We start from the raw sequence: 55410 nt of genomic DNA, 5'->3' as shown, positions 1-55410 counted from the left end.
GAACGCGGCCGCCGCGGTGGCCAGCCGCACGTCGATGCCGCGGCTGCGCAGGTGCTGCTCGACCGGCACCGCCGTCTCGTGGTCGAGCGGCGGCAGGATCTGGTCGGCGAGCTCGACGACGTGCACCTGCGCGCCGCGGTGGTGCAGGTTCTCCGCGAGCTCCAGCCCGATGTACCCGGCACCCACCACGACGGCACGCAGCGGCGTCTTCCGGTCGGCCGCGTGGCGCGCGGCGGCCTCGTCGACGACCGCCTTGATCCGGTCCATGTCGCCGATGCGGCGCAGCACGTGCACGCGCGGGTCGTCGATGCCGGCCAGCGGCGGGCGCACCGGGTCGGCACCGGGGCACAGCGCCAGGGCGTCGTAGGGCTCGTCGTACTCCGCGCCGCCGTCGACCTCACGGACGCGGACGGTGCGCGCCTCGCGGTCGATCGCGAGGACCTCGTGCCCCGTGCGCACGTCGATGTCGAGCATCTCGCGCAGCGACTCCGGCGTCTGCAGCAGCAGCCGGGACCGGTCGGTGATCACCTCGCCGACGTGGTAGGGCAGCCCGCAGTTCGCGAACGAGACGTGATGCCCGCGCTCGAGGACGACGATCTCCGCGTCCTCGTCGAGGCGACGCGCCCGCGCTGCCACCGATGCGCCGGCGGCCACCCCGCCCACCACCACGATCTTCACGACGTTCTCCCTTGTTCGGTCCTTCACAATCTCGTCTTGACCCTAGGCTAGACACCCCGGGGGGTATGTGGGACCAAAGGGTCGGTCACCGGAGGCGGCGGTCGGCTGCCGGGGTGCGGACGTGGGCCGCTTAGGCTCGTCGGCACTGACGACCGGCCGGACGGAGCGCAGACATGAGGCACTGGTACATCCCGAGCCCGGTGCGTGGTGTGTGGCACCTGGGCCCGGTGCCGATCCGGGCCTACGCGCTGTGCATCCTCACCGGCATCGTCGTCGCGACCTGGCTGACGCGTCGGCGGTGGGCCGCGGAGGGCCGTGACCCCGACCAGGTGCTCGACCTGGTGTTCTGGGCGGTGCCCTTCGGCATCGTCGGGGGCAGGCTGTACCACCTGATCACCGACCCCGAGCTGTACTTCGTGCCGGGGCGTGACCCGATCCGGGCGCTGTACATCTGGGACGGCGGTCTGGGCATCTGGGGAGCCGTCGCCCTGGGGGCGGTGGGCGCGTGGATCGGCTGCCGCCGGCGGGGGATCCGGCTGGCCGACTTCGCCGACGCGGTCGCGCCCGGACTCGTGCTGGCGCAGGCGATCGGGCGGTGGGGCAACTACTTCAACCAGGAGCTGTTCGGTGGCCCGACGACGCTGCCCTGGGGATTGCTCATCGATCCGGCGCACCGGCCGGCCGACACCCCGACCGTCGCTGCGTACCAGCCGACGTTCCTGTACGAGTCCTTGTGGGACATCGGTGTCGCGGTGCTCCTGATCTGGGCGGGCCGCCGCTTCCAGCTGCGCAACGGGCGGTTGTTCGCGCTCTACGTGGCGGCCTACACGGTGGGGCGGGCCTGGGTCGAGGCGCTCCGTGTCGACCATGCGAACCACATCCTCGGGCTGCGCCTCAACGACTGGACGAGCCTCGTGGTGCTGCTCGGGGCGGTCGCCTTCCTGACGCTGCGCCGCCGACGGACGGCCGTGCCGGACGTCCCGAGCGGTGGTTCGCCCGTGCCGGTGGGGGGCATCCCCGAGGCATGAGGGAGGCCGGGCCGGATGTCCGGCCCGGCCCCTCCCGGACGGGCGAGCGCCGGTGTCCCGCCGCCCGCCGGTGCCGCTCAGCCGCCGAAGGCGGTCAGGTGGCGCTGGGTGGCCGTGCTGAGGTGGCTGTAGACCAGCTGCACGTCCGGCGCGGTCAGGCTCGCGGCCGCCGAGGTGAGCAGCTGCAGGTCGGCCTGCTCGACGGTGCGGGCGGCGGCGTAGGCCGCGTCGGTGCTCGCGGCGCCCTCCGCCAGCAGGCGGTCGTAGGTCGCCTGGATCGCCGGGTCGCGGAACGTCCCGGTGACGTGGTCCGCGCTCGGGTCGGTCAGGCCGTAGCGGTCGAGCAGCAGACGGATCTGCGTCAGGTGCTGGGTCTCGGCGTCGGCGATCCGCGCGAACACGGGGCTCGTGGCGTCGGCTGCGAACGCCGTGTAGAGGTCGTGCGCGAGCAGCTCCTCCTCGGCCATCCCGGCGAGGTCGGTCTGCTGCGACGCCGTGAGGGTGCCGGAGGGGGTGTCGGCCAGGCCGGTGCCGGTCCCGCCGCCGTAGCGGTGGCCCGAGACCGTGCCGGCGGCCGTACCGCTGCCGGCCCCCGCGCCGCGGGCCATCGCGTTGCCGGCGCCCGCGTGCGCGCCGCGGGCCGCGCCGGCGGCGATGCCCGTGCCGTCGCACACGCCCGTGCCGGGGCCGGCCTGGCGGGTCGCCGTGGGCGTGGGGTTGGGGCCGGGCGCGTCCGCACGGGCGGACGCCAGGGCGGGCGCCGCGACGAGCGCGGTGGCGAGCACGCCGCCGGCGGCGGCGATCGCGAATCGGGTTCTGGTACGCATGGTGTGCTCCCTGGTGGTCGGTGTCCTTGCTGGTACGACCCAGCGTCGGGCGACCGGGTGGAGCATCTCTGCCGTGCGTGTGGAGACGGGATGGAGTTCTGGGCGGCCGCGCCGCCAGCCGCCCTGCGGCGGCCGCGGAGCCGACATGATGGGGCCATGGCCACCGTGCTGGTCGTCGAGGACGAGTCGGACATCCGCGAGGTGCTGCGCCGCTACCTCGAGCGTGCGGGGCATGCGGTGCTCACCACGGGCAGCGGCGCCGAGGCGCTGCGGCTCGTCGCGACTGCGGACGTGGACCTCGTGGTGCTGGACCTGGGCCTGCCGGACGTCGAGGGCACGGACGTCCTCGGCGAGGTCCGTGCCGCCGGGCGCACCCCCGTCCTCGTGCTCACGGCACGCAGCTCGGTCGACGACCGCATCCGTGGCCTGCGGATGGGGGCCGACGACTACGTGACCAAGCCCTTCAGCCCGGCGGAGGTGGTGCTGCGGGTCGCCGCGATCCTGCAGCGGACGGGTGGCCCGGCGGCCACCACGGAGCAGGGAGTGCTCGTCGGCGGCCGGCTGTGGATCGACGAGGCCCGGCACGCGATGCGGTTCGACGGCCGCGAGCTCGACCTGACGCCCACCGAGTGGGGCATCCTCGCGGCGCTGTCGGGCGCGCCCGGGCGGGTGTTCTCGCGGTACGAGCTCGTGAACCGGGTCCGCGGCTACGAGTACGCGGGCTACGAGCGGACCATCGACTCCCACGTGAAGAACCTGCGGCACAAGCTCGGCCCGGACGGCGCCACGGTCGTCGAGACCGTCCTCGGCGTCGGCTATCGCTTCGGGCTGCGCACGGACGGGTCATGACGGCCGCCGCCGGCGCCCACGCGAGCCGGTCGCGCCAGGCCCACGAGGCGCCCCCGCCGCGCGTGCCGAGCCTCGCGAGCCACGCCGGCCTGGGCCCCGTCGGCCGGCGACTCATGCTGGCGTTCGTCCTGGTCACCGCCTTCTCGTTGGTCGTCGTCACGGCGGCGGCCGTGGTCGGCGTGGGCCGCGGCCTGACCGCGTCGCAGGACGAGACGCACCAGGCGGCCGCCGCCTCCTCGGCCACCGCGGCGGCCGCGGCCTACGCCGCCGCGGGCGGCTGGTCCGGTGCGGACCTGTCGCAGGCCTCCGCGGTCGCAGAGGCGGCCGGCGCGCGGCTGTTCGTCACGTCGGCCGGCGGGCAGGCGGTGGGTGCCGGCCACGGCGCCGGCACAGCCGGGGCCGGCCAGGGAGCGCAGGGCCAGGCCGGTCAGGGGATGGCGGGGCAGGGTGGCGCCGGCCCGGCCGGCGGGACAGGGGTGGTGAGCGCGCCCGTCACGGTCGCCGGTGAGCAGGTGGGCACGGTGCGGCTCGTCTTCCCGCCCGCGACGCTCACCCGGGCCCGCGACGTGGCGTGGACCTGGATCGGCATCGCCGCCGCGGCCGCGCTGCTGCTCGCGCTCGTCGCGGGCTGGGCGGTCACGCGGTGGGTCACCGGGCCCGTGCTGCGCACCACGCGGGCCGCGCGCGCGTTCGCCTCGGGCGACCGGTCAGCGCGGACCACCGCCACCGGGCCGGGTGAGCTGGCCGAGCTGGGCCACGCCGTCAACTCCATGGCCGACGCGGTGGTCCGCTCAGAGCGGGAGCAGCGCACCCTCACCGCGGACGTCGCCCACGAGCTGCGCACCCCGTTGGCGGCGCTGCAGGCCGGCCTGGAGGAGCTCCGTGACGGGCTCGTCGAGCCCGACCGGGCGCGGCTGGCCGCCCTGCACGACCAGGTGCTGCGGCTCGGACGCGTGGTCGGCGACCTGGCGGAGCTCTCCGCGGCCGAGGCGGAGACGGCCGCCCCGGCCGCCCGCCGCGCCGTGGTGGACCTGGTCGCGCTCGTGGCCGACGAGGTCGACGCCCGCACGCCGCAGCTGCGCGCCGCCGGCCTGGACGTGGACCTGCACCCGACGGGTCCCGTCGTCGTGCCGGCCGACGCCGACCGCCTGCACCAGGTGCTGGGCAACCTCCTGGCCAACGCGGCGCGGTACTGCCGCCCCGGCGACCGCGTCGACGTCCGGGTGGGCACCGACGGGGGCCGCGCCGTGCTCGAGGTCGAGGACACGGGGCCGGGGATCCCGCCGGACGAGCTGCCGCACGTGTTCGAGCGGCTGTGGCGGGGCCGCGGCGCCGCGCACGTCGCCGGGTCGGGCATCGGGCTGGCGGTGGCGCGGGAGATCGTCACCGCGCACGGCGGCACCATCGAGGTGGCGTCCGCCGGACGCGGCACGACGGTGACGGTTCGGCTCCCCGTCGCGGCCGGGCCGGCGGACCCGCGGCGGACTGCCGGTCAGGGCCGCAGGTAGGCCCAGCCCTCGAACTGTCGCGCGACGAGGTGCGCCACCCCCGAGGGCACGACGAACGCCCCCGGCGCCAGGCGGTCGTCGTCCACGCCGGCCGAGCGCATCGAGTTGCGGCACACCGCCAGCCGGATGCCGGCCGCCTGCGCCTCGGCGAGCGCCGCACCGGCCGGCGCGCCGGTCAGCGCCAGCGCCAGCCCGTCACCGTGCACCACCACCTCGACCGGCGTCCCCGGCTCCAGGACCGGCAGCAGGTTGAGCGCGTTGCGCAGCACGGCCCGATGCTTGTCCGGCGATCCCTCGCTCAGGTGCAGCACGACTCCCCTGGTCATCGCGTCCGTCCCTTCGCCGTGCTGGGCCGCGGGGCGGTCCGCGGCACGGGGACCGGCGGTCGGTCCCCCCGCCGCCATCCTCCCGCTCGGGTGCGGCACGGTTGCGCAATAAACCCCCGGGGGTATACTCGTCCCATGAGCACCCGTGAGATCACGCTCGACACCCTTCCCGCGGTCGTCGCGGAGAACGACATCGTCCTCCTCGACTTCTGGGCCGCGTGGTGCGGTCCCTGCCGCATGTTCGCCCCGGTCTTCGAGCGCGCCTCGCAGGCCCACCCCGACATCGTCTTCGGCAAGGTCGACACCGAGGCGCAGCAGCAGCTGGCCGGCGTGTTCGGCATCACCTCGATCCCCACCCTCGTGGCGTTCCGCGCCGGGATCGTCGTCTTCGCCCAGCCCGGCGCGCTGCCGGCCACGGCGCTCGACGAGCTCATCGCCGCCGTGCGCGGGCTCGACATGGACGAGGTGCGGGCTCAGCTGGCGGCGCAGGCCGAGGAGCAGGGCGCGGAGGCCGTCCGATGAGGATCGTCGTCGTCGGTGGCGTCGCGGGCGGCATGAGCGCCGCCGCGCGCGCCCGCAGGCTCGACGAGACGGCGGAGATCGTCGTGCTCGAGCGCGGCCCGTACGTCTCGTTCGCCAACTGCGGCCTGCCGTACTACGTGGGCGGCGAGATCACCGACCCCGGGGCGCTGCAGGTGCAGACGCCCGAGTCGCTGCGCGCCGCGCTGGCCCTGGACGTGCGCACCGGTCACGACGTCATCGGGGTGGACCCGGTGGCGCGGACCGTCACGGTGAGCACCGCGGACGGGGTCGACGAGCTCGGCTACGACGCGCTCGTGCTCTCGCCGGGCGCCAAGGCCGTCCGGCCCCCGATCCCCGGCCTGGACTCCCCGCGCGTCAGCACGCTCCGGACGGTCGACGAGGCGCTCATGATGCGCGCCCGCGTCACCGGGGGCGCCGGCCGGGCCGTCGTGCTCGGCGCCGGGTTCATCGGGGTCGAGGCGGCCGAGGCGCTCGCCAAGGCCGGCCTGACAGTGACCCTCGTCGAGCTCGCGCCGCACGTGCTGCCGCCGCTGGAGGAGGAGCTCGCGTTCTACGCGACGCACGCCCTGGCGCGCCTGGGCATCGACGTGCGCGCCGGCGTCGCCGCGACCGAGATCGAGCACGGGGCGGAGCGCGACGTCGTCGTGCTCGGCGACGGGAGCCGGCTCGAGGCCGACCTCGTGGTGCTCTCGGTCGGCGTGCGCCCCGACACCGAGGTGTTCGAGCGGGCCGGCGTCGCGTGCGAGCGCGGCGCGATCGTCGTCGACGAGCACGGCCGCACGTCGCAGCCCGGCATCTGGGCCGTGGGCGACGCGGTGGTCAGCGTCGACGCGGTGACGCACGTGCTCCGTCCCGTGCCGCTGGCCGGGCCGGCGAACCGTGCCGGCCGGTTCGTGGCCGACGACATCCTGCGGCCCGCCACGGCGCGGCCGATCCCGCCGACCACGGGCACCGCGATCGTGCGGGTGGGCGACCTCACGGCCGCCATGACCGGCGCGAACCGGGCCGCGCTCGACGCCGCCGGGATCGACTACCGCACGCTGCACCTGCACCCGGGCCAGCACGCGAGCTACTTCCCCGGCACCAGCACGCTGCACCTCGTGGTCCACATCGCGCCCGCCGACGGCCGCGTGCTCGGCGCGCAGGTGGTGGGGGAGGACGGTGCGGACAAGCGCATCGACGTCCTCTCGACCGCGATCCGCGCCGGCATGACCGTGGACGACCTGGTCGACCTCGACCTGGCGTACGCGCCGCCCTACGGCAGCGCCAAGGATCCGGTGACCATGACCGGCTTCGTCGGCCAGAACGTCGTCGACGGCACGCTGCGCCTGTGGTACCCGGACGACATCGAGCAGGTGGTGACCGAGGCGCTCGTGCTCGACGTGCGCACCGCCGGCGAGTTCGCCCGTGGTCACCTGAACGGCGCGCTCAACGTGCCGCACACCGAGCTGCGCGAGCGGATCGGCGAGGTCCGTGAGGCCGCCGCCGGCCGTCCCGTGCGCGTCATGTGCCACTCCGGGTGGCGCTCGTACCTCGCCCATCGGATCCTCGTCGCCCAGGGCTTCGACTCCGCGTCGCTGTCCGGCGGCATGGAGACGCTCGCGGCGGCGCTCCAGATGCGCGCCGCCGCCCCGCAGCCCGCGCGGGCCTGAACCCCGACCCCCAGCGACAGGAGACCGGTCATGAGCACTCCCGAGGCCGAGGCGCAGCGCCGCGTCGTCAACCGTCTGCGCCGAGCCAGCGGCCAGCTCAACGCCGTCATCGCCGCGGTCGAGGCCGGCGGCTCGTGCCGCGACGTCGTCACCCAGCTCGCCGCGGTGACCAGCGCCCTGCACAAGGCCGGGTTCGCCATCGTGTCGACCGCGATGAAGGACTGCCTCACCGACCCGCAGGCCGCCGCGACCGGCGACGACGGCCTGACCACGGAAGAGCTGGAGAAGCTCTTCCTCATGCTCGCCTGACCCGTCAACCCCTCGACCCTCGACCCCCAACCCCAGGAGAGATACCCATGTGCTACCCCGTGAAGTGCTCCGTGTGCGGCAAGACGACGTGGGCCGGCTGCGGCCAGCACGTCGACTCGGTCAAGGCCCGGGTGCCCGCGTCCCAGTGGTGCGCCGGCCACGAGAGCGAGCAGCCCACCGGCGGCTTCTTCTCCAAGCTCTTCGCCAAGTAGGGGCGCCACCAGGCGCAGGTCCCACGTCGCCTCCGCCGCCCGTCCAATCGGTGACCGAATGATCGGGTGGCGGAGGCGTCGGTCGTCCGGGGCGAGCGCCCCCGGCCGGCCGCGCGCCGCCCGGCGGCCATCGCCGCCGGTCAGGAGGCTGTGACGGGTCCCAGGACGTGGTCGAGGTAGGCGTTGGCGAACACGCCCCGCGGGTCGAGGGCGGCGCGGACGCGCCGCACGTCGGCCATCCGCGGGTAGAGCTCGGCGAGGCGCCCGGCACCCAGCGTGTGCAGCTTGCCCCAGTGCGGACGCCCGTCGACCTGCGCGACGATCCGCTCGACGGCGTCGAAGTACGCGTCGTACGGCATGCGCCAGTACTGGTGGACGGCCACGTAGGCGGTGTCGCGGCCGGTCGCGGTGGACAGCCACAGGTCGTCGGCCGCCGCGAACCGGACCTCGACGGGGAACGGCACCTGCGCGCCGTGGGCACGGGTCCACCGGTCGATCTCGTCGAGCACCCCACGCACCGCCGGGCGCGGGACCGCGTACTCCATCTCCCGGAACCGGACCCGACGCGGGGACACGAACACGTCGTGCGAACCCCCGGTGTAGGTGCGCGCGCCGAGCGCGTGGGCGCTGAGCGTGTTGAGGCCGCGCACGGTGCGCGGCGCCGCGGCCGCGACCTGGTTGACCACCCCGAACACGGCGTTGGACAGCAGCTCGTCGGCCACCCAGCCCCGCACCGGCGGCAGCGGGCGGTCGACGTCGTCGGGCACCCGGTTGTTGCGCTTGGTCAGGGCCCGCCGGGTGTGGCAGAACCAGTAGAACTCGAAGTGGTCGTTGCCGTCGACGAGTTCGTCGAGACCGTCCAGCACGTCGTCGAGCGGGAGCGGTTCCTCGCGCGCCTCGAGCCGTCACGCCGGCACGACCGCCAGCGTGACGGCCGCGAGCACGCCGACCGCACCGAGGCCCAGGCGCGCCGGCTCGAAGGCCTCGTCGTCGGGCGTGAGGTCGACGACGTCGCCGCCGGCGGTGACCAGGCGGACCCCGGCCACCTGCGCCGCCATGCCGCGCAGCCGCGCGCCCGTGCCGTGCGTCCCCGTGCTGATCGCGCCCGCCAGGGTCTGGTGGTCGATGTCGCCCATGTTCTCCAGCGCCAGCCCGCGCGCCGCGAGCTCGGCGCACAGTCGCCGCAGCCGGATCCCGGCGCCCACCGTGACGAGCGAGCGGCCGTCGGGCAGCGGCAGCACCCGTTCGACGCGCCGGACGGCGTCGAGGTCGAGCTGGACCCCGTCGGTGACCGCCGCGCCCGTGAAGGAGTGGCCGCTGCCGACGGCCCGCACGCGGAGGCCCTCGGCGGCCGCTCGGCGCACGGCGTCGGCGATGTCGCCCGCGTCGAGCGGGCGCTCGACGCGCCGCGGCGTGACGCGCTGGGTGCGGGCCCAGTTCTCCCAGGGTGCGGCCATCGTCGCAGCATCATCTGGTCATCTGTCCAGGTCAAGTGAGGGACGTGCTTGACTTGTGTCACGACGAGGTTTGTGATGACTGCACCGGCACGGTCGACGGGGCGCTCCGGGCTACTGAGGGGGACCATGAAGAGGCTGCCGATCGCCGAACGACGCGAGCAGCTCGTGGAGGCCGCCATCGCGGTGGCGAGCCGGGAGGGCATCGACGCGGCGACGGTCCGTGCGGTGGCCGCCGAGGCCGGGGTGTCGCTCGGGGTGGTCCACTACTGCTTCCAGGACAAGGACGAGCTCCTCTCGGCGATGGCGCACGAGATCACGCGGCAGAACCTCTCGCAGAGCCTGCTGGAGATGCCGGTCCACGGTGAGCCCGACGTGATCATCGAGCGGGCGCTCGACCTGCTGTGGGGCGGCATCAGCGCCACGCGCGGGTCCCAGCTGCTGAGCTACGAGCTCACGACGTACTCGATGCGCCACGTCGAGGTGCGCCAGGTCTCCGTCAACCAGTACCTCGTCAGCCACGAGGCCGCGAGCCAGTTCCTGGAGACCCTCGCCCGCTCGGCGAGCATCGCGTGGACGCTGCCCATCGAGACCATGGCGCGGCTCGTCGTCATGATGACGGACGGCGTGGTGCTCGCGTGGCTCGCCGACGGCGACGACGCCGCGGCGCGCGAGAACCTTCGCGTGTTCGCCGAGTTCCTCTCCGGGCACGCCCGCCCCGTCGGCGCCGACGGGGTGGCCCTGCCCACCCGGGCGCGCGACGCGTCGGCGTGAGCACCCCCGGCGTCGGCACCGGTCGGGCCGGCGCCGCCCGCCGCGCCCGAGGCGCCGCCGCGTCCGCGTTCGCCGCGCAGGGGCTGGCGTACGCCCTGGTCCTGACGAGCCTGCCGGCGTTCGAGAACCGCTACTCGGTCGGCACCGGCGAGATCACGGTCGTCATCCTGCTCGTGTGCGCGATGGCGGCCCTCGGCACCGTCGTGGCCGACCGCCTGGCGCGCGGCCGCGGCGGCTCGCGCGCGGCGCTGACCGCGGGACTGGCCGGGCTCGTCGTGGCGCTCGCGTGGGTCTCGTCGTCGCCGACCTTCGGCGTGGCCGTCGCGGGGTTCCTCGTGTACGGCCTGGGCCTGGGCCTGGTGGACGCGGGCGGGAACATGCAGGCCGTCGCCGTGCAGCAGGAGTACGGACGCTCGTTGCTCTCCTCCTTCCACGGGGCGTTCTCCGCGGCCGGCATCGTCGGGGCGCTGCTCGTCGCGGTGACCGGCGGCCACTGGAGCGAGCGTCCCGTCCTGTGGGTGCTCGTGCTCGGCGTGCCGGTGGCGGTGGCCGCGGGGGTGCTCGTCGTGCGCTGGGGCTGGCGCGGGCGGCCCGGCGAGACGACGCTCGAGACCCTGCCCGCGGGGCGCCGGGTGCCGTGGCGTCCGGTGCTGCTGCTCGGCGTGTGCGTGGTCGCCTACTACATCGCCGACTCGGCGGTCTCCTCGTGGAGCGCGCTCTTCCTCGACGAGCTGCGCGCGTCGGCCCACGTGCGGCCGCTCGGCTACGCCGCGTACCTCGGCGTGGCGCTCCTCGCACGCGTGCTCGGCGACCGCGCCGTGCAGCGGTGGGGTCGCACGGCGGTGGTCCGCACCACCGGGGTGCTGGGCGCCGCGGCGATGCTCGCGGTCGTCGCCGCGGGCGGCCCGTGGACGGCCGTGGCGGCCTTCGGCGTCACCGGCCTGCTCGCCGTGGTGCCGCCGCTGGCGTTCTCGGCGGCGGGCGACGTGGCGCCGGGCGCGGCCGACCTCGTCGTCGCCCGGCTCAACTACTTCAACTACGTCGGCGTGGTGCTCGGCGGCGTGCTCGTCGGCGCGGTCGGGACGGTCGCGACGCTGCGGGCCGGCTTCGTCGTCCCGGCCGTGCTCGTCCTGGCGGTGCCCCTGGTCGCGGGCGTGCTGCGCGTGCCGGGACCCGGGTCCGGCGGGCGGCAGCCCGTCGCGGCGGGCAGCCAGCGGGGCGAGCACGACGAGGCCGCGGCGTGAGCGCGCACGGCGGCGCGGCACCCGCCGGCCCGCCGGGCGGCGTCGGCGAGGCGCTCTCCGCCGCGACGGCCGGGCTCCCGGCGCCGCTCGTCGCGCTGGACCTCGACGCGTTCGAGGCGAACCTCGACGACCTCCTGCGCCGGGCCGCCGGCACGCCGCTGCGGGTGGCGAGCAAGTCGGTGCGCGTGCGCGCGGTGCTCGACCTCGTCCTCGCGCGCCCGGGCGTCGTCGGCGTCATGGCGTACTCGCCCTGGGAGGCGCTGTGGCTGGCCTCGGCGGGCGTCGCCGACGTCCTGGTCGGCTACCCGACCGCCGACGAGGCCGCCCTGGACGCGATCGCGGCCGACAAGGCCGCCGCGGCGGCGGTGACGCTCATGGTCGACGACGTGGCGCAGGCGGTGCGGGCATCGCGGGCGGCAGCCGCGCACGGGCGCACGCTGCGCGTCTGCCTGGACGTCGACGCCTCGCTGCGGCTGGCCCTCGGCCCGCTCGCGCTCCACCTCGGGGTGCGCCGCTCGCCGGTGCACACGCCGGCCGAGGTCGCCGCGCTCGCGGGGTCGGTGGCGCAGCTGCCGGGGCTGCACGTGCGGGGCCTCATGTTCTACGAGGCCCAGGTCGCGGGCCTGCCGGACTCCTCGGCGGCGGTGCGGGCGGTCAAGCGGCTCTCGCTGGCCGACCTCGACGTCCGCCGCCGCGCGGTGCGCGACGCGGTGCAACGGGAGGTCGGCCCGCTCGAGCTGGTCAACGGCGGCGGCACGGGCTCGGTGGACCGCACGGCGGCCGATCCCACGGTCACAGAGGTCACCGCCGGCTCCGGCCTGTACTGCCCCACCCTGTTCGACGGCTACCGCGCCTTCCGGTCCCGTCCCGCGGCCTTCGTCGGGCTCGACGTGGTGCGGCTGCCGGGGCCGGGGTACGCCACCGTGTTCGGCGGCGGGTACGTCGCTTCCGGGCCCGCCGCGCCCTCCCGGCTGCCGCGGCCGGCCTGGCCGGCCGGCCTGCGGCTGACCGGCCGCGAGGGCGCCGGCGAGGTGCAGACGCCGCTGCGCCTGGCGCCGGGGCGCGTGCTGGCCGTCGGCGACCGGGTGTGGTTCCGGCACGCGAAGGCCGGCGAGGTGATGGAGCGGTTCGCCGACGTGCACCTGGTGCGGCGCGGTCGGATCGAGCGGACGGTCCCGACCTACCGCGGCGAGGGCCGCTCGTTCGGCTGACCGCCCACCCACCCACCCGCTCACCCACCTGCCCACCCCCTTCTTCACTTTCCTGAACCGCCGGTCGTGAATCACAACCGAAAGCTCAGGAAAGTGAAGAGCGGGGTGGCGCGGGGTGGCGCGCGGGCTCGGCGTGGGCTCGGCACCCGCCGAGGTGCGGCGAGGCGCCCCGGTACCCTTGCGGGCGTGACCCTCCGGCTGTTCGACTCCGCCACCCGCACCGTGCGCGACCTCGTGCCGCTGGTGCCCGGCCAGGTCGGCATCTACCTGTGCGGCGCGACCGTGCAGGCCCCGCCGCATGTCGGCCACATCCGCTCGGCCGTCGCGTTCGACGTGCTGGTGCGCTGGCTGCGCCGCACGGGCCACCGCGTGACGCTCGTCCGCAACGTCACCGACATCGACGACAAGATCCTCGCCAAGGCGCAGCAGGCCGGGCAGCCGTGGTGGGCGTTCGCCCTGGCCAACGAGCGCGCGTTCACCGCCGCGTACGACGCGCTGGGCGTCCTGCCGCCGGACTACGAGCCGCGTGCCACCGGTCACGTGCCCGAGATGGTCGAGCTCATGCGCACGCTCGTCGACGCCGGGCACGCCTACCAGGCGGGCCCCGGGGACGTGTACTTCGACGTGCGGTCCTGGCCGCGCTACGGCGAGCTGACCAACCAGCGGCTCGACGACATGGTCGACGCGGCCGACGACGGCAACGGCAAGCACGACCCGCACGACTTCGCCCTCTGGAAGTCGCCGAAGCCGGGCGAGCCCTCCGACGCGGCGTGGGACACGCCCTTCGGGCGCGGCCGCCCGGGCTGGCACCTCGAGTGCTCCGCGATGAGCCGGCGCTACGTCGGCGACACCTTCGACATCCACGGCGGCGGCCTCGACCTGCGGTTCCCGCACCACGAGAACGAGCAGGCCCAGTCGCACGCCGCGGGCTACGGCTTCGCCCGGTACTGGCTGCACAACGGCTGGGTGACACAGGGCGGCACCAAGATGAGCAAGTCGCTGGGCAACAGCCTGCTCGTCAGCACGGTCCTCACCCAGGTGCCGGCCGCGGTGGTGCGCTACGCGCTGACGGCCGTGCAGTACCGGTCGATGCTCGAGTGGACCGACGACACGCTGCCGGAGGCCGGCGCCGCGTGGGAGCGGCTGTCCGGCTTCGTCGAGCGGGCCGCCGAGCGCGTGGGGCAGCCGGACGACGAGGCCGTGGCCGCCGCCGACCTCCCGGCGGACTTCGCCGCCGCGCTGGACGACGACCTCAACGTGCCCGCCGCGCTCGCGGTGGTCCACGAGGTGCTGCGGGCCGGCAACTCCGCGCTCGCGCGCGGGGACGAGGAGGCGACCGCGGCGGCGCTCGTCGCGCTGCGGGCCATGCTCGACGTGCTCGGGCTCGACCCGGCGTCGGTGCGCTGGCGCGTCCTCGGTGCCGACGACCGGGCGGCGCGGGCGCTCGGCGCGCTCGTCGACGCCGAGCTCGCGGCACGGGCGGCCGCCCGCGCCGCCAAGGACTTCGCGACGGCCGACGCCATCCGCGTCCGGCTCACGGCGGCGGGCATCGCCGTCGAGGACGGGCGCGACGGCGCACGGTGGTCGCTCGCTGGGGAGGCGTGATGGCAGGGAACTCGAAGCGCCGCGGCGCGGTGCGCAAGGCGCCGAAGCACACCGCGGGCAGCGGCGGCCGCGTCCGGCAGGGGCTCGAGGGCCGGGGCCCGACGCCGAAGGCCGAGGACCGCGAGTACCACGCGGCGCACAAGCGCAAGGCGGCGGCCGAGACGCGCGCCGCCACGTCACGGCCCGGCTCGTCCTCGGGGGCGGCACCCCGCCGTCCCGCACGCCGCTCGACCACCCACGAGATCGTCGCGGGCCGCAACTCGGTGCTGGAGGCGATGCGCGCCGGCGTGCCCGTGACCACCGTCTACGTCGCGGCGCGGATCGAGCATGACGACCGCACGCGCGAGATCCTCAAGCTGGCCGCGGACGCGCACCGGCCCCTGCTCGAGGTCGGGCGCCTCGAGCTCGACCGCATGACCGACGGCGCGGTGCACCAGGGCGTGGCGATCCAGGTGCCGCCCTACGCCTACGCCGAGCCCGACGACCTGCTCGACACCGCGGCCGCCGCCGGCCGGCCGGCGCTCGTCGTCGCGCTCGACGGCGTCACCGACCCGCGCAACCTCGGCGCGGTGCTGCGGTCCGCCGGGGCGTTCGGCGCGGACGGCGTGCTGGTGCCCGAGCGGCGGGCGGCCGGTGTCACGGCCTCGGCGTGGAAGGTCTCGGCCGGTGCCGCCGCGCGCGTGCCGGTGGCGCGGGCCACCAACCTCGCCCGGGCCCTGGCGGAGTACCGGAAGGCCGGCGTGTTCGTCGTCGGCCTCGACGGCCACGGGGACACGACCGTCGGTGAGCTGCCGTTCGCCGCGGACCCGCTCGTGCTCGTCGTCGGCTCGGAGGGCAAGGGCCTGTCCCGCCTGGTCCGCGAGCAGTGCGACGCGATCGCCGCGATCCCGATCGCCGGCGAGGTCGAGTCGCTCAACGCCGGTGTCGCCGCGGGCATCGCGCTGTACGAGGTGGCCCGCCGCCGGGCCGAGTAGCTCAGCCCTCGACCACCGGGATCACGCCGGTCTCGTCGCGCATGTCGCCGGGCAGGCCGCCGAGCACGGCCTGCTCGTCGGGCCGCAGCGGCAGGATCGTCTTGACGTACGACGTGACCACCTGGTCCATCGGCACGTCCCGGTGCTGCAGCTGGGACAGGAACCAGCGGTGGTCGAGGAGCTCGTGGTACACCTGCGCCGGCTCCAGCTTGGCGCGCAGCTCACGGGGCACGGCCCGCACGGCGGGCTCGAAGATCTCGGTGACCCAGTCGTGGGCGACGAAGGACTCGTCCTCACGCTGGCGGTCGGTCGCGGCGCGGTACTCGTCGAGGTCGTTGAGCAGCCGGCGGGCCTGGTTCTCCTGGACGTCGAGGCCCGTCAGGCGCATCAGCCGGCGGCTGTGGTGGCCGGCGTCGACGACCTTGGGCTGGATGCGGACGGTGGTGCCGCCGACGTCGGTGGTGATGTCCAGCTCGTCGACGTCGAAGCCGAGGTCGTTGAGCCGGTCGATGCGCGCCTGCACCCGCCACCGCTCGCCGAAGCCGAACGACTCCACCTCGGTCAGCGCGCGCCACAGCTCCGTGTACCGCGTGACGAGGGCGTCGCCGATCGCGACCGCGTCGGTCTCGTCCTCCAGGTACTCGCCGGCCTGCAGGTCCATGAGCTCGCCGATGATGTTGACCCGCGCGACCTCCAGGTCGTAGGAGCGCTGCCCGTCGGTGAGCGCCTCGTGCAGGTCGCCGGTCTCGGCGTCGACCAGGTAGGCGGCGAACGTCTCCGCGTCCCGGCGGAACAGGGTGTTCGACAGCGAGACGTCGCCCCAGTAGAACCCGGCGAGGTGCAGCCGGACCATGAGGACGGCGAGGGCGTCGATGAGCCTGGTGGCGGTGTCGGGTCGCAGCGCCTGGCTGAAGAGCACGCGGTACGGCAGGGCGAACTGCAGGTGCTCCGTGACGAGCGCGGGCTCCAGCGGCTCCCCGTCCGGGGTGTGACGGCCGGAGACGACGCCCAGCGGCACGACGCTCGGCACGTCCAGGCGGCGCAGCTGCCGCAGCAGCTCGTACTCGCGAAACGCGACGTACTCGCCGATCTCCTTGATCGCGACGACCCGGCCGGACATCCGGGCGAACCGGACCGTGTGGCGAGAGATGCCGCGGGGGAGCGCGGCGATGGTCTCGGCCGGCCAGTCCTCGAGCGCGACGTCCCACGGGAGGTCGAGGAGGGCGGGGTCGGGCGACGCCGCGGTGATCTGCAGGGAGGCGGAGCTCACGTCGCCATTGTCCCCGACGGACGACGAAGGGGCGGGACCCGCAGGCCCCGCCCCTTCGTGCCGATCGTGGTGATCAGGCGCCGGTGGTGATGCGCTCGCCGCTGCCCGCGTGGAACAGGTGCAGCAGGTGCGGGCGCACGCGCACGTTGATCTGCGAGCCCTTGGCCGGCACGTCGCGCGGGTCGATGCGGACGGTGACCTCGGAGTCGGCGGCGGTGGAGTGGACCACCGCGGCCGAGCCGAAGGCGTCGGTCAGCGAGCCGTAGACGAACGCGTCGGAGCCGAGCTCCTCGACGATGTTGACGTACACCGGGATCGAGTCCGGCGTGCCGTTGGGCACGACGTCCAGGTCCTCGGGACGGAACCCGACGGTGATGTTGCCCTTGTCGTCGTCGGTCAGGGTGCCGATCGCGTCGCGCGGCAGCGTGATGCGCGAGTTGCCGACCGAGGCCGCGCCGTCGAGCACCGGGAAGGTGCCGATGTTCATGGCGGGGGAGCCGATGAAGCCGGCGACGAAGACGTTGGCCGGGACGTCGTACATCTCGCGCGGGGTGCCGACCTGCTGCAGCAGGCCGTCCTTGAGCACCGCGATCCGGTCGCCCATGGTGAGGGCCTCGATCTGGTCGTGCGTGACGTAGACCGTCGTGACGCCGAGGCGGCGCTGCAGCGAGGCGATCTGCGTACGCGTCTGCACGCGCAGCTTGGCGTCGAGGTTCGACAGCGGCTCGTCCATGAGGAACACCTGCGGCTGGCGGACGATGGCGCGGCCCATGGCGACGCGCTGACGCTGGCCACCGGAGAGGGCCTTCGGCTTGCGGTCGAGGTACTGGGAGAGGTCGAGGATCTTGGCGGCCTCCTCGACGCGCTGGCGGATCTCGGCCTTGGGGGTGCCGGCGATCTTCAGCGCGAAGCCCATGTTGTCCGCGACGGTCATGTGCGGGTACAGGGCGTAGTTCTGGAAGACCATCGCGATGTCGCGGTCCTTGGGCTGGACGTCCGTGACGTCGCGGTCCCCGATGAGGACGCGGCCGGAGTTGACGTCCTCCAGGCCGGCGAGCATGCGCAGCGAGGTGGACTTGCCGCAGCCCGACGGGCCGACGAGGACGAGGAACTCGCCGTCCTCGATGTGCAGGTCGAGGCCGTCCACCGCGGGACGCTCGGTGCCCGGGTAGATCCGGGTCGCGTGGTCGAAAGTGACCGTGGCCATCGTGTACTCCCCTTCACCGGCAGGTACGTGCCGGACGATCCGTTGTGAAGGCCGAACCCGCTCCCGGCCGGGAGCGAGCAGGTGTCGACGCCGACACTGTCGACGACGACGCACCGGGGCCCGAAGGCTCCGGCGCAGTCATCTTGCCACACCCGGGCGGAACGGCTCTCCCCCCTGGGTCACGATCAGGACGTCGGCGTCGGGGTCGGCGAGCCCGTGGGCCCCGTGCTCGGGACGGCGCTGGCCGTGTCGCTCGGCGTCGGCGTGGGCGTGCTGCCGGACGCGGCGCTCGCGGCCTGGGAGGCCTCCTGGTAGGCCTGCAGGAAGAGCGTGGTGAACGCCGCCGAGTCGTCGACCTTGCCGGTGTACTGGTGACCGCCGACGACGACGAGCGGCGCCGTCCCCAGCGGCTTCACGCCGTCGAACGGCACGGCCGTGGTGGCCCGCGCGGTGGCCTGGGTCACCCAGCGCTCGTAGTGGTGGCTGCGGATGCACTTGTCGGTGCCCTTGGCGGTGACGCCGGCCTTCTGGACGAGCGCGACCAGCTGGTCGTCGGTCAGACCGGCGCTGCCGAAGGTCGCCTGGGCCGCGAACAGCGCGTCGTTGACGGCCAGCGCCTGGTCGGGGGCGCCGTTGGCGACGCACGCGAAGGCGTTCGCGGCCCGTAGCGCGTAGTCGTAGCCGGCGTCCTGGAGGTTCGGGGTCGGGGTGGGCGTGGGGGTCGCGGACGGCGACGGGCTGGTGGACGGGGAGGGGGTCGCGCTCGGCGTGGGCGTCGCCGACGGGGTGGCGCTGGCCGAGGGCGACGGCGTCACCGGCGTCGGCGTGAACGACTCGCGCGCGCTCGGCACGGCGACGGGGTGGATCTCGAGCGTCAGCGCTCCCTGCGACGCCGTCACCATCTGCGAGATCGACGCGCCGTCGGTCGCCCAGAACGCGGCGGACGCCGGGTCGGAGTAGTCGACGTAGGCGACGACCTGCGTCACGCCGGACGACTTCAGGTCCGCGGACGGCGTCGGCGTGCCGTTGTCGGGCAGCGGGGCGGAGGGCGACGCGGTGACGTTCAGGCCGTCGGTGCTGGAGACCAGCAGCCCGTCGGAGGCCATGTTGGCCGGCCCGCGCCGGTTCGCCGCGACGACGGCGCGCACGGCGAGGCCGATACCGGCCAGGACGGCGAGCACCGCCACGACGGCGATCCCACGCAGCGTGATGCTGCGCACCCTGGCTCGCCGGGCGCGGCGGACACGCTCGATCCGGGCGAGCTCCCGGTCCTCGATACGACGCGCCTTCGCGCCGACCTTCTGCTTCCGGGACCGCTGGTAGCTCACCGGACCTCACTTCCTCGTGCCGCGTGCGTGGCGCACTGCTCTCCCGGCGGGAGGGTAGACCACACCGTGGCAGCGTGACCTGACCTTGGGGTGGACGGATCCTGTGAGCGGGCCGAGAGCCTCAGCTCATCGGGTCCATCGACAGCGCGGTGGCGATGGACAGCGCCTCGGGCACGGCGTCCAGGTGGGCGCGCGCGACGTCGAAGGGGTCGAAGCCCGCAGCGGCGACGCCTGCGGTGTCGCTCTCCTCGTGCGCCAGCACGGCGGCGAGCACCCGCCCGAGCGGGCCGCGGTGCTGCTCGAGCGCGCGGGCCAGCTCGGGGGACACGCCCGACGTGGCGAGCAGCGAGCCGATGTCGATGCGCTGCTGGCTGGCGACCGCCGACAGGAGTCCCACCGTGTACCCGGCGTCCTGCCGGGCGAGGGTCTGGCACGTCAGCGCCCGGGTCAGCACCGACCACAGCTGGCCGACCGCGGCCGGGCGGGCGTCGATCAGCGAGGCCATCGCCAGGGCGGCCATGCGCTGCGGGCCGAGCAGGATGACCGCGTGCCGCAGGGAGTCGACGGTGTGGTGCAGCGCGAAGGCGCTGGAGTTGACGACGTGCAGCACCCGGATCGACAGCTCCGGGTCGGCCGCGACCATCCGGGCGACCGCCTCGAGGTCGATCTCCGGCTCGGAGAGCAGGCGGATCACCTCGAGGCACTGCACCTCGCCGGCCTTGGCGCTGCGCAGCGGTCCGTCCGCCTCCCGCTGCAGCAGGGGACCCTGCACGAGGTCGGCGCCTGCGGCGAACGCCCGCCGGCGCGCGGCGGGGGTGGTGACGGACTCGACGATGACCGTGCCACCGAGCCCGTGCACGTGCAGCACGGCCTCGCGCAGCCGGCCCTCGGGGATCCGCGCGTCGACCTTGACCGCCCAGGCGGCCCGGACCAGGGCGTCCTGCTCGGGCGCCCCCACGTAGTCGCCGACGACGACCTGGGCGCCCCGCGCGCGCAGGGCGGCGACCCGGGCGCTGGCGTCGGGGTGGCGTGCCAGCGCGCCGGACAGCTCGAGCCACAGCCCGTTCGGGCTCGGCGGCGTCGGGGTCGCCCCCGACACGAGCCCGCCCGTGGCCCGTAGCATGACCGGCACGTCGCCGCCGAGCAGGGCGAGGTCGAGCGCGTGGTACTCCGCCTCGGTCGTCGGCTCGACGTCCTCCTCGGCGCACCAGCGGCCGTCGTTCGCCGCCATCGCGGCGCGCAACGACCACGCCCGCACCGTCTGGTCCGCCGCGACCACCGCCTGGCGGAAGATCGCGACGTGCGGGTTGCGGGCGCGGACGGGCTCCGAGAGGACGGTGCCGCCCGCCGCGGTTTCGGGCATGGGCATGCCCGCCCCATCGGCCGCCGGGCGGGCGACCTGAGGGGTCAGCCCAGGGGGGCGCGCAGCGGAAGGTCCTCGTCGAGCACCGTCTGCAGGCCCCGGGCGGTGCCGGGGCCGACGACGATCGGCGCGAGCAGGTCGGCCGTCGGCACGGGCCGGTCGTCGGTCCCCGGGTGCACCACGGCGAGCAGGAGGGGGTCGGGCTCGGCGCCGCACACGGCCTCAAGGGCCGTGCCGGGGATCGTCGGCGCGTAGTCGGGGAAGACGAGGCCGGGGCTGACGACGAACAGCCGCACGCCGTCCTCGCCGCGCAGGGCGAAGAGGAACCCGATGTCGTCGAGCGCGTCGAGCGTGTACTCGGTGCCGGGCAGCCCCGGCAGCGGCTCGACCATGTGCAGCCGGCTCGGCACGGACCGCGGCCCGGCCGGCGTGGCGACCGCGACGCTCGTCGGCCCGCTCACCGGAGGAAGTCCAGGAGCGAGGGCTGCAGCACGCGCGCCCCGGCGGACAGGGCGCCCTGGTAGGTGACCTGCTGCATCTGCAGGTCCATGACGACCGCGGCCATGTCGATGTCCTCGACGCCGGAGAGCTGGCCCTTGATGGTGAGCTGCTGCGAGGAGACGTCGGACATGGTGTTCTCGAGCACCTTCTGGCGACTGCCGTTCGACGATGCCGCGGTGAGCATGTTCTGCATCACGGAGTCCATGTCGGCCAGGGTGCCGGTGACGTCCGTGCCGCTGCGCAGCCCCGCCGAGACCTTGTCGAGCAGCGCGAACACCGTGGACTGCGTGCCGCTGGACGGGTCGGTCCAGCCGAACGCCTGCGACCCGTCGGTGTCGACGCGCACGGTGGTCGAGGGGCCGACCCTGCGCTCGACCGTCGCCGTCGCCGAGCCCGTCCACGTGTAGACGGGAGTGGCGCCCGACGTGTCGACGCTGAAGGCGCCGGACGCGTCGGACGTCCCGGCGAACACGTTGCGGCCCTGGTAGCGCGAGTTGGCCTGCGCGAGGAGGCCCGACCTGAGGCCGTCGATGCTGTCGGCCAGCGCGTTCAGCGAGGACTGGCCGAGCCCCGCGTCGCCGCTCTGCACGACGAGGTCGCGCGCGTTGCGGACGTAGCCGAGGGCGGTCGTCAGCGCCGTGTCGACGGTCGTCAGCCAGGAGTCGCCGTCCTGCCCGTTGCGCTGGTACTGCGCCAGCTGGCTCGTCGTCGCGCGCAGGCTGAGGGCCTGGCCCGTCCCGGACGGGTCGTCGGAGGGCACCTGGATCTTCTTGCCGCTGGACATCTCGCCCTGCAGCCTGGACACCGCGGACAGGTTCGTCTGCAGGTTGCGCAGCGTCGAGCGCTGGATCGTCTCGTGGGTCACGCGCTGGATCACCGTCGTCACCTCCCGACGAGGCCGGTCTTGTTGATGAGGGTGTCGAGCATGTCGTCGAGGGTGGTGAGGACCCGCGCCGCGGCCTGGTAGGCGCGCTGCGTCGCGATCATGCCGACCGTCTCCTCGTCGGTGTCGACGCTGGCGTTGGCGAGCTGGTCCTGCTCCGCCGACGCCCGCGCGGACTCGGCGACCGAGCTGCGCGAGGTCGCCGCGGCGCTGCGGTTGCCGATCTCCACGACCGCCTTGCCCCACAGCGCGTCGGCACCGGACGTCGAGGTGCCGAGGGCGGCGATCTGCTGGCCGACCGAGGCGTCGTACGCGCCGCCGCCGGGGGCCGCGACGGCGACCTGGTCGGCCGTGCTCAGCGCCACCGAGATCCGGAGCGCGGCCGGGCCCTTGGCCGGGCCGCCGGGGAAGGTGGGGTCGGAGGGGTCGAGCGGGCTGAAGAAGGCGCCGCCCGCGGTGCCGGTGGTCGTCACGGCGCCCGCGTGCAGGGTGTTGACGTCGGTCGCCAGCCGCGTGGCCACCTCGTCGAGCCGCTTGGCCGCCTCGGTGAGGACGCCGCCGGTGCCGGAGTCGTCCGCCGCCGGTGGCGCCAGCACGGTCAGCTGGCCGGCGACGGTGCCGCCGGTGGGGACGACGCGCTTGCCGGGCGTGTCCGCCCACGTCAGGTGGACGTCCTGCGGCGTGATCGGCGTGCCGTCGGTCGCGTACCCCGTCGCCTGGCTGAAGTCCTGCGCGCCGGCCAGGGCCAGGGCGTGGGACGAGCCGCCGAAGACGAGCGCGTCGCCGCCCACGTAGACGTCGACCTGGCCGTCCTGGCGCGTCTGCACGGTGGCTCCGACCAGCCCGGCGAGCTGGGTCAGCGCCTGGTCGCGCTGGTCGGACAGCTCGTTGGCGTTGCCGCCGTTGTTCGTGATGTCGAGGATCCGCTTGTTGAGGTCCGCGACGTTCGTGGCCAGCGTGTTCGTCTGCGTGACGAGGCTCGCCGTCGTCGTGCGCGTGTCGGCCCACTGGGTCGCGATGTTCTGGTACTGCGTGTGGAGCGTCTCCGTCAGCTGACGGGCGTCGTCGAGCAGCACCGACCGCGCGGAGATCGTGTCCGCGGCGTTGGACACGTCGTGCCAGCCGTTCCAGAACGTCTGCAGCTGCGCCGACAGGCCGCTCGCGCCGGGCTCGCCGAGCCTCGACTCCAGCGTCGAGTAGGCGCTGGACAGGGTGGCCAGGGCGGCGGCGCCGGAGGTCTGCGAGCGGAGCTTGGTGTCGAGGAACGGGTCCGCGGACCGGGAGATCCCGGTGACCTGCACACCGGTGCCGACCCCGTTGTTCGTGGCGAACATCGACGCGGACTGCGTGCCCGCCACGGCCCCGAGGTCGGCGCGCTGGCGCGTGTAGCCCGCGGTGTTGGCGTTGGCCACGTTCTGCCCCGCCACGTCCAGCGCGGTGCGCTGCGCGATGAGCGAGGAGAGGGCGGTACTGATGCCGGAGAAGGTGCTGCCCATGGCTGCCCGCTCAGATCGACCGGTCGAGCAGCTGGGCGCCGAGGCTCTCGGTGCGGCGCTGGCCGGTCTCGTCGTAGGTGCGGACGCTGTGCTCGAGCGAGGCGAGCGTCTCCTGGGTGGCGCGGTGCGACAGCGCCAGCAGCTCGCGGTTGTCGTCGGCCATCCGGCCGATCTCGGAGGTCAGCGAGGCGAAGGCGTCCCGGTGCGTGCGCAGCAGCTCGTCCCAGGGCGCGGGTGCGGCGGCGGCCAGCTCGGCGAGCGAGGCGCCGCCGTCCAGCCCCAGGGTCGCGGCGACGGCCTCCGCCTCGACCGCCCGGGCGATCTCCGCCGAGCGGATCTCGTCGAGCACCGACTCGACCTCCCGCGTGGCCTGCGCGAGCCAGCGGCTCCGGCCGGAGGTGAGCACGAGCTGCTCCTCCTCGAGCTTGAACAGCAGCAGCTCGAGGAGCCGGCGTTCGTGCCAGAGCGCCTCGGAGAGACTGTTCAGGGTCATGGACGGGTTCCTCTCGGGGCCCCGGGTGGCGGCCTGCCACGCTACGGCCTGGATGATCGTCTCCCCTATCGGACGCGCGAGCCCGGACTTGACCCGTGCGAGCGGTTTTCGCCAGCCGTCACCTGGTTGCGTCACCCGGACGTGTGCCGCCCAGGGGGTTCAGACAGGCCGTCCAGGATGTGATCTTGGTCACAGCCGGCGCGGCGAGATGTCGGAAGCGTCCCCGCAGTGGGTGATTCGCCCGGCACGGTTGCTGGCCGTCCGTCCGGTTCGCCGGATCGGTCTGTTCCCCAAGGTGAAAGCGCTTTCATCTCAAGCCGGAGACGCGGGCCGACGACGGAGCCCCCATGAGTTCCGCACAGGTCGCAGAGGAGCAGCTGATCCGCGACCACCTTCCTCTCGTCGGGTACCACGTCAGCGAGGTGCTCCACCGCGTCCCGCCCTCGGTCACCCGCGACGAGCTGGTGTCCGCCGGCAGCCTGGCGCTCGTCCTCGCCGCCCGGTCCTACGACGCGCAGTCCGGTGTCCCCTTCGCGCGCTACGCCGCGCTGCGGATCAAGGGCGCCCTCCTCGACGAGCTGCGCTCGATCGACTGGGCGTCCCGCGGGGCACGACGGCGTGCCCGCGAGTACGCCTCCGCGAGCGACCAGCTGCGCGCGTCCCTCGGGCGCCAGCCTGAGCGCGAGGAGATCGCGGCCGCCATGGGGACGGACACCGCCGGCGTGGAGGAGGCGCGGCTCGACGCCGAGCGCCGGGTGCTGCGGCTCGACGCGCCGGGCTCCGTGCTGGCCGACGTCCTGCCCGACCCGAGCGCCAGCCCCGAGGAGCTGGCGCTCGGCAGCGAGCGCGTGCACTGGCTGCGCGCCGCCGTCGGGACGTTGCCGGACCGGCTGCGCGTCGTGGTCGTCGGGCTGTACCTGCAGGACCGCACGATCGCGGACCTGGCGGCCGAGCTCGGGGTGACGGAGTCCCGGATCAGCCAGCTGCGCACCGAGGCGCTCGGGCTGCTGCGGGACGGCATGAACGCCTCGCTCGACCCCGACCTGGTGCCCGCGGCGCAGCGTCCCCAGGGCGTGGCCGAGCGGCGGCGCCGGGCGTACTTCGCGGCCGTGGCGGCCCGTGCGGCCATGCCGGCGGCGAGCACCGCGCCGGTGGTCGACGTTCCGCAGCAGCGTGGGCGCGAGGCGGCGGCGGACCAGCTGCGCCGCCCCCGAGCCACCGCCTGAAATCCGTCGAGGAGAACTCCTCAGACGCCGCCTCGCCCGGGCGATGTGCAAGGCGTGCCCACGGATGGGCCGCATGACCCGCATCAAGGAGGAAGATCACGATGGGTCTCACCGTCAACACCAACCTCGCGGCGCTGAACGCGTACCGCAACCTCTCCACCACGCAGAGCTCGCTGTCCAGCTCGCTCGAGAAGCTGTCCTCGGGCTACCGCATCAACCGCGCCGCTGACGACGCCGCCGGCCTGGCGATCTCCCAGGGCCTGCAGTCGCAGATCGGTGGCCTGACGCAGGCCGCCCGCAACGCGCAGGACGGCATCAACGTCGTGCAGACCGCCGAGGGCGCCATGACCGAGGTCCACTCGATCCTCCAGCGCCTCAACGACCTGGCCGTCCAGGCCGCGAACGACTCGAACGACACGAACGCCCGCGCCGACATCCAGACCGAGGCGGACGGCCTGACGTCGGAGCTCACCCGCATCTCGTCGGCCACGAAGTTCAACGGCAAGGTCCTGCTCGACGGCAGCGCCGGCACCATGAACTTCCAGGTGGGCGCGGACTCCAGCGCCAGCAGCACCATCTCGGTCGACCTGTCGGGCGCCGACGTCTCCGCCTCCGGCCTGGCCGTCAACGCGCTCAAGTTCGACAGCAACACCGACGCCCAGACGTCGCTGACCTCGATCCAGACCGCGATCCAGACGGTCTCGACGGCCCGCGCGAACCTCGGCGCCTCGCAGAACCGCCTGCAGCACACGATCAACAGCGTCAACGTCACGGTCGAGAACCTGACCGCCTCGAAGAGCCAGATCCAGGACACCGACATGGCGTCCGAGATGGTCAACTTCACGCGCAACCAGATCCTCAGCCAGGCCGGCACCGCGATGCTGGCGCAGGCCAACTCCATGCCGCAGAGCATCCTCAAGCTGCTCGGCTGAGCCCGACCCCGGCCGCGGCGACGCCGCGGCCGTCACCCCCGGGCGACACCCCACATCGAGCCCTGGGCATGGCACCGGCGGCGCGCCGTCCCGCGCGCCGCCGGTGCCGCAGTCTCACCCGGCAGCCGCCGGGACGCGTGACCTCGAAGGAGCGAGATGGCAGGGACGTCGAGCGTCAGCGGCCTCGTCAGCGGCCTGGACACGGCGAGCATCATCAGCCAGCTCATGCAGATCGAGGCGCAGCCGCAGCAGGCGCTCAAGACGAAGCAGACGGTCACCCAGAGCCTCGTCACGGCCCTGCAGTCGCTCAACACGAAGGTCGCCTCGCTCGGGAGCGCCGCCACGCGGGCGGCCACGGCCTCGAGCTGGCAGGCGCTCGCCGCATCGTCCTCGGACTCCTCCGTCACCGCCACGGCGACGGGCACGGGGCAGCCGACGGCCCTGACGTTCCGGGTCGACCAGACGGCCCAGAACCAGACCTCCCTCCTCTCGGCCGCCGCCGCGGGCGGCCTGCTGTCCGGCCAGGCCGGGACGCTGACGTTCGTCGGCGCGGGCGGCTCGGTGGTGCCCGTCTCCGTCGCCGCCGGCGCCACGCCGCAACAGGTCGCGGACGCGATCAACGGGGCGTCCGCCGGCGTCTCCGCCGTCGCCATCCAGGTGAGCGGCGGCTACCAGCTCCAGCTCTCCTCGGGCACCAGCGGCGCGGCCGGCGCCTTCCAGGTGTACTCGGGCACCGTCACCAAGGCCGCCGACGGCACGCTCGACACCAGCGCCGCCACGGCGCTGTCGCTGACGACCGTGCGTGCCGCGCAGGACGCGCAGGTCACGCTGTGGCCCGGCGTCATGGGACCCGACGGCCAGCCCATGACCATGACGTCCTCGACGAACACGTTCACGGGCGCGGTGGCCGGCCTGAGCTTCACCGTGAGCCAGCCGACGACGTCCGACGTCACGGTGTCCACGGCGCGCGACGACACCGCGCTGACGAAGCTCGGCTCCGACCTCGTCGGCCAGCTCAACCTGGTGCTCGGCGAGATCACGAGCCAGACCAAGTCCACGTCGACCACGAACGCGGACGGGTCGACGAGCTTGTCGCCGGGGGTGCTGGGCGCCGAGAGCGACGTGATGTTCCTGCAGAACGCCGTCTCGACGGCCGGCTCGGGGGCGGTGACGTACAACGGCGGGCTCGTCTCGCCGTCGAGCGTGGGCATCGTCGTCAACAGCGACGGGACGTTCACGTTCGACCAGAACGCGTTCGCCGCGTCGCTCGCGGCCGACCCCGCGAAGACGCAGGCGGTCGTCACGGCGGTGGCGCAGCGCGTGCAGTCCGTCGCGACCGCGTACTCCGACCCGATCGACGGCCTGCTCACCTCGAACATCACGCAGCAGCAGAGCACCGTGCAGCAGCTCGGCGACCAGATCTCCGAGTGGGATGTGCGCCTCGCGCTGCGCCAGCAGTCCCTGGAGCAGCAGTACTCCGCCATGGAGACGGCGCTGTCGACGCTGCAGTCCCAGTCCTCCTACCTCAGCTCGGTGCTGGGCTCGCTCTCGACGCCCAGCACGTCGAGCTCGTCGAAGTCCTCCTGACGGAAGGCCCCCCGTGGACGACGCGCGTTCCCGCTACCTCGCCGATGCGATCGCGACGGCGAGCCCGGCCCGGCTCCTCACCATGCTGTACGACCGCCTGATCCTCGACCTGTCACGCGCCGAGCGCGAGCTCCTGGACGGCGACCGCGGCGCGGCGGCCCCGTTCGTGGGCCACGCGCAGGAGATCGTCGGCGAGCTGATCGGGATGCTCGACGTGAGCGCGTGGGACGGCGCCGAGGCCCTGCTGTCCGTCTACGGGTTCGTCCTGCGCGAGCTGTTCGCGGCGGGCGCCAGCGGCGACGTGACGCGCGTCGCCTCGTGCCGCGCCCTGCTCGAGCCGCTGTGCCTGGCCTGGCACGAGGCGGCCGACGAGACCGGGCGGGCCGCGATCCCGACGCCGCGCGAGCCGGCGGAGCCGGTCGGCAGCGGCCTGCTCGGCGTGGCCTGAGGCGGCGACCGTCATGGGTGCCGCCGACTGGGACACGGCGTGGAGCCGCGCGCTCGACGAGATGGAGATCGCGGTCCGGGAGGCCGAGGGCCTGCTCGCGGACGCCCACCGCCCGGCGCCGGTGCCGTGGTCGCCCCCCGTCGGCCTGGGCCCGCTGCCGGCGTCGCTCGAGGAGCGCGCCCGCGCGATCCTGGAACGACAGCTGACGGTGGCCCAGGCGCTGTCGACGGCGATGGTGCGCGGGCGGCGCCACCTGCGCGCGCTCGCGAACCTGACGCCCGCCCCGGTGCACCCGCCCGTCTACGTCGACGTCAACGGCTGACGCGGCTCTCCCGCAGGGGGTTCTGTCGGGGCTGTCCGGGTTCGCCTGCTCCCATCGGGTGACGAAGGCTGAGAGGCGCCGACAACCGCTCAGGAAGCCCGGGCACCGTCCGATGGGCGGGCCGAGCAGGGATCGCTCGCCCCGCGGCCACGGATCGGCCGACTGCTGTCGATGTCGGTAGGAGCGTGCCCCTTGGGCGTCTTCGACTCCGTGTCCATGGTGGCGCTCAGCAGCGCCCTGGACGGCCTCGCGGAACGTCAGCGCGTGATCGCGAACAACGTGGCCAACCTCCAGACCCCCGGCTACCACGCGCAGCGCGTCCAGTTCGAGGACGCCCTGACGCAGGCGGTCGCCCACGGCAGCGGGTCGGCCACCGCGACCGTGTCGCGGTCGCTGGAACCCACGCGTGCCGACGGCAACAACGTCAACCTCGACACCGAGACGCTGTCCAACGTCGACACGAACCTGCGCTACCAGCTGGCGACGCAGGCGGTCTCGGCCCAGCTCTCCGGCATCCGCGCGGCGATGAGGACCGTCTGATGACCACCTTCGGAGCGCTCGGCATCGCGGGCAGCGGGCTGACGGTCGACCGGAAGTGGCTCGACGCGGTCAGCGACAACCTGGCGAACATCAGCACGGCGCGGCCGACGTCGCAGGCCGCCTTCGAGGCGCGCTACGTCGTGGCGAGCGAGATGCCGGGCGGCGGCGTGCAGGTGGCCGGCGCGGTGACGTCCGGCAACGCCGCGGGCCGCGTCGTCTACGAGCCCGGCAACCCCCTGGCCGACGCGCAGGGCAACGTGCGCTACCCCGACATCGACATGTCCAGCCAGATGGTCCAGCTGATCATGGCGCAGCGCGGGTACCAGGCGAACGCCGCCGTCGTCGACCGGGCGAAGGACGCCTACGAGGCGGCCCTCAAGATCGGGCAGAACCTGTGAGCATCGCCGCCGTCGCCGGCGTCACCGGCACCGTCCCCGCCCTGCCGTCCCTGCCGACGCAGGCCACCGCGCCCTCGTCGGGCAGCGGCTTCGCCAACGTCCTGTCCGGGGTCGACCAGCTGCAGCAGATGCAGTCGACCGCGGACGGCCTCGCCGTCCAGGCCGTCACCGGGCAGCTCGACGACGTCCACACCTACACCATCGCCGCGGCGCAGGCGTCGCTGGCGATCGAGCTGACCGCCGCCGTCCGCAACCAGGCCGTCAGCGCGTTCGACGAGATCATGAGGATGCAGGCCTGATGCCCCCCCAGGTGCGTACCGCGCTCGACCGCCTCACCGCCGCGGTCCGCCAGTTCTCCCTCGTCCAGCGGTCCTTCCTCGTCGTCGCCGTGGCCGCGGTCGTCGTCGGCGCCGTCGCGCTCGCGGGCTGGCTCGGCCGGCCGACGATGAGCCCGCTGTTCTCCGGCCTCGCGGGCGCCGACGCCAGCGCGATCGTCGACCAGCTGACGAAGGACGGCGTCACCTACCAGCTCGCCGACGGCGGCGGGACGATCCTCGTGCCGCAGGCGAACCTCTACTCCGAGCGCATCGCCATGGCGGCGGCCGGCCTGCCGGCGAATAGCGGCGGCGCCGGGTACTCGCTGCTGGACAAGCTGCCGGTGACGGCCTCGGACTTCCAGCAGCAGACCGCCTACCAGCGCGCCACCGAGGGGGAGCTCGGCAAGACCGTCGAGTCGATCGACGGCGTCGAGGCCGCCACGGTCAAGCTGGCGCTCCCGCAGGACAGCGTCTTCGTCAGCCAGCAGGCCGACCCGACGGCGTCGGTGTTCGTCCGCACGCGGCCGGGCGTGACGCTGACCACCGACCAGGTGCAGGCGATCGTCCACCTGGTCTCCGCCGGGATCCCGAAGATGAAGACGACGGACGTCGCGGTCGTCGACGCCTCCGGGCAGGTGCTGTCGGCCGTCGGCACCGGCACCGCCGGCGGGGCACTCGCCTCGCAGCAGGCCACCGACTACGAGTCGAAGGTCCGGCAGGCCGTGCAGAACCTGCTCGACCCGCTCGTCGGCCCCGGCAAGTCCGCGGTGACGGTGACCGCCCAGCTCAACCAGGACTCGAGCCAGACGACGACGGAGAAGTACTCGGCCCCGACGCCGAGCACGCCGCCGCTCGCCTCGTCCACGAAGTCCGAGCAGTACACGGGCAGCGGCTCCTCGGCGACGGGGGTGCTCGGGCCGGACAACATCGCCGTGCCGAACGGGGGCTCCGGGAACGGCGCCTACAGCTCGACCAGCGCGGACGTGACGAACTCGATCGACAAGCAGACCCAGGTGGTCACGTCGGGCCCGGGCGGCCTCACGCGGCAGTCCGTCTCGGTGGCGGTCGACGCGACCGCGGCGAAGAACCTCGACATGACGGCGCTGACGTCCGCGATCTCCGCGGCCGCCGGCATCGACGCCACCCGCGGCGACACGCTCTCGGTGCAGCGGATGGCGTTCGACACCGCGCGCCAGGACCAGGCGCAGCAGGCGCTGGCCGACGCGGACGCGCAGCGCAAGACGGCCGACCGGAACGCCCTGCTCATGAAGGCCGGGATCGGCGGCGCCGCCCTGCTGCTGGTCATCGTCCTGCTCGTCCTCGGCGGCCGCCGGTCGCGCCGGGTCCGCCGCGAGGCGCTGGACCTCGGCGAGCTCGGCGCTCGTGCCGAGGAGCGGCCGCTGCTCGAGGGTCTCGACGGCCTGCCCGGCCTGCCGGCCGCACCCGGGCCCCAGCCCGAGGACAACCCGCTGCTCGCGCGGCGCCGGGAGATCGAGGCGATGGCCGACGAGCAGCCCACCGAGATCGCCGAGCTGCTCCGGCTCTGGATGTCCGCGCCGAGCGGGGGCAGCCGGCGATGAGCAACGCGGTCCTCACCGGAGCGCAGAAGGCCGCCCTGCTCCTGCTCCAGCTGGGGCGGGACCGGGCCGCGCGCGTGCTCCAGCGGCTCGACGAGTACGAGATCGAGGAGCTCACGGCCGAGATCGTGCGGCTCGAGCACGTCGACCAGGCGCTGGCCGACGAGGTGGTCGACGAGTTCTGGTCCGCGCACACGCTGGGCGTGGGCATCGGCGGCGGCTCGGCGCTCGCCGAGAAGCTGCTCGTCGCCTCGCTCGGCGAGGAGCGGGCGGCCGAGATGATGGGCCGGCTCGAGGCCGTCCTCGCGGGCCAGCCCTTCGACTTCCTGCAGCAGGTGGACGCCCGCCAGATCGTCTCCCTGCTCTCCGGCGAGCACCCGCAGACCGTGGCGCTCGTCCTGGCCCACCTCCGCCCCGAGCACGCCTCGATGGTGCTGGCGGGCCTGCCCCCGGAGGACCAGGCGGCGATCGCGCACCGCATCGCCCTCATGGAACGCGCCTCGCCGGACCTGGTCCAGGTGGTGGCCGAGAGCCTGCAGCGCAAGGCGTCCGCCGTGCTCGCACCGCGCGAGCTGGCCAACGTGGGCGGGGTGCAGCCCCTGGTCGAGATCATCAACCGGGCGGACCCGGCGACCGAGAAGGCCATCCTCGAGGGCCTCGCCGAGCGCGACGAGGAGCTCGCCGAGGAGATCCGCAGCCGGATGTTCGTGTTCGCCGACGTCGTGCTGCTCGAGGACCGGGCGATGCAGCTGGTGCTGCGGCAGGTGGAGACCTCGGTGCTCGCGCTGGCGCTCAAGGGGTCGTCCGACGCCGTCCGCGACGTCGTCATGCGCAACGTCTCCGAACGGGCGCGGGAGAACCTGACCGAGGAGATCGACCTGCTCGGTCCGGTGCGGCTGTCGCAGGTCGAGGACGCCCGCGCGTCGATCGTCCAGGTGATCCGCCGGCTCGAGGAGTCCGGCCAGATCACCATCCGCCGCGACGGCGAGGACGAGTACGTTGCGTGAGGCCGACATCGCCCCGGCGCAGTTCCCCCCGCTGCTGACGGCGGCGGGGGCCATGCGCGCCGACGTGCTGCCGATCGGCTCCGACCCGGAGTCGGCGCGGGCGGCCGGCTTCGCCGCCGGCTTCGCGGCGGGTGCCCGAGCGGCGGCGCGCGCCGCCGAGACGGCCCGGCGCCGGGCTGCGCACGAGCGGGAGCAGGCGGCCCGCCTCGCCGGCGAGCAGCTCGAGGCGGCGCTCGCCGTGCTCGGCGCCGCGGCGCGTGCGGCGCAGGCGCGGGACGTCCCGCTGCTGGCCGAGGCCGAGGCGGCGCTCCACGGTGCCGCGATCTCCCTGGCGGCAACGGTGCTCGGGGTGGAGCTGGCGGACGAGGCGACCGCGTCGGCCGCGGCGCTGGCCCGCGTGCGCGCCGCCGGGCAGATGGCCGACGAGGTCACCGTGCGCCTCAACCCGCGGGACCTCGCGCTGCTGGCCGACCTCGGCGCGGTGCCGGCCGGCGTGGCGCTCGTCGCCGACCCGTCGCTGGGCCGCGGCGAGGCGCTCGCGACGCACGACGAGGGCTGGCTCGACGGCCGGATCGACGAGGCGCTGCGCCGCGCGCGCGCCGCGCTGGACGGCGCCTCGTGACCACCACGCTTGAGGCCGGGCACGGCGCCGCGGCGTGGGACGCGGTGCTGGCCGCCGCACGCCCGCAGCGCGTCGGAACGGTGCGGTCGGCCGTCGGCCTGTCGGTCGAGGTGGCTGGGCTCGACCTGCCGATCGGCGCCGTGGTGGAGATCGGCGACGGCGTGCGGGGCGAGGTCGTCGCCACGTCGGCCGGCGCCGCGCGCTGCATGCCGCTGGGCCCCGCCGAGGGCCTGCGCGCCGGGATGCCGGTGCGCCCGGTCGGAGATGCGCTGCGGGTGCCGGTCGGTCCGGGCCTGCTGGGACGGGTGCTCGACGGCCTCGGACGACCCATCGACGGCAAGGGCCCGGTGCGCGCGCAGGCCTGGGTCGAGGTCGAGAACCGCGCCCCCCATCCCCTCGAGCGGGCGCGCGTCGACACGCCGCTCGACCTCGGGGTGCGGGCGCTGGACACGCTCGTCACGGTCGGCCGGGGCCAGCGGCTGGGGCTGTTCGCTGGGTCGGGCGTCGGCAAGTCGTCGCTGCTGTCGATGATCGCGCGGGGCACGCAGGCGGAGGTCTCCGTCATCGCGCTGGTCGGCGAGCGTGGCCGGGAGGTGCGCGAGTTCCTCGAGGACGACCTCGGGCCGGAGGGCCTCGCGCGCTCCGTGATCGTCGTCGCCACGTCGGACGCCCCGCCGCTGGTGCGGCTGCGGTCGGCCTTCGTCGCCACCCGCATCGCCGAGCACCTCCGGGACGAGGGCCGCCACGCGGTGCTGATGATGGACTCCCTCACCCGCGTCGCGATGGCGCAGCGCGAGGTGGGGCTCTCGGTGGGCGAGCCGCCGGCGACCCGCGGCTACCCGCCGAGCACGTTCGCCCTGCTCGCGCGGCTGCTCGAGCGCGCCGGCACCGGGCCCACCGGCTCCGTGACGGGGCTGTACACGGTCCTGGTCGACGGGGACGACCACAACGAGCCGATCGCCGACGCGGCGCGCTCGATCCTCGACGGCCACGTGGTGCTGCAGCGGCGGCTCGCGGTGGCGGGCCACTTCCCGTCCGTCGACGTGCTCGGGTCGATCAGCCGGGTGGCGGGGCGTGTCGTCACGCGGGAGCAGGCGGCCTGCGCGCAGCGGCTGCGATCGGTCCTGGCGGCGCGCGCGGAGGTGGCGGACCTCGTCGACGTCGGCGCGTACGTCGCCGGCTCGAACCCGCTCGTGGACACGGCGCTCGCGCACGCGGGCGCGATCGAGGCCTTCCTGCGCCAGGGGATGGACGAGCAGGCGCCGGCCGACGAGTCGTGGACCCGGCTCGCCGAGCTGGTGCGGACCCTCGACGAGGGGGTCCCGCGATGAACGTGTTCGGGCTCGGCGGCCTGCTGCGGCTGCGCGCGCTGCGGGAGGACGAGGCGGCCGTCGCGCTCGGTGCCGCCGAGCGCGACGTGGCCAGGGCCAGGGACAGGGCGCGGACGACCGCCGAGCGCCTGGCGGGCTCGACGCTGCCCGGGTCGGCCGACGGTGCGACCTTCCTCGCCGCCGCGGCGAGCAGGTTGAGCCTGTCGTCGCTGCTCGTCGAGGACACCGACCGCCTGCGGGAGGCCCGTGGCGTGGCGGCCGAGCGGCGCGAGCACTGGTCCCACGCGCGGCAGGACGAGCGGGCCGTCGAGCTGCTCGAGGAGCACCACGAGGAACGGGTGCGCGTCGAGGAGCTGCGGGCCGAGCAGGTGGTGCTCGACGAGGTCGCCGGGCGCCGGCGCGAGGAGGAGCGATGAGCGCGACGAGCCGGGAGGCGACGCGATGAGCGCGGTGACCGCGGTGCTGACGGCGCCGGCCTCGGCGCAGCCTCGACCGGAGGCGGCGACGGGTACCGGCGACGCCTTCGACCAGGCGTTCCGGCGGCAGCTGGACCGGGCCGTGCTGCCCGACGAGGCGGCGCGGACCGGCGCGGGGCAGCGGGCCGACGACCGGTCGGCGCAGGCCGACCGGGCGGACCGTGCCGCCCGCGCCGACGACGCGCGCCAGGACCGGACGGGGCGTGCCGCGGGCGCCGACCGCACCGCGCAGGACCGCAGCGACCGGGCCCGTGCCGACCGCCTGGACCGGGACCGCGCCGCGCACGCCGACCGGGCGGACCGCCGGCAGGCGGCCCGGGCCGCGCGTGCCGACGAGCCCGGCACGGACCGTGCGGCGGCGGCGCGACGGGACGACTCCGGTGCAGGTTCGACCCGCTCGGCCGAGCGCGGCGACGCCACGGCGACGAGCGCCGCAGCGAACGGCGCGACGAACGGCGTGCCGAACGGCGTGCCGAACGGCGTGGCGGGCCCCGGCACGCCCGGCGAGGCGGCCGCGCAGGTCGCGGGCGACGCGGCGCGGGCGGCGCTCGCGCTCGGTGCGGCGGGGACGTCGACACCGGCCGCCGGCGCGGTGACGGCGGTCGGCGCGAGCAACCCCGGCGCCACCGCGGTCGCCGGGTCCGGCTCGGCCCTCGAGCCGACCGCCACCGGCGTGCCGACCGTCGACCCCCGGGCCGGCGTCACGGCCGGCACCGAGCACGCCGGCGGGGCGGGCGGTGCCCTGGCGCCGGCGGTCCAGCACGCGGGTGTCAGCACGGGCGCGCCCGGGCCGGCCGCGGCCGGCTCCCAGGGCGGCCTCGCCGGTGCTGCGGCCGTTGCGGGCCCGGTGACCGGCGCACGCGCCGCCGCCGACGCCACCGCCCAGCCTTCGTCGTCGGGCCCCGCTGCCGTCGGTGCTGGCGCGAGCGGCGGGTCCACCCCGGCCACCGGCCGGACCCCGGCCGCGGAGGGCGGCACGCCCGCCGGGCCGGCCCCGGTCGCCGGCGCGGCGACGGCCGTCCCCGGGTTCGTCGTGCCGACCGACCGTGCCGGCGCGCCGGCCCCGGCGAGCGCTCCGACCGGCCCGGGCGCCCCCGCGCCGTCCGTGCCGATCGCCGACCAGCTCGGCGCGCGCCTGCGCTCGCTCACCGGCCTCGCGGCGGGCCGACACGTGCTCTCCGTCCCGCTCGACCCCGAGCACCTGGGACCCGTGCGGGTGGTCGCGCACATCACGGCGGACGCCGTCCGGGTCGACCTGGTCGGCGCGAGCGACGCGTCCCGCGACGCCCTGCGCGGCGCGCTCGGCGACCTGCGCCGCGACCTGGCGGACGCCGGCCTCAACGTCCAGGTGGGGCTGGGCGGCTCGGGTGCCGGCCAGGACGGCCCGCAGCAGGGGTCGGGCTCGCCCGCGGGTGACGGCGGCGCGCGGTCGTCGTCGGCCCTGCCCGGCACACCGGACCGACCGACCGCCCGCCCGGCGACCGGACCCACCCCCGACCGGCCGGCGCGCCGGTCCGGCCTCGACGTGATCGCCTGAAGGAGGCGCGCATGAGCACGGACATGTCCATCCCCGTCTCGTACCTGACGTCGGACCGCACCGCGGCCACGTCGGGCACGGCCGCCGCGCTGGGTGCCCCGACCGACAAGACCCAGCTCGACAACCAGGGCTTCCTCAAGCTGCTCATCGCGCAGCTCGACAACCAGGACCCGTCGAGCCCCACGGACTCGACGACGATCCTCACGCAGACGACGCAGCTCGCCCAGATGCAGAGCCTCGAGGAGCAGATCACCACCGCGCGCGAGTCGTTCGCGCTGCAGATGCGCGAGACGGCCGCCACCTTCGTCGGACGCCAGGTCACCTGGGCGGACGCCGACGGCAAGACCCAGTCCGGCGTCGTCGCCTCCGTCGACTACTCCGGCAGCGTCCCGCTGCTCAAGGTCGGCACCACCGACGTGGCGCTCGACGCCGTCCAGACCCTCGCCCCGGCCGACTGACCCCCCACCCCAGGAAGGGAAACCCCCATGCTCCGCTCGCTCTTCTCCGGCATCAGCGGCCTGCGCAGCCACCAGACGATGCTCGACGTCACCGGCAACAACATCGCGAACGTCAACACCACCGGCTTCAAGTCGTCGCAGATCCAGTTCCAGGACACCCTCAGCCAGGTCCTCAGCAACGCGGGCGGCGCCCAGAACGGCCAGGGCGGCACGAACCCCGCGCAGGTCGGCCTGGGCGTGCGCGTCGCCGGCATCACGACGAACTTCACGCAGGGCGCCAGCCAGCTGACCGGCCGCAGCACCGACATGATGATCCAGGGCGACGGCTTCTTCGCGGTGCGCAAGGGCGCGGAGACGTACTACACGCGCGACGGCTCCTTCGACTTCGACGCCACCGGGCAGATGGTGCTCCCGGGCGACGGGGCCCTGGTCCAGGGCTGGGCCGCCGTGAACGGCGTCATCGACACCACGGCGCCGCTCACCGACCTCAAGGTCCCCGCGGGCACGCTGATGGCCGCGCAGGCCACCGGGACGGCCACGTTCCAGGGGAACCTGGACTCCGGCGCCGCGCCGGGCACGGCGATCACGCGCTCGCTCACCGTCTACAACGCGACCGGCGAGGCGAGCACGCTCAACCTGACGTTCACCAAGGGCGCCGCCACCGGCGACCCCTGGACGCTGGCCGGCTCGCTGGTCGCGGCCGACGGCACGACGACGGCCACCGTCACCTACAACCCGGCGCCGGCGGCGCCGGCGGTCGCGGGCGAGGTCGACTTCGACCCGGCGACCGGCGCGCTGACCTCGCCCGGCACCCTCACGGTCGGCGGCATCGCGGTGGACCTGTCGACGCTGACCGGCTTCTCGGGCGTGGACACCGTCAAGGGCCTGACGCAGGACGGCCACGCGGCGGGCACGCTGCAGTCGTTCCAGCTCGGCCAGGACGGCACCATCACCGGCGCGTTCAGCAACGGCCTCAAGCAGGTGATCGGGCGCCTCGCGATGGCCAACTTCACCAACCCGGCCGGGTTGGAGAAGGCCGGCGGCTCCCTGTTCACCACCACCGTCAACTCCGGCACCATCCAGCTCGGCACCCCCGGCAGCGGCGGGCGCGGCACGCTCGCGGGCGGCTCGCTCGAGATGAGCAACGTCGACCTGTCGAGCGAGTTCACCAACCTCATCGTCGCCCAGCGCGGCTTCCAGGCGAACGCGCGCGTCATCACGACGTCCGACCAGGTGCTCCAGGAGCTGGTCGACCTCAAGCGGTGAGCATCGACGCGATCTCCTCCATCGGCCTGCGCATCGCGCAGATCCAGTCGCTGGTGGCCGACCCGGCCGCGGCCACGTCGTCCTCGTCGGCCACGTCCTCCTCCTCGTCGCCCGCGGCGTCCGCCTCGGGAGCCGGCTTCGCGGCCGCGCTCGCCCAAGCGCTCGCCGCGGGCGCGGGCGGCACGACGAGCACCGACGCGACGTCGTCGCTCCTCGGCGGCCTGGGCAGCCTGGGCCTGTCGGGCTCGTCGGGCACCGGGCTGGCGGACCTGTCCGCGCTGGGCCTGTCCGGCTCGGGCGGCTCGGTCACGGGCGGCACCGCCGCCCTCCTGGCCGCGCTCGGCCTGTCGGGCTCGTCGGGCGCCGCGTCGGCGACCGTGGGGGCCGCCGGCACGGCGAGCGCCGGGCTGCTCAACGCCGCGGGCGTCCCGGCGACGCTGGCCGCCTACGGCAACGGGCACATCCCGGCCGCGGCGCTCGCCCCGGTCGGCACCACCGGGTCCCGGATGTGGCAGCCGGCCGCCCAGGCCCTGACGGACCTCATCGCCGCGGCCAAGGCCGACGGTGTGACGGTCGGCGTCACCGAGGGCTACCGGCCGTACGACGAGCAGGTCGCGCTCGCCAAGAGCAAGGGCCTGTACTCGCAGGGCGGCCTGGCCGCCGAGCCCGGCACGAGCGAGCACGGCTGGGGCATGGCCGCCGACCTCAGGCTCGACCCGACCGCGCAGGCCTGGATGACGGCGAACGCGCGCCGGTTCGGGTTCGTCGCCGACGTGCCCCGGGAGTCGTGGCACTGGGCATACCGCCCGTCCGGCGCGTAGCGGGCGGCGCGAACCCCTCAGCGCCGGGCCGTACCGGCCGATCAGAGGAGTCGAAGGGCTCACGGATGGGCCCCGGGCGGCACCGCCGCCCAACCGCACGGACCAGGGATGGTGCCGCCGTGATCGTCGTGTCGCGCCTCAACGGGGGGATGTTCGGGGTCAACCCCGACCTGATCCAGCGTGTCGAGAGTGCCCCCGACACGATCCTCACCCTCATCGACGGCACCAAGCTCATCGTCGCGGAGTCGATGGACGAGGTGATCGCCCGGGTCAACGAGCACCGGGCGCGCATCCTGGCCCGCTCGCGCGACCTGCAGACCATGTCGGCCGACGCGGTGCACGCCATCCCGGGCCTCGACCCGGTCGAGGGCGACGACGACCCGGACCCCGAGGACCCCCCGACCGCCGCCAGCGGCCAGCTGAGGAGGGTCCGCTGATGGACTTCGCGGGACCCATCGGCCTGGTGGTCGCGTTCGTCGTCATCTTCGTCGTCATGATCATCGAGGGGACCTCGCCGACGGCGGTGTTCCTGCCCGGCCCGCTGCTGCTGGTGTGGGTGACCACGCTGGCGGTCGGCCTCGCCGGCCACACGCTCAAGGACGCCAAGGGCGCCTTCGCGGCGGTGCCGCGCGCGCTGCGCGGCCGGCTGCCCCAGCCCGACGTCGTCATCGACACCCTCGTCAAGCTGGCGGACAAGGCGCGCCGCGAGGGCCTGCTCGCCCTCGAGGACGCCACCCGCAGCATCGAGGACCCGTTCCTGCGCAACGGGCTGCAGTCGGCGATCGACGGCACCGACCCTGAGGACCTCCGCGAGATCCTCGAGGACCGGATCGGCTCCAAGCGCACGCAGGACAGGGTCGCGGCGAAGTACTTCGCGGACATGGGCGGCTACGCCCCGACGGTCGGCATCATCGGCACCGTCATCTCGCTGGTGCACGTCCTGGAGAACCTCAGCGAGCCGGCGGCGCTCGGCGAGAACATCGCGGCGGCGTTCGTCGCGACCCTGTGGGGCCTGCTCTCGGCGAACGTCGTCTGGCTCCCGTTGGCCACCCGGATCCGGCGGCTGTCCGACCTCGAGTGCGCCCAGATGGAGCTGGCGCTCGAGGGCCTGCTGGCGGTCCAGGCCGGGGCCAACCCGCGGCTGGTCGGCGAGCGGCTGCGCAGCCTGCTGCCGGCCGACGACGCCCGCGACGGAAAGCGCGACGCGAAGAAGGCGGCCGCCTGATGGCCGCGCGACGCCGGCGCAAGCACGTGGAGGAGGAGGAGCACGGCAACCACGAGCGCTGGATGGTCAGCTACTCCGACATGCTCACCGTGATGATGGGGCTGTTCATCGTGCTGTACGCGATGGGCCAGGTCGACATGCAGAAGTTCCAGGCGCTGCGCGCCTCGCTGGCGGCCAGCTTCGGCCACCAGGCGGTCCTCACCGGCTCCGACGGCGTGCTCACCTCGAGCCAGAACGTCGCGCAGGACGAGAAGCAGACGACCACCCCGTCCCAGGCGTTCGACCCGGTCACGGCGAACGTCGGGCTGGGGGTCGCCGCAGGCACGCAGCCGTCGGTCGACGCGGGGGTGCTGTCGGCGGCACGCCAGGAGGCCACGCGGCTCGAGGGTGTGCAGCAGCAGATCCAGCAGCAGCTGGACGCCGCCGGGCTCGGCTCGGCCGTCCAGATGCGGATCACCGACCGCGGGCTGGTCATCGGGCTGGTGGCCGACGACGTCTTCTTCGCCCCCGCCTCCGCGCAGCTGACCGCGACGGCGCTGCGGGTGCTCGACGCCATCGCGCCGGCGATCACCGCCCTGCCCGACGAGATCTCCGTCGAGGGTCACGCCAACGTGCTGCCGGTCAGCGGGCGCTACCCGACGAACTGGGAGCTGTCCGCCGACCGCGCCACGCAGGTGCTCCGCCACTTCGTCGAGACGAACGGGCTGCCGGCGAACCGGGTCGACGCAGTCGGCTTCGGCGATGCGCGGCCGGTGGCCGACGCGACGGGCGACCAGGCGCTGACCATGAACCGGCGGGTCGACGTCGTCGTCCTCTCGGCGGCCTCGGACCAGGTCCGCGCGCTGGTGCCGGGCATCGTCGGCACGGACCAGGGCAAGTGAGGAGGGGGGAGCCATGGTCGAGCAACGGGTGATCGGGCAGAAGATCGGGGCGCGTCCGGCCGCGGCGGCGCCCGCCGCCGAGCGGAGCACCGAGGCGCCACCGGCGGGCGAGAAGCCGGGCAAGAAGCCGCGGCGCAGGCTCGTCCTGATCGTCGCCGTGCTGGCCGTCCTGGTCGCCGCCGGCGCGGGCTGGTACTTCCTGCTCGGCCCGGGCCACGCCGGCGCCGCGGCCGCGCCGGAACCGAAGCCGACGCCCACGCCCGTCGCGGGGCAGGTGGTGGCCGTCGACGCCGTCAGCGTCAACCTCGCCGGAGGGCACTACCTGCGGCTCGGGCTGGCGATCCAGCTGAGCGATGCCGTGAAGACGTCGCCGAACACCTCGCGGGCGCTCGACCTGGCGATCGCCCTGTACAGCGGCAGGTCCGTCGACGAGGTCTCCGCGCCGGCGACGCGGGACCAGCTCAAGTCGCAGCTGCTGCAGCAGCTCCAGCAGGCCTACGGCCCGGAGGTGATGGACGTCTACCTGACCGACTACGTGACGCAGTAGCACACTGCACCCCTTGATTTCGCTCAGGACCGGGCGCGGCCCGCCGATGGGTCGCGCGTGACCGTCCAGAGCGCGCCTGCCGTCGCACCCTCGTCCTGGCGGCGGCGCGCGTCGGAACCCGAGCTCTACGACTTCCGGCGACCCCTGACGCTCGCGCGCGACCACGCGCGCCAGCTCGAGATCGTCAGCCAGCGCTTCGCGCGGATGTGGGGCACCCAGCTGGCGGCCCGGCTGCGCGCCACGTGCTCGGTGACCTTCGACGCGCTCGCCCTCATGACCTACGAGGACTACATCGCCTCGCTGCCCCAGCCGACCGGCATCGTGCTGTGCCACATGGAGCGGCAGACCGCCCTGGTGCAGATGCCGGTCGCCACCATGCTCGTCTGGGTCGACTACCTGTTCGGCGGCACCGGCCTCGGCGACGACCGCGAGGGCCGCGAGCTGACCGAGATCGAGTTCACGGTCGTCAAGGACCTGCTGCAGATCGCGCTCGACGACCTGCACTACGCCTTCCACCCGCTGCTGCCCGCGACCCTCGCGGTCAAGTCGGTGCAGTACAGTCCGCAGTTCGTCCAGGCGGCGGGTGCCGGCGACGGCGTCGTCGTCGCGACCTTCTCGCTGCACGCCGGCGAGCGCACGGACACCGCGACGCTCATGCTCCCGGCGGAGACGCTGCTGCAGTCGCTGCGCGACCAGTCGGGCGCCGCGCAGCTCGGCACCCAGGAGCGGATGGCGCTGGCCGCCGCCCGCCGCGAGCTCGAGGCGGCCGTCGCCGAGGTGCCGCTCGACGTCACCGTGCGGTTCGCGCCGATGACCGTGCGGCCCCGCCAGGTGGTCCAGCTGGCCGTCGGCGACGTGCTGCCGCTGGCGCACCCCACGTCGCAGCCCGTCGACGTCGTCGTCGACGGTGTCCCGCTCGCGCACGCCTCCGCGGCCACCCACGGCTCGCGTCTCGTGTGCCAGGTCGTCGCCGTCGAGGAGGCCCAGTCATGACCCGCTCCGCCCTGTCACTCACCGTGGATGCGCAGGCGCTCGCGGAGGTGGTCGCGGCCCACCTGCCCGCCGCGGCGCCGCTGACCGCCGTGCCGGCTGCGGCCGACGAGCGGCCCGCGCCCGAGGCGCTCGCGGTCGTCGCCACCTGCGCCGGCAGCCCGGGAGCGACGTTCGTGCTGGTCGCGGAGACCGTCGTGGCCGACCTCACCGCGGCCGGGGTGGCCGCCGGGACACCGGTGGCGGTGGCCGACGCGCTGCGGCCCGCCCTCGAGGCGGCCGCCGACGGGCTCGGCACGCTCGACGCCGTGCGGACCGAGTCGGCCGGCACCGCGCTGCAGGGCGACACCACCGTGTACGCGTTGCAGGCCGACGGCGAGACGCTCGCCTGGTTCGGCGTCCGCGTCACCCAGACCCACGTGCCGGCCCAGGCCGGCGGCCGGGTGCCGACGCAGCGGACGAACATGCGCGTGCTCTACGACGTCGAGATGACCCTCACGGTCGAGCTCGGGCGCACCCGCCTGCCGCTGCGCGACGTGCTGGACCTGGCGCCCGGCGCCGTGCTCGAGCTGGACCGCGCGGCGAGCTCGCCCGCCGACATCCTCGTCAACGGCCGGCTCATCGCCCGGGGCGAGGTCGTCGTGGTCGACGAGGACTACGGCGTGCGGATCACGCAGATCGTCTCCGGCCAGGAGGGCGAGGCCTGATGGACGGTGTCGTCGTCGTGCTGCGGGTGCTCGTCTCGCTCGCGGTCGTCGTCGCGCTCGTCTGGTACCTCGCCCGCCGCCTCGGTCGCGGCCACGCCGACGCCTCGCGCGAGGCCGAGGTGCGCGTGCTCGACCGGCACTCGCTGTCCAAGCACGCCGGCGTCGCGGTGGTCGCCGCCGGCGACCGCCGGCTGCTGGTGGGCTTCGCCGACGCCGGCGTCCAGCTCATCACCGAGCTGCGGCCGGTCCCCACGCTGCCGCAGCCGATGTCGGCCACCCCGCCGGCGCCCCCCGCGCACACGGGCGCCCCCACCCGGCCGGCCCCTCGGCCGGCCCCCCGGCCGGAGGCGGGCCTCGAGGTCCCTGCCGGGCTGCCCCTCAACCGCCGCCCCGGCCTCCTCGCCGGCTCCGTGCTGTCCCCGCAGACCTGGCACGCCACCGTCCGCGCCTGGCAGGACCGGACGGTCCGGAGGTGAGCGTGCGGTGAGCACCGCCTCGACCACCACGGGGCGGCGGGTCCGCCTCGGCCTGCTGGCCCTCGCGCTGACGGGCGCCTGGCTCGTGCTCGGCGCGGGCAGCGCCGGCGCGTCGGTGCCGCCGTCCGCCGCCGCCGTCGTCGCCGCGGGCACGACGAGCGTCGCGACCGGCTCCGGCACGACGAGCGTCGCCACCGGCTCCGGCACGACGAGCGTCGCCACCGGCGCCGGGACGACGGGGGCGCGGTCCGCGGCCGTGACCGCCCCCACCTCGCCGGCGACCCCGACGCCGCCGGCCACCCCGGCGCCCGGCGACGTCACCGTGAGCATCAACGGCGTCAACGGCACGCCGAGCTCGTCGATCGTCGTGCTGCTGGCCGTCACCCTGCTCTCGGTGGCCCCGGCCGTGCTCATCATGACGACGAGCTTCACGAAGATCTTCGTCGTCCTGTCCCTCACCCGGAACGCCCTCGGCCTGCAGTCCGTGCCGCCGAACCAGGTGCTCGCGGGCCTGGCGCTGTTCCTGTCCCTGTTCGTCATGGCGCCCGTGCTCACGGACGTCAAGAACGACGCGGTGCAGCCCTACCTCGACGGGCACGTGACGTTCAGCCAGGCGGTGGACGCCGGCAAGGCGCCCCTCGAGAGCTTCATGCTCAAGCACACGCGCGAGCAGGACATCGCCCTCATCACGCGCGCCGGCGACAAGGCGAACCCCGCCACCCCGGCCGACACCCCGTTCGTCACGCTGGTGCCGGCGTTCGTGCTGAGCGAGCTGCGCTCGGCGTTCGTCATGGGGTTCGTCATCTTCGTGCCGTTCCTCGTCGTCGACATCGTCGTCTCGTCGAGCCTCATGGCGATGGGCATGATGATGCTGCCGCCCGTCATGGTGTCCCTGCCGTTCAAGATCCTGCTGTTCGTCCTGGTGGACGGCTGGGGCCTGGTCATCACGTCGCTCATCGGCTCGTACACCGGGGCCGGCTGATGGACACCAACGCCGTCCTCGACGTCGCGGTCCAGGCGTTGCTCGTCGCCGCCAAGCTCGCCGCGCCCGTGCTCGTCACCGCGCTGGTCGTCGGCTTCGTCGTCTCCCTGGTCCAGTCGGTGACGCAGATCCAGGAGGTGACGCTGAGCTTCGTGCCCAAGGCGATCGCCGCCGCCATCGCGCTCGTCGTGTGCGGGCACTGGATGATCAGCGTGCTCGTCTCCTTCACCACGGACCTGTACGCGCGGATCCCCGCGCTCGTCGGGGGCTGACCGTGGGCCCGATCTCGGTGACGCTGCCGCTCGGCGCGGTGGCGACGACGATGCTCGCCGGCGTCCGCATCGCGGCCTTCCTCCTCCTCGCGCCGCCCTTCTCGCACAAGGCGGTGCCGGGCCAGGTCAAGGCGCTGCTGGCGGTGGGCCTGGCGCTGGCGGTCCAGCCGCGGCTGGGCGCGGCCGCGCCCACCGGCACCGCTGCGTTCGTCCTGGACCTGGTGCTGCAGGCCGTCGTCGGCGCGGCCCTGGGGTTCCTCGTCGCGCTCGTTTTCGCGGCCGTGGAGTCGGCCGGCGGGCTGGTCGACCTCTTCGGCGGGTTCCAGATGGCCACCGCGTTCGACCCGCTCTCGCTGACCAACGGCGCGACGTTCTCCCGCCTCTACCAGTGGCTCGCGCTGGCGCTGCTCGTGGTGTCCGGCGGCCACCAGGTGGTGCTGGCGGGCCTGGTCCGCTCGTTCGACGTGCTCCCGCTCGGCACGGCGCCGGACGCGGCGGCCCTCGCGCACACGGCGACCCAGGGCCTGACGGGCATGGTTGTCGCCGCGTTGCAGATCGCCGGCCCGCTGCTCGTCGTGCTCTTCCTCGCCGACGTGGGCCTCGGCCTGCTCACCCGGGTGGCCCCCGCGCTCAACGCGTTCGCGATGGGCTTCCCGCTCAAGGTGCTGCTCACCATCTCCCTCGGCGGGATGGCCGTCCTCACGCTGCCCGGCGTCGTCTCCGGCCTGGTGCGCGACGCGACGCACGCGATGCAGGCGGTGATGCCGTGAGCGACGCCCAGGAGCGGAGCTTCAAGGCGTCCGACCGCCACCTCAAGGAGGTGCGCCGGCAGGGGCGCCTCGGACGGTCGCAGGACCTGCAGGCCTGGGTGGGGCTCGGCGCCGCCGCCCTCATGCTGCCGGTCGTCGCGGCGCGCGCCCGGGAGACCGCTGGCGCCTCCCTCACCGGGCTCGCGGGCGTCGCCCGGGAGCCCGACCCCGCCGCCGCGGTCCGCGTCCTGTTCGACGCCCTGCAGGGCGTGCTGTCCGCGATGCTGCCGATGTTCGCCGTCACGGTCGTGGCGGTCGTCGCCGTCGCGGTGGCCCAGGGCGGGGTCCACCTGCGCTCGTTCAAGCCGCAGCCGCAGCAGTTCAGCCCGCTCACGGGCATCCGGCGGCTGGTCGGGGCGCAGGCCTGGTGGCAGGCGGCGAAGGTGCTGCTGAAGTCCGCGGCGGTGGGCCTGGTGATGTACGCCACCGTGCAGGCGCTGGCGCCGACCCTCATGGCCTCGGGCCGGCTGCCGCTGTCCGGCGTGCTGTCCGCGGCGGCCGGGGGCACGACGAGCCTGCTCCGCTCGGGGATCGTCGCGGGCGTGCTGCTCGCCCTGGTCGACCTCGCCGTGGTGCTGCGGCGCAACCGCAAGCAGACGCGCATGACGCTGCGCGAGGTCAAGGACGAGCACAAGCGATCCGAGGGCGACCCGCACGTCAAGGCCGCGATCCGCGGCCGCCAGCAGCAGCTCTCCCGCAACCGGATGATGGCGGCGGTCGCCGAGGCCGACGTGGTGCTCGTCAACCCGACGCACGTCGCGGTGGCGCTGCGCTACGAGCCGGGCCGGGGCGCGCCGCGCGTCGTGGCGAAGGGCTCCGGCGAGCTGGCGGCCCGCATCCGCGCGCGCGCGTCGGAGCACCACGTGCCGCTGGTGGAGGACGTCCCGCTCGCCCGCGCGCTGCACGCGGCGTGCGAGGTGGGCAGCGAGATCCCCGAGTACCTCTTCACCGCCGTGGCGCGCGTGCTCGCGTTCGTCATGGCGCTGCGTCGCCGGGGCGCCGCCGCCGGCCAGCACCGCGTCCCCGGCGGCTCGACGCTGCCGGTGGGCGACACCACCGACCACCGCGCGGCCGGCCGGGCGTCCGCCCGAGCCGCCGCCCGCGCCCGCCGCCCGGTCCGCACCACGGCCGCAGAGGAGACCCCGTGAGGAACAAGGACATCTCCGCGATGGCGGTGCCGGTCGGCGTCGTCGGCATCGTCCTGCTGCTCGTCGTGCCGCTGCCCGCGGCCCTGCTCGACCTGCTCATCGCGGTGAACATCACGGCGTCGCTCGTCATCCTGCTGACCAGCATGTACGTGCGCCGGCCGCTGGACTTCTCGGTGTTCCCCTCGCTCATCCTCGTCTTCACGCTGTTCCGGCTCGGGCTCAACGTCGCCTCGACCCGGCTGGTGCTGCGGGACGGCTTCGCGGGGCACGTCATCGACGCCTTCGGCCACTTCGTCGTCGGCGGCTCGCTCGTCATCGGCCTGGTGATCTTCCTCATCCTCGTGGTGATCCAGTTCGTGGTCATCACCAACGGCGCCGGCCGCGTCGCCGAGGTGGGCGCCCGGTTCACGCTCGACGCGATGCCCGGCAAGCAGATGGCGATCGACGCCGACCTCAACTCCGGCCTCATCGACGAGGACACGGCGCGCCGCCGGCGCCAGGACGTCGCGGCGGAGGCCGACTTCTACGGCGCGATGGACGGCGGCTCGAAGTTCGTCAAGGGCGACGCCATCGCCGGCATCATCATCACCGTCATCAACCTGGCCGGTGGCTTCATCATCGGCATGGTCCAGATGAAGATGACGGCGGGGGAGTCGCTGCAGCGCTTCAGCCTCCTGTCGGTCGGTGACGGGCTCGTCACCCAGATCCCGGCCCTGCTGCTGTCGGTGTCGACGGGCATCGTCGTCACCCGCGCCAGCGCCGAGGGCGACATGGGCAGCTCCGCGGCGCGCCAGCTGACGCAGTCGGTGACCGCGCTGCGGATCGCCGGGTGCGGCGTCATCGGCCTGGCCCTGCTGCCCGGCATGCCGAAGCTGCCGTTCATCCTGGTCGGCGCGGTGCTGCTGCTGATCGCGCAGCGGGTGGCCGCCCGGCACAAGGTCGAGGAGGCGCAGGCGCGCACGACGGCGACGGCCGCACCCGAGCCGGCGCCGGACACCCCGGACCAGCTGATCGAGCAGATGCGTGTCCCGACGCTGGAGATCCTCCTCGCGCCGGACCTCGTGGACCTCGTCGGCACCGGGCCGGAGGAGGACCTGCTGGGCCGCGTGCGCTCGCTGCGGCGCAAGACCGCGATGGAGCTCGGGATCGTCGTGCCGCCGGTGCGGACGCGGGACTCGGTCGACCTGCCGCGGGCGACGTACGTGGTGCGGATCGCCGGCGTCGAGGTCGGCCGCGGCCAGGCGCCGCGCGGGCAGGTGCTCGCGCTCGGCGACGACCTGTCCGGCCTCCCGGGCACGCCCGTCACCGAGCCGGTGTTCGGGCTGCCGGGCCGGTGGGTGCCCGCCGAGCTGCGGCACGCCGCCGAGATGGCCGGTGCCACGGTGGTCGACCGCGTCTCCGTCGTCGTGACGCACCTCGGCGAGCTCGTCGCGCAGCACGCCGGCCGGCTCCTCGGCCGCGAGGACGTGCGGGTGCTGACGGAGTCGGTCAAGCGGGCCAACCCGTCGGTGGTCGAGGAGCTGGTGCCGTCGCTGCTGTCGCTCGGCGAGGTGCAGCGCGTGCTGCAGGGGCTGCTCGCAGAGGGCGTGGCGATCCGCGACCTGTCGCGGATCTACGAGGCGCTGTCGCTGCGCGCCCGCGTGTCCACCGACGCCGAGGGCCTGGTCGAGTCCGCGCGCGCGGCGCTGGGGCCGGCGCTGCTCGCCCCGCACGTGCAGGACGGCCAGGTGCGCGTGCTGACGCTCGACCCGATGCTCGAGCAGCAGGCGGCCGAGTCGCTGCGGTCCCGGGAGCACGGCACGCACTTGGCCCTCGACCCGACGGCCGTCGACCGGCTGCTGGGGGACCTGCGCGAGGGCGTCACGCGCGCCGAGCAGGACGGCCACACGGTGGTGCTGGTGTGCGCCCCGGCCATCCGGCCGGCCCTGCGCCGGCTCGTCGCGCTCGGCCTGCCGAGGCTGCCGGTGCTCTCGTACACCGAGATCGCGGATGCGGGTGTCACGGTCGTGACGACGGGGGTGATCGGCGGTGCCCGAGCTGTTGCTGCTCGAGGGTGAGGACCTGCCCGAGCTCATGGCGCGCGTGCGCGAGGAGCTCGGGCCGCGCGCGACGATCGTCCGTGCCGAGCGGGTGCGCCACGGCGGTGTGGCCGGGTTCTTCTCGCGCGAGCGCTACGAGCTGACCGTCGAGGTGCCCGACCGCCCCCGGCGGCCGTCGTCGCCGTCCTCGCCCGCGGTGCCGGCCGGGCCGGACAGCCTGGAGGCGCTGCTCGACGCGGCCGACCGTGCCGAGGCCGGGGTCGTCGTGACGCCGTCGGCGCCGCAGGTGTCGACCGCCGGGGCACGGTTCGCGGCGGTGCTCGACGGGGTCCGCGCGCTGGCGGGCGACGAGGTCCCCCGGCCGGACGACTGGCCCGAGCCGCCGGCCGCCGACCCCGCGCCGGCCGGGCCGGCGCCGATCACCGCCACCCGCGTGGTGGCCGCGCTGCCCGTCCCCGGGGGCGTCTCCTGGGGACGGTCGGTCGTCGCCCTGGTCGCCGCCGGCGTGCCGTCCGAGCTGCTCGAGGGCGCCGACGGCGTCTCCGAGGTGCTCCGGCGGATCCCCGAGCCGCCGCCGGCACCCCGTGGGCCGGGGCAGGTGCTCGTCGTCGTCGGGCCGTCCGAGGCGACGGCCGCCGTCGCGGCGCTGCTGCGGCTGCGGTGGGACCTGCCCGACGAGGCCGTGGTGGCGACCGGCACCGAGGGGCTGACCTCGACCGCGGGTGTCGTCCGGTGGCGGGTGCGCACGGGTCAGGCGCAGCACCCGTGGGTGCTGCTCGTCGGCGTGGCCGACGACGACACCGGCCGCCGCCAGGCCGCCGGCCTCGTCGCCGCGGCGCAGGCGGACGGCGTGTGGGCCGTCGTCGACGCCCGCACCAAGGCCGCGGACACGGCGCGGTGGCTCGAGGAGGTGGGCACCGCCCGGCGCCCGGACGCCCTGGCGGTCACCGGGCTGCTCGAGACGAGCGACCCGGGCACGGTGCTGGGCCTCGGCGTCCCGGTGGCGTGGGCCGACGGCATCCCCGCGTCGCGGGCCCTGTGGGCGTCGGTGCTCGGCCAGAGCGTGGACGCCGCCCTCACCGACCGTCGCTGACGCGCGGCGGCCGCGGCGCCGGAGCCCGTGGGCGTTGTACTGTCCGGACCATGCTCGTGCTCAGTCGTCGCGTCGGGGAGCAGCTGGTCATCGCCGGCGACATCGTGCTCACCGTCATCGAGGTGCGCGGCGACGGCGTGCGGCTGGGCATCGACGCCCCCCGCTCGGTCCGGATCCATCGCGCGGAGGTCCTCGACGCCGTGCGGTCGGAGAACGCCGCGGCCGCGGCCGCCGACGAGGGAGTGGCGACCGCGCTGCGCGGCCTGCTCGCGCCACCGGCCCCGGACGACGAGCCGGCCGCGGGCTAGCGGGCCACCCGATCGAGTTCTCAGGGAGCAGCGGGCCCGGCCGATAGGCCCGGCGAGGAGCCACGAGGTGTGGCCGCGCCGGGAGGGCCCGCATGGAGGACGTCGACGACATCGTCCGCGAGTTCCTCGTCGAGAGTGACGAGAACCTCGACCAGCTCGACCGCGACCTCGTCGCGCTCGAGGGCGCGCCGGGCGACCGCGGGCTGCTGAGCAGCGTGTTCCGCACGATCCACACGATCAAGGGCACGAGCGGCTTCCTCGCGTTCGATCGTCTGGAACGCCTGGCGCACGCCGGCGAGAACCTCCTGGCGGAGCTGCGCGACGGCAGGCGCGCGATGGACGGCCCGACGACCGACGTGCTGCTGGCCGTCGTCGACCGCATCCGTGACCTGCTGCGCGCCATCGAGGCGACCGGCGGCGAGGGGGACGTCGACATCGCCGAGGCCGTCGCCCGCGTCGAGGGCCTGCTGGCCGACGAGCCGGTGCTGCCCCTGGCCGACGAGCCCGCGCCGTCCGTCCCCGCGCCCGCCGGGGCGGGGCCGGTGATCCCGTCACCCGCGCCCGCGCCGGAGGCCGTCGAGGCCGCCCCGTCCGCGCCGGCCCCGGTCACCGCGGCCCCCGCCGAGCCGTTCGCCGACCGCGACGACGGCATCCGGGCCGTCGCCGAGACGTCGATCCGCGTCGACGTCGACCTGCTCGACGCGCTCATGCGTCAGGTCGGCGAGCTCGTCCTGGCGCGCAACCAGATCCTGCGGCTGTCCGGCAACGGCGCCGACGAGCTGGCCCGCGCGGGCCAGCGGCTCGACGTCATCGCCAGCGAGCTGCAGGAGGGCGTCATGAAGACGCGCATGCAGCCCATCGAGCACCTGTGGTCGAAGATGCCCCGGATGGTGCGGGACCTGGCCGCGACCTGCCACCGCGAGGTGTCCCTCGAGCTGGCGGGCGGCGAGACCGAGCTCGACCGCGGCCTGCTGGAGGCGGTGAAGGACCCGCTGACGCACCTCGTCCGCAACGCGGTGGACCACGGCATCGAGCCGCCCGACGAGCGCGTCGCCGCCGGCAAGCCGGCCAAGGGCGTGCTGTCGCTGCGGGCGTACCACGCGGGCGGCCTCGTGACGATCGAGGTGGCCGACGACGGGCGCGGCATCGACCCGGCCACGGTCGCCGCCTCGGCCGTCCGCAAGGGGGTGCGCACGGAGCAGCAGGTCGAGGCCATGGCGGCCGCCGATCTCCTGCAGCTGCTCTTCCTGCCCGGCTTCTCCACCGCGGAGCAGGTGACGAACGTCTCCGGCCGCGGGGTCGGCATGGACGTGGTGCGGACCAAGATCGAGGCGATCGGCGGCTCGGTGGACATCGAGTCGACCGTGGGTGCCGGCACGGTCTGGCGGCTGCGCATCCCGCTGACGCTGGCGATCATGCCGGCGCTCACCGTGGCGTGCGGCGCCGAGCGGTACGCGGTGCCGCAGGCGAACCTCCTCGAGCTCGTGGCGCTCGACGAGCGCAACGCGGTCGAGTACGTCCACTCCGCGCCGGTGTACCGGCTGCGCGGCGAGCTGCTGCCGCTCGTGTCGCTGTCCGAGGTGCTGGGCGTCGGCGCGACCGCTGCCGAACCCGGTGTGATCGCCGTGGTCCAGTCCGACGAGACCCGCTTCGGCCTGCTCGTCGACCACGTCCTCGACACCGAGGAGATCGTCGTCAAGGCGCTGTCGCCGCGGCTGAAGGCGATCGGCGTGTACGCCGGCGCCACCGTCCTCGGCGACGGCCGCGTCGCGCTCATCCTCGACGTCCAGGGGCTCGCGCGGCGGGCGCTGGCCGCCGCCGCGTCGGACGGCCTGCGACAGCGCGCCGCCGTGGTCGCCGCCGCGGCCGAGGTCGAGCAGGTGCTGGTCGCCTCCATCGGCGGCGGCCGGCGGGTCGCGATGCCGCTGCGCTCGGTCACCCGGCTGGAGACCATCCCGCGGGAGTCCGTCGAGCTCGTCGGCGGGCGCGAGGTGGTGCAGTACCGCGGCTCGATCCTGCCGCTGGCGCGCCTCGACCGGATCCTCGGCGCGGGCTACCTCGAGGGCGAGGGCCCGCTGCAGGTCGTCGTCCACACGGGTGCCGGCCGCAGCGTCGGCCTGGTCGTCGAGTCGATCGTCGACATCCTCGACGACGTCGCGGAGGAGCACTCCGACGTCGGCGACCCCGGCCTGCTCGGCTCCGCCGTCCTGGGCGAGCACGTCACCGAGCTGCTGGACGTCCGCGCGGCGATCCTCGCGGCCGACCCGGCGTTCTACTCCACCGAGAGGGCGCCCCGCGTCGCGCGGTCGCCCGAGCTGATCGGGGCCGGCCGATGACCCAGTTCGTGACCTTCCAGGTGGCCGACTGCCTGTACGGCATCGACGTGACGGGCGTGCAGGAGGTGCTGCCGCCGCAGCCACGCACCCCGACCCCGCTGGCCCCGCCGACGGTGGCCGGCCTGGTCAACCTTCGCGGCCAGGTGGTGCTCGCCGTCGACCTGCGCAAGCGGCTCGCGCTGCCGCCGCGGGAGGACGACGAGCCGATGATGGTCGTCGTCCGGGTCGGGTCCGAGACGGTGAGCCTGCTCGTCGACCGCATCGGCGAGGTCGTCACCGTCGGCCCCGAGAGCTTCGCCGAGCCGCCCGAGACGCTGCCGGTGGCGCTGCGTGCCCTCGTCCGCGGCGCCCACCGCCTGCCGGACCGCCTGCTGCTCGTCCTCGACGTCGACCAGGCCGCGGCCTGAGCCCAGCGAAGGAAGACCATGACCGCTGCCACGCCCCTCACCACGCCCCTCGCCACGCCCTTCGCCACGCCGACCGCTGAGCGTGCCGGTCGCCTCGCGAACCTGTCGCTGCGGGCCAAGATCCTCGGCCCGGTGGGCCTGCTCGCCGCGCTCGCCCTGGGTGGCGGCGCGTTCGCGGGCGTGTCGATGCTCCACATCGCCGACAGCACCGGCCACCTGCGCGACCTGCAGACGGCCGTGCTGGACCCGCTGGCCACCGTGCACGAGGACCAGATCAAGGCCCGGATGATCGCCGCCCAGATCGGGGCCGTCGACCCGTCCCAGCAGCAGAGCTGGTACGACCAGCAGAAGGCCAACGACGCCGAGCTGGCCGCGGCGGCCGCGCAGGTCTCGTCGGGCGCGCTCGGCTCCTCGACGAGCTGGGCCGCCTTCCAGGACGCCTACGCGCAGTGGCGGTCCGCCCGCGACACCCAGCTGGAGCCGGCGGCCGTCAACGGCGACAAGGCGCAGTACACCCAGGTCCTCAACACCGTCACCGAGCCGCTCAAGTCGACGTTCGTCGACAAGCTCGACGCGATGACGAAGGAGGCCGACGCGTACGCGACCTCCGTCGCCGCCGCCGCGAGGGCCACCGCGGTCCGGACGATGGCCATCAGCGCCGGCGCCATCGCGGTCGCGCTGGCCCTGGGCCTGTGGGCGGCCTGGTGGGCCGCCTCGCGCACGACGCGATCGGTCTCCGGTGTCCGGCGGGCGCTCGAGGCTCTCGCCCAGGGCGACTTCACCGTCCGGTCCGGGGTCACCGGCGCCGACGAGATCGGCCGGATGGCGTCCTCGCTCGAGGTGGCGCAGCAGCAGCTGCGCGCGACGCTGGCCGGCGTCTCGCAGGACGCGATGGAGGTGGCGACGGCCGCGGAGCATCTCGCCACCGCGTCGTCGCAGGTCGCGGCGGGCTCGGAGGAGACGTCGGCGCAGGCCGGCGTCGTGGCAGCCGCGGCCGAGCAGGTGAGCCGCAACGTGCAGACGGTCGCGGCGGGTGCCGAGCAGATGGGCGCGTCGATCCAGGAGATCGCCCAGAACGCGGCCCAGGCCGCGCGCGTGGCTGCCCAAGCGACCGACGTCGCCGCCGCCACGAACGAGCAGGTGGCCCGGCTCGGGGAGTCGTCGGAGCAGATCGGGTCGGTCGTCAAGGTCATCACCTCGATCGCCGAGCAGACGAACCTCCTCGCCCTCAACGCGACCATCGAGGCCGCCCGCGCGGGCGAGGCGGGCAAGGGCTTCGCGGTGGTCGCAGGGGAGGTCAAGGACCTCGCACGGGAGACCGCCAAGGCGACCGAGGACATCGCCCGGCGCGTCGCGGCCATCCAGGCCGACACCCGGACGGCGGTCGGGGCGATCGGGCAGATCGGCACCATCGTCGGCGACATCAACAACTACCAGATGACGATCGCCTCGGCGGTCGAGGAGCAGACCGTCACCACGTCCGAGATGTCGCGGAACGTGGCCGAGGCCGCCACCGGCTCCGGGGAGATCGCCAGCACCATCACCGGCGTCGCGACGTCCGCCGCGACCGCCTCGGGCGTCGTCAAGGAGATCTACACGGCGCTCGACGGCCTCGCGCAGGTGTCGAACGACCTGCGCGTCCGGGTCTCGTCGTTCACCTTCTAGCCCGACCATCGAGGAGCGCCGCCGTCATGTCCGCCGTCGCAGCACACCGGTCACTGGGCAGGCGCCTCACCACGGACGCCTCCGTCGCGTGGAAGGTCGGCGTGTGCCTGGGCGCGCTGCTGCTGGCGGCGATCGGCCTCACCGGCCTGAGCGTCCAGCGGATGGGTCAGATGGCGGCCGGCCAGTCCCTCATGTACGACAGCACGAACGTCCCGCTGACCAAGCTCGGCGCCATCTCCCGCGACTTCGGCACCGTCCGTGCCCGCACGATGGTGGTCCCCGCCCTGAGCGGCGACGCCCTGGCGGCGATGGTCACCGAGCTGAGCGGCCGGTACGACGCCCTGACCGCCGAGGTCGCGGCCTACGAGCAGTACGCCTCGTCCGCCACGACGTTCGACGCGCTGACGGCCACGACCACGGCGTACACGTCGGGCGTCGGCAAGAAGGTCATCGACCTGCGCGTCGCGGGCGATGCCGCCGCGTCCACCGCGACGGCCACCGGCCCCCTCCTGGACGCGGCGAAGGCCGTCAACGACGCGCTGGCGGCGGAGTCCGACGCGCTCTCCGCGCGGGCCGAGAGCCTGGACGTCGCCGCTGACGCGAACGTGGCGTCGTCCACCCGGCTGATGTGGACGGTGCTCGGCGTGGCCGCCCTGGTCTGCCTGGCGCTGGGGTTCGCCGTGGTGCGGGCGCTGCTCCGCAAGGTCACCGCGGTCCGCGTGGCCCTCGACGCGATGGCGAACGGCGACCTGACGGCCGAGCTCGACGTCGACTCGCGCGACGAGGTGGGCGCGATGGCCGCGTCGTTGGCCACGGCGCAGGCATCCCTGCGATCCGCGCTCCTGGCCGTCGTGTCGACGGCTGGTCGGGTGGCGTCGGCGGCGGAGGGGTTGTCGGTGGCGTCGGGTCAGGTGGCGGCGGGTTC

59 protein-coding genes and 1 pseudogene (1 of these 60 only partly in view) are annotated in these 55410 nt (G+C 74.8%); 47 read left to right on the top strand and 13 right to left on the bottom strand.

Going from position 1 to position 55410, the window contains the following annotated elements:
- On the bottom strand, positions 1-678 hold the 5' end (the start) of the coding sequence (locus BGO37_RS06945) for an FAD-dependent oxidoreductase (protein WP_291753406.1). The gene continues 1824 nt to the left of window position 1, outside the view; 678 of the gene's 2502 nt are visible here — the first part of the coding sequence; its start codon is at positions 676-678; the stop codon falls past the left edge of the window.
- A 173-nt stretch (positions 679-851) separates the two neighbouring features.
- Here BGO37_RS06945 and lgt point away from each other — a divergent pair, with 173 nt between their 5' ends.
- A complete protein-coding gene (gene lgt, locus BGO37_RS06940) occupies positions 852-1706 on the top strand; it encodes a prolipoprotein diacylglyceryl transferase (protein ID WP_291753403.1) in 855 nt (284 codons plus the stop codon).
- A gap of 77 nt (positions 1707-1783) precedes the next feature.
- Here lgt and BGO37_RS06935 read toward each other — a convergent pair whose 3' ends face one another.
- Positions 1784-2533, bottom strand: coding sequence for a DUF2202 domain-containing protein (locus BGO37_RS06935; RefSeq protein WP_291753401.1), 750 nt, complete (start codon positions 2531-2533; stop codon positions 1784-1786).
- A gap of 156 nt (positions 2534-2689) precedes the next feature.
- Between BGO37_RS06935 and BGO37_RS06930 the strand changes: the two genes are divergently transcribed.
- Positions 2690-3382 carry a response regulator transcription factor gene (locus tag BGO37_RS06930; protein ID WP_291753400.1) on the top strand — a complete coding sequence of 231 codons (693 nt, stop codon included), beginning with the start codon at positions 2690-2692 and terminating at the stop codon, positions 3380-3382.
- Entirely contained in the window at positions 3379-4890 is a 1512-nt protein-coding gene (locus BGO37_RS06925) for a HAMP domain-containing sensor histidine kinase (protein ID WP_291753397.1), read from the top strand. The genes BGO37_RS06930 and BGO37_RS06925 overlap by 4 nt, the downstream gene beginning before the upstream one ends.
- Here BGO37_RS06925 and BGO37_RS06920 read toward each other — a convergent pair.
- Positions 4875-5216 carry a DsrE family protein gene (locus BGO37_RS06920; protein WP_291753395.1) on the bottom strand — a complete coding sequence of 114 codons (342 nt, stop codon included), beginning with the start codon at positions 5214-5216 and terminating at the stop codon, positions 4875-4877. The genes BGO37_RS06925 and BGO37_RS06920 overlap by 16 nt on opposite strands.
- Positions 5217-5351: 135 nt before the next feature.
- Here BGO37_RS06920 and trxA point away from each other — a divergent pair, with 135 nt between their 5' ends.
- The 4 genes from trxA to BGO37_RS06900 are packed head-to-tail and all read left to right on the top strand — an operon-like array spanning position 5352 to position 7932.
- A complete protein-coding gene (gene trxA / locus BGO37_RS06915) occupies positions 5352-5738 on the top strand; it encodes a thioredoxin (RefSeq protein WP_291753394.1) in 387 nt (128 codons plus the stop codon).
- Positions 5735-7411: an FAD-dependent oxidoreductase gene (locus BGO37_RS06910; RefSeq protein ID WP_291753393.1), complete on the top strand. Its 1677-nt coding sequence runs from the start codon at positions 5735-5737 to the stop codon at positions 7409-7411. Before trxA ends, BGO37_RS06910 begins: the two co-directional genes overlap by 4 nt.
- Before the next feature lie 30 nt (positions 7412-7441).
- Positions 7442-7720: a metal-sensitive transcriptional regulator gene (locus tag BGO37_RS06905; protein WP_291753391.1), complete on the top strand. Its 279-nt coding sequence runs from the start codon at positions 7442-7444 to the stop codon at positions 7718-7720.
- A 47-nt stretch (positions 7721-7767) separates the two neighbouring features.
- On the top strand, positions 7768-7932 hold the full coding sequence (locus tag BGO37_RS06900; protein WP_291753389.1) for a hypothetical protein: 165 nt from the start codon (positions 7768-7770) through the stop codon (positions 7930-7932).
- A 140-nt stretch (positions 7933-8072) separates the two neighbouring features.
- Here BGO37_RS06900 and BGO37_RS17840 read toward each other — a convergent pair.
- Positions 8073-8822, bottom strand: a pseudogene (locus tag BGO37_RS17840) (D-arabinono-1,4-lactone oxidase); the annotation flags it as partial.
- Positions 8823-8837: 15 nt separating this feature from the next.
- Entirely contained in the window at positions 8838-9389 is a 552-nt protein-coding gene (locus BGO37_RS17835) for an FAD-binding protein (RefSeq protein WP_367188091.1), read from the bottom strand.
- Between the two features lie 126 nt (positions 9390-9515).
- Here BGO37_RS17835 and BGO37_RS06890 point away from each other — a divergent pair, with 126 nt between their 5' ends.
- The 5 genes from BGO37_RS06890 to rlmB all read left to right on the top strand — a co-directional run bounded on the left by BGO37_RS06890 (position 9516) and on the right by rlmB (position 15194).
- On the top strand, positions 9516-10160 hold the full coding sequence (locus BGO37_RS06890) for a TetR/AcrR family transcriptional regulator (RefSeq protein WP_291753388.1): 645 nt from the start codon (positions 9516-9518) through the stop codon (positions 10158-10160).
- Positions 10157-11404 carry an MFS transporter gene (locus BGO37_RS06885; protein ID WP_291753387.1) on the top strand — a complete coding sequence of 416 codons (1248 nt, stop codon included), beginning with the start codon at positions 10157-10159 and terminating at the stop codon, positions 11402-11404. Before BGO37_RS06890 ends, BGO37_RS06885 begins: the two co-directional genes overlap by 4 nt.
- A complete protein-coding gene (locus BGO37_RS06880; protein ID WP_291753385.1) occupies positions 11401-12615 on the top strand; it encodes an alanine racemase in 1215 nt (404 codons plus the stop codon). The genes BGO37_RS06885 and BGO37_RS06880 overlap by 4 nt, the downstream gene beginning before the upstream one ends.
- Positions 12616-12801: 186 nt before the next feature.
- Positions 12802-14220 carry a cysteine--tRNA ligase gene (cysS, locus tag BGO37_RS06875; protein ID WP_291753383.1) on the top strand — a complete coding sequence of 473 codons (1419 nt, stop codon included), beginning with the start codon at positions 12802-12804 and terminating at the stop codon, positions 14218-14220.
- The gene (gene rlmB, locus BGO37_RS06870; RefSeq protein WP_291753382.1) at positions 14220-15194 is read left to right on the top strand and encodes a 23S rRNA (guanosine(2251)-2'-O)-methyltransferase RlmB; all 975 of its coding nucleotides are present in this window, start codon (positions 14220-14222) and stop codon (positions 15192-15194) included. The genes cysS and rlmB overlap by 1 nt, the downstream gene beginning before the upstream one ends.
- A gap of 1 nt (position 15195) precedes the next feature.
- Here rlmB and BGO37_RS06865 read toward each other — a convergent pair whose 3' ends face one another.
- From BGO37_RS06865 to flgN, 8 genes are all read right to left on the bottom strand, one after another.
- Positions 15196-16464 carry a DUF4032 domain-containing protein gene (locus BGO37_RS06865; protein WP_291753381.1) on the bottom strand — a complete coding sequence of 423 codons (1269 nt, stop codon included), beginning with the start codon at positions 16462-16464 and terminating at the stop codon, positions 15196-15198.
- A gap of 73 nt (positions 16465-16537) precedes the next feature.
- Positions 16538-17671, bottom strand: a complete 1134-nt coding sequence (locus BGO37_RS06860; protein WP_291753380.1) for an ABC transporter ATP-binding protein — start codon at positions 17669-17671, stop codon at positions 16538-16540.
- 185 nt (positions 17672-17856) lie between these two features.
- The gene (locus tag BGO37_RS06855; RefSeq protein ID WP_291753379.1) at positions 17857-18999 is read right to left on the bottom strand and encodes a hypothetical protein; all 1143 of its coding nucleotides are present in this window, start codon (positions 18997-18999) and stop codon (positions 17857-17859) included.
- A 121-nt stretch (positions 19000-19120) separates the two neighbouring features.
- Positions 19121-20368, bottom strand: a complete 1248-nt coding sequence (locus BGO37_RS06850) for an EAL and HDOD domain-containing protein (RefSeq protein WP_291753378.1) — start codon at positions 20366-20368, stop codon at positions 19121-19123.
- 38 nt (positions 20369-20406) lie between these two features.
- Positions 20407-20823 (bottom strand): flagellar assembly protein FliW, encoded by a 417-nt coding sequence (locus BGO37_RS06845; protein ID WP_291753375.1) that lies wholly within the window; start codon positions 20821-20823, stop codon positions 20407-20409.
- Entirely contained in the window at positions 20820-21740 is a 921-nt protein-coding gene (gene flgL, locus BGO37_RS06840; RefSeq protein WP_291753373.1) for a flagellar hook-associated protein FlgL, read from the bottom strand. The genes BGO37_RS06845 and flgL overlap by 4 nt, the downstream gene beginning before the upstream one ends.
- A 5-nt stretch (positions 21741-21745) precedes the next feature.
- A complete protein-coding gene (gene flgK / locus BGO37_RS06835) occupies positions 21746-23242 on the bottom strand; it encodes a flagellar hook-associated protein FlgK (protein ID WP_291753371.1) in 1497 nt (498 codons plus the stop codon).
- A 10-nt stretch (positions 23243-23252) separates the two neighbouring features.
- Entirely contained in the window at positions 23253-23735 is a 483-nt protein-coding gene (gene flgN / locus BGO37_RS06830; RefSeq protein ID WP_291753368.1) for a flagellar export chaperone FlgN, read from the bottom strand.
- A gap of 347 nt (positions 23736-24082) precedes the next feature.
- On the opposite strand from flgN, the gene BGO37_RS06825 reads away from it, so the two are divergent.
- From BGO37_RS06825 to BGO37_RS06655, 35 genes are all read left to right on the top strand, one after another.
- Entirely contained in the window at positions 24083-24961 is an 879-nt protein-coding gene (locus BGO37_RS06825; protein ID WP_291753366.1) for a sigma-70 family RNA polymerase sigma factor, read from the top strand.
- A 101-nt stretch (positions 24962-25062) separates the two neighbouring features.
- Positions 25063-25893, top strand: coding sequence for a flagellin (locus tag BGO37_RS06820; protein WP_291753364.1), 831 nt, complete (start codon positions 25063-25065; stop codon positions 25891-25893).
- A gap of 156 nt (positions 25894-26049) precedes the next feature.
- Entirely contained in the window at positions 26050-27480 is a 1431-nt protein-coding gene (fliD, locus tag BGO37_RS06815) for a flagellar filament capping protein FliD (protein ID WP_291753363.1), read from the top strand.
- Between the two features lie 13 nt (positions 27481-27493).
- Entirely contained in the window at positions 27494-27928 is a 435-nt protein-coding gene (fliS, locus tag BGO37_RS06810; protein WP_291753361.1) for a flagellar export chaperone FliS, read from the top strand.
- Between the two features lie 13 nt (positions 27929-27941).
- The gene (locus BGO37_RS06805) at positions 27942-28250 is read left to right on the top strand and encodes a hypothetical protein (RefSeq protein ID WP_291753359.1); all 309 of its coding nucleotides are present in this window, start codon (positions 27942-27944) and stop codon (positions 28248-28250) included.
- Between the two features lie 192 nt (positions 28251-28442).
- Positions 28443-28790, top strand: coding sequence for a flagellar basal body protein (locus BGO37_RS06800; protein ID WP_291753358.1), 348 nt, complete (start codon positions 28443-28445; stop codon positions 28788-28790).
- Positions 28790-29188 (top strand): flagellar basal body rod C-terminal domain-containing protein, encoded by a 399-nt coding sequence (locus tag BGO37_RS06795; protein WP_291753357.1) that lies wholly within the window; start codon positions 28790-28792, stop codon positions 29186-29188. The genes BGO37_RS06800 and BGO37_RS06795 overlap by 1 nt, the downstream gene beginning before the upstream one ends.
- Positions 29185-29487 carry a flagellar hook-basal body complex protein FliE gene (locus BGO37_RS06790; RefSeq protein WP_291753355.1) on the top strand — a complete coding sequence of 101 codons (303 nt, stop codon included), beginning with the start codon at positions 29185-29187 and terminating at the stop codon, positions 29485-29487. Before BGO37_RS06795 ends, BGO37_RS06790 begins: the two co-directional genes overlap by 4 nt.
- The gene (gene fliF, locus BGO37_RS06785; RefSeq protein ID WP_291753352.1) at positions 29487-31085 is read left to right on the top strand and encodes a flagellar basal-body MS-ring/collar protein FliF; all 1599 of its coding nucleotides are present in this window, start codon (positions 29487-29489) and stop codon (positions 31083-31085) included. Before BGO37_RS06790 ends, fliF begins: the two co-directional genes overlap by 1 nt.
- A complete protein-coding gene (gene fliG / locus BGO37_RS06780) occupies positions 31082-32089 on the top strand; it encodes a flagellar motor switch protein FliG (protein WP_291753350.1) in 1008 nt (335 codons plus the stop codon). Before fliF ends, fliG begins: the two co-directional genes overlap by 4 nt.
- A complete protein-coding gene (locus BGO37_RS06775) occupies positions 32082-32711 on the top strand; it encodes a FliH/SctL family protein (protein WP_291753348.1) in 630 nt (209 codons plus the stop codon). Before fliG ends, BGO37_RS06775 begins: the two co-directional genes overlap by 8 nt.
- Positions 32708-34042 (top strand): FliI/YscN family ATPase, encoded by a 1335-nt coding sequence (locus BGO37_RS06770; RefSeq protein WP_291753347.1) that lies wholly within the window; start codon positions 32708-32710, stop codon positions 34040-34042. Before BGO37_RS06775 ends, BGO37_RS06770 begins: the two co-directional genes overlap by 4 nt.
- Complete coding sequence (locus BGO37_RS06765) at positions 34039-34458, top strand: flagellar FliJ family protein (RefSeq protein ID WP_291753345.1); 420 nt, start codon at positions 34039-34041, stop codon at positions 34456-34458. Before BGO37_RS06770 ends, BGO37_RS06765 begins: the two co-directional genes overlap by 4 nt.
- A 25-nt stretch (positions 34459-34483) precedes the next feature.
- Positions 34484-36055 carry a flagellar hook-length control protein FliK gene (locus BGO37_RS06760; protein ID WP_291753343.1) on the top strand — a complete coding sequence of 524 codons (1572 nt, stop codon included), beginning with the start codon at positions 34484-34486 and terminating at the stop codon, positions 36053-36055.
- Positions 36056-36066: 11 nt separating this feature from the next.
- Positions 36067-36513 carry a flagellar hook capping FlgD N-terminal domain-containing protein gene (locus tag BGO37_RS06755; protein WP_291753340.1) on the top strand — a complete coding sequence of 149 codons (447 nt, stop codon included), beginning with the start codon at positions 36067-36069 and terminating at the stop codon, positions 36511-36513.
- Between the two features lie 27 nt (positions 36514-36540).
- A complete protein-coding gene (locus BGO37_RS06750; protein WP_291753338.1) occupies positions 36541-37779 on the top strand; it encodes a flagellar hook protein FlgE in 1239 nt (412 codons plus the stop codon).
- Positions 37776-38600: a D-alanyl-D-alanine carboxypeptidase family protein gene (locus tag BGO37_RS06745; protein ID WP_291753335.1), complete on the top strand. Its 825-nt coding sequence runs from the start codon at positions 37776-37778 to the stop codon at positions 38598-38600. The genes BGO37_RS06750 and BGO37_RS06745 overlap by 4 nt, the downstream gene beginning before the upstream one ends.
- A gap of 119 nt (positions 38601-38719) precedes the next feature.
- The gene (locus BGO37_RS06740; protein WP_291753334.1) at positions 38720-39037 is read left to right on the top strand and encodes a flagellar FlbD family protein; all 318 of its coding nucleotides are present in this window, start codon (positions 38720-38722) and stop codon (positions 39035-39037) included.
- Entirely contained in the window at positions 39037-39825 is a 789-nt protein-coding gene (locus BGO37_RS06735; RefSeq protein ID WP_291753333.1) for a MotA/TolQ/ExbB proton channel family protein, read from the top strand. The genes BGO37_RS06740 and BGO37_RS06735 overlap by 1 nt, the downstream gene beginning before the upstream one ends.
- Complete coding sequence (locus BGO37_RS06730) at positions 39825-40706, top strand: flagellar motor protein MotB (protein WP_291753331.1); 882 nt, start codon at positions 39825-39827, stop codon at positions 40704-40706. Before BGO37_RS06735 ends, BGO37_RS06730 begins: the two co-directional genes overlap by 1 nt.
- A gap of 13 nt (positions 40707-40719) precedes the next feature.
- Complete coding sequence (locus BGO37_RS06725; protein WP_291753329.1) at positions 40720-41253, top strand: flagellar basal body-associated FliL family protein; 534 nt, start codon at positions 40720-40722, stop codon at positions 41251-41253.
- A gap of 57 nt (positions 41254-41310) precedes the next feature.
- Positions 41311-42246: a flagellar motor switch protein FliM gene (locus tag BGO37_RS06720; protein ID WP_291753327.1), complete on the top strand. Its 936-nt coding sequence runs from the start codon at positions 41311-41313 to the stop codon at positions 42244-42246.
- Complete coding sequence (fliN, locus tag BGO37_RS06715; protein WP_291753325.1) at positions 42243-42950, top strand: flagellar motor switch protein FliN; 708 nt, start codon at positions 42243-42245, stop codon at positions 42948-42950. Before BGO37_RS06720 ends, fliN begins: the two co-directional genes overlap by 4 nt.
- Positions 42950-43426, top strand: coding sequence for a flagellar biosynthetic protein FliO (locus BGO37_RS06710; protein ID WP_291753323.1), 477 nt, complete (start codon positions 42950-42952; stop codon positions 43424-43426). Before fliN ends, BGO37_RS06710 begins: the two co-directional genes overlap by 1 nt.
- 7 nt (positions 43427-43433) lie before the next feature.
- The gene (gene fliP, locus BGO37_RS06705; RefSeq protein WP_291753321.1) at positions 43434-44408 is read left to right on the top strand and encodes a flagellar type III secretion system pore protein FliP; all 975 of its coding nucleotides are present in this window, start codon (positions 43434-43436) and stop codon (positions 44406-44408) included.
- Positions 44408-44680 carry a flagellar biosynthesis protein FliQ gene (gene fliQ, locus BGO37_RS06700; RefSeq protein ID WP_291753319.1) on the top strand — a complete coding sequence of 91 codons (273 nt, stop codon included), beginning with the start codon at positions 44408-44410 and terminating at the stop codon, positions 44678-44680. Before fliP ends, fliQ begins: the two co-directional genes overlap by 1 nt.
- 11 nt (positions 44681-44691) lie before the next feature.
- A complete protein-coding gene (locus BGO37_RS06695) occupies positions 44692-45450 on the top strand; it encodes a flagellar biosynthetic protein FliR (RefSeq protein ID WP_291754546.1) in 759 nt (252 codons plus the stop codon).
- Positions 45447-46637: an EscU/YscU/HrcU family type III secretion system export apparatus switch protein gene (locus tag BGO37_RS06690; protein ID WP_291753317.1), complete on the top strand. Its 1191-nt coding sequence runs from the start codon at positions 45447-45449 to the stop codon at positions 46635-46637. The genes BGO37_RS06695 and BGO37_RS06690 overlap by 4 nt, the downstream gene beginning before the upstream one ends.
- Complete coding sequence (locus tag BGO37_RS06685; protein WP_291753316.1) at positions 46634-48694, top strand: flagellar biosynthesis protein FlhA; 2061 nt, start codon at positions 46634-46636, stop codon at positions 48692-48694. Before BGO37_RS06690 ends, BGO37_RS06685 begins: the two co-directional genes overlap by 4 nt.
- Complete coding sequence (locus BGO37_RS06680) at positions 48666-49769, top strand: hypothetical protein (RefSeq protein WP_291753315.1); 1104 nt, start codon at positions 48666-48668, stop codon at positions 49767-49769. The genes BGO37_RS06685 and BGO37_RS06680 overlap by 29 nt, the downstream gene beginning before the upstream one ends.
- A 50-nt stretch (positions 49770-49819) precedes the next feature.
- The gene (gene csrA / locus BGO37_RS06675; protein ID WP_291753314.1) at positions 49820-50077 is read left to right on the top strand and encodes a carbon storage regulator CsrA; all 258 of its coding nucleotides are present in this window, start codon (positions 49820-49822) and stop codon (positions 50075-50077) included.
- 92 nt (positions 50078-50169) lie between these two features.
- A complete protein-coding gene (locus tag BGO37_RS06670) occupies positions 50170-52413 on the top strand; it encodes a chemotaxis protein CheA (protein WP_291753312.1) in 2244 nt (747 codons plus the stop codon).
- A complete protein-coding gene (locus tag BGO37_RS06665) occupies positions 52410-52820 on the top strand; it encodes a chemotaxis protein CheW (RefSeq protein ID WP_291753311.1) in 411 nt (136 codons plus the stop codon). Before BGO37_RS06670 ends, BGO37_RS06665 begins: the two co-directional genes overlap by 4 nt.
- A gap of 18 nt (positions 52821-52838) precedes the next feature.
- Positions 52839-54485: a methyl-accepting chemotaxis protein gene (locus tag BGO37_RS06660; RefSeq protein ID WP_291753310.1), complete on the top strand. Its 1647-nt coding sequence runs from the start codon at positions 52839-52841 to the stop codon at positions 54483-54485.
- A 26-nt stretch (positions 54486-54511) separates the two neighbouring features.
- The coding region (locus tag BGO37_RS06655) for a methyl-accepting chemotaxis protein (RefSeq protein WP_291753309.1) at positions 54512-55410 on the top strand (899 nt) is incomplete at its 3' end.

Source organism: Cellulomonas sp. 73-92, from assembly GCF_001898175.1.
In the GTDB taxonomy this organism is placed as follows: Bacteria; Actinomycetota; Actinomycetes; order Actinomycetales; family Cellulomonadaceae; genus Cellulomonas.
Note: the sequence above shows the minus strand (reverse complement) of the source record. Positions and strands in the feature narration are given on the sequence as shown.

What these genes read in the sequence shown, in the direction of transcription:
- BGO37_RS17835 (WP_367188091.1), bottom strand. Translation starts at nt 9,389, where the DNA reads ATGGCCGCACCCTGGGAGAACTGGGCCCGCACCCAGCGCGTCACGCCG.
- BGO37_RS06820 (WP_291753364.1), top strand. Translation starts at nt 25,063, where the DNA reads ATGGGTCTCACCGTCAACACCAACCTCGCGGCGCTGAACGCGTACCGC.
- BGO37_RS06860 (WP_291753380.1), bottom strand. Translation starts at nt 17,671, where the DNA reads ATGGCCACGGTCACTTTCGACCACGCGACCCGGATCTACCCGGGCACC.
- BGO37_RS06710 (WP_291753323.1), top strand. Translation starts at nt 42,950, where the DNA reads ATGGACGGTGTCGTCGTCGTGCTGCGGGTGCTCGTCTCGCTCGCGGTC.
- BGO37_RS06750 (WP_291753338.1), top strand. Translation starts at nt 36,541, where the DNA reads ATGCTCCGCTCGCTCTTCTCCGGCATCAGCGGCCTGCGCAGCCACCAG.
- BGO37_RS06730 (WP_291753331.1), top strand. Translation starts at nt 39,825, where the DNA reads ATGGCCGCGCGACGCCGGCGCAAGCACGTGGAGGAGGAGGAGCACGGC.
- fliD (WP_291753363.1), top strand. Translation starts at nt 26,050, where the DNA reads ATGGCAGGGACGTCGAGCGTCAGCGGCCTCGTCAGCGGCCTGGACACG.
- BGO37_RS06905 (WP_291753391.1), top strand. Translation starts at nt 7,442, where the DNA reads ATGAGCACTCCCGAGGCCGAGGCGCAGCGCCGCGTCGTCAACCGTCTG.
- BGO37_RS06850 (WP_291753378.1), bottom strand. Translation starts at nt 20,368, where the DNA reads ATGCCCATGCCCGAAACCGCGGCGGGCGGCACCGTCCTCTCGGAGCCC.
- BGO37_RS06910 (WP_291753393.1), top strand. Translation starts at nt 5,735, where the DNA reads ATGAGGATCGTCGTCGTCGGTGGCGTCGCGGGCGGCATGAGCGCCGCC.
- BGO37_RS06760 (WP_291753343.1), top strand. Translation starts at nt 34,484, where the DNA reads ATGAGCGCGGTGACCGCGGTGCTGACGGCGCCGGCCTCGGCGCAGCCT.
- fliF (WP_291753352.1), top strand. Translation starts at nt 29,487, where the DNA reads ATGCCCCCCCAGGTGCGTACCGCGCTCGACCGCCTCACCGCCGCGGTC.
- BGO37_RS06765 (WP_291753345.1), top strand. Translation starts at nt 34,039, where the DNA reads ATGAACGTGTTCGGGCTCGGCGGCCTGCTGCGGCTGCGCGCGCTGCGG.
- fliQ (WP_291753319.1), top strand. Translation starts at nt 44,408, where the DNA reads ATGGACACCAACGCCGTCCTCGACGTCGCGGTCCAGGCGTTGCTCGTC.
- BGO37_RS06735 (WP_291753333.1), top strand. Translation starts at nt 39,037, where the DNA reads ATGGACTTCGCGGGACCCATCGGCCTGGTGGTCGCGTTCGTCGTCATC.
- BGO37_RS06805 (WP_291753359.1), top strand. Translation starts at nt 27,942, where the DNA reads ATGGGTGCCGCCGACTGGGACACGGCGTGGAGCCGCGCGCTCGACGAG.
- BGO37_RS06665 (WP_291753311.1), top strand. Translation starts at nt 52,410, where the DNA reads ATGACCCAGTTCGTGACCTTCCAGGTGGCCGACTGCCTGTACGGCATC.
- rlmB (WP_291753382.1), top strand. Translation starts at nt 14,220, where the DNA reads ATGGCAGGGAACTCGAAGCGCCGCGGCGCGGTGCGCAAGGCGCCGAAG.
- BGO37_RS06670 (WP_291753312.1), top strand. Translation starts at nt 50,170, where the DNA reads ATGGAGGACGTCGACGACATCGTCCGCGAGTTCCTCGTCGAGAGTGAC.
- flgK (WP_291753371.1), bottom strand. Translation starts at nt 23,242, where the DNA reads ATGGGCAGCACCTTCTCCGGCATCAGTACCGCCCTCTCCTCGCTCATC.
- lgt (WP_291753403.1), top strand. Translation starts at nt 852, where the DNA reads ATGAGGCACTGGTACATCCCGAGCCCGGTGCGTGGTGTGTGGCACCTG.
- BGO37_RS06930 (WP_291753400.1), top strand. Translation starts at nt 2,690, where the DNA reads ATGGCCACCGTGCTGGTCGTCGAGGACGAGTCGGACATCCGCGAGGTG.
- BGO37_RS06660 (WP_291753310.1), top strand. Translation starts at nt 52,839, where the DNA reads ATGACCGCTGCCACGCCCCTCACCACGCCCCTCGCCACGCCCTTCGCC.
- BGO37_RS06825 (WP_291753366.1), top strand. Translation starts at nt 24,083, where the DNA reads ATGAGTTCCGCACAGGTCGCAGAGGAGCAGCTGATCCGCGACCACCTT.
- fliG (WP_291753350.1), top strand. Translation starts at nt 31,082, where the DNA reads ATGAGCAACGCGGTCCTCACCGGAGCGCAGAAGGCCGCCCTGCTCCTG.
- BGO37_RS06900 (WP_291753389.1), top strand. Translation starts at nt 7,768, where the DNA reads ATGTGCTACCCCGTGAAGTGCTCCGTGTGCGGCAAGACGACGTGGGCC.
- fliN (WP_291753325.1), top strand. Translation starts at nt 42,243, where the DNA reads ATGACCCGCTCCGCCCTGTCACTCACCGTGGATGCGCAGGCGCTCGCG.
- BGO37_RS06935 (WP_291753401.1), bottom strand. Translation starts at nt 2,533, where the DNA reads ATGCGTACCAGAACCCGATTCGCGATCGCCGCCGCCGGCGGCGTGCTC.
- BGO37_RS06890 (WP_291753388.1), top strand. Translation starts at nt 9,516, where the DNA reads ATGAAGAGGCTGCCGATCGCCGAACGACGCGAGCAGCTCGTGGAGGCC.
- BGO37_RS06725 (WP_291753329.1), top strand. Translation starts at nt 40,720, where the DNA reads ATGGTCGAGCAACGGGTGATCGGGCAGAAGATCGGGGCGCGTCCGGCC.
- BGO37_RS06755 (WP_291753340.1), top strand. Translation starts at nt 36,067, where the DNA reads ATGAGCACGGACATGTCCATCCCCGTCTCGTACCTGACGTCGGACCGC.
- BGO37_RS06795 (WP_291753357.1), top strand. Translation starts at nt 28,790, where the DNA reads ATGACCACCTTCGGAGCGCTCGGCATCGCGGGCAGCGGGCTGACGGTC.
- trxA (WP_291753394.1), top strand. Translation starts at nt 5,352, where the DNA reads ATGAGCACCCGTGAGATCACGCTCGACACCCTTCCCGCGGTCGTCGCG.
- csrA (WP_291753314.1), top strand. Translation starts at nt 49,820, where the DNA reads ATGCTCGTGCTCAGTCGTCGCGTCGGGGAGCAGCTGGTCATCGCCGGC.
- flgN (WP_291753368.1), bottom strand. Translation starts at nt 23,735, where the DNA reads ATGACCCTGAACAGTCTCTCCGAGGCGCTCTGGCACGAACGCCGGCTC.
- BGO37_RS06920 (WP_291753395.1), bottom strand. Translation starts at nt 5,216, where the DNA reads ATGACCAGGGGAGTCGTGCTGCACCTGAGCGAGGGATCGCCGGACAAG.
- BGO37_RS06925 (WP_291753397.1), top strand. Translation starts at nt 3,379, where the DNA reads ATGACGGCCGCCGCCGGCGCCCACGCGAGCCGGTCGCGCCAGGCCCAC.